This window comes from Shewanella sp. SM20, assembly GCF_025654545.1.
Classification (GTDB): Bacteria; Pseudomonadota; Gammaproteobacteria; order Enterobacterales; family Shewanellaceae; genus Shewanella; species Shewanella oncorhynchi.
On record NZ_JAKKRK010000051.1, the window covers coordinates 1 to 57671 of the forward strand.

A 57671-nucleotide genomic window follows, 5' to 3' on the forward strand; every position below is an offset into this window, starting at 1 on the left:
ATCGGTCCACCCACCCCAATCAACTGAGTTTTCGGGATGCGGCGAGTTATATCATCTTCAAGTTGACACAACTGCCATCACAAACACCGGGGAATGTCCCGAGAGACGTATTGGATATAGAACGAAATGCACGGCAATTTAAGCTGGATGGTAAACGGGAAAGGGCATATCCACGAGTTCTTAAAATGAGCAAAAACAAGTTTCCGGTTAGACCAAAGAAAAATGCCGTTCACTCTTAAGTGAACGGCATTACTCGGTAGCCCCTTTTATTGAATACCACGAAAACCAGCAAATTCAGATGTACCTACCGCACACACAGGGCAACCGTGATGGCACTGCTCGCTGGTTTTATGAAGATGGCACGATACGTACAATTTCTGAATATGAAGTTCGTGATGGCCAAGGCTACCTCAAAGAGTCCAGCTTTTATAATAACAAAGGGATCCTCGAATCCTATCAGAGTCACTCGAATACCCGCTGCGGCTATAATCTTGATAATAATCAAAGGGAATACTATCAAGAAGGTATCGCCGATACTCGCATCGAATACTATGAAGATGGCGCCATTCGCTGGTTACTCACCCGTACGCAAGGGGATTTATTTAGCTCTAAATCCTTATCCCCTCAAGGTTTAATTTTAGAAACTGGCACAATCCAAATTACTAATGGTCGTTACCTCGATATCGGCCACTGGCAACGTTTTACGCCCCAAGGAAAAGTGTACCGCGAAGCCTGGCTAGATGAACAAGGCCAACTGATAGAAAGCCGTCACTACTTTGATTTTCATGAAAATATAGCAACTCAGGAAGATGAAGAACCTGAATGGGATAGCCCAGAAAATCCTAGTTATGACTATGATGAAGACGATGCTGATGGGCAAAGTAACGGACCAAATAACCGTACGGATGACAGCGAACATCATGCTAGCAATAGTAGAAATAACGCATATTTATCTCGTCAGAAGTATCACGCCCCCAATGGCAATACCGCGACAAAACAGCGAGAAGATAAAACAATAGCAGATGTCGCCACTCACACCGAAGAACCCATATTGGCTTATCACTTAAAATTTGATGATGAAAGCAAGCTTTATGCAATGAAACGCTATCATCCCAATCGCCAGATTGCCGAAGAAGGTAATTTACAAATTCAGGGACAGGAGCAATTCTGGGTCGGCATCCACAATCAATACGATGAGCAAGGCAAACTCAAGCTTTCCGAAACCTATACTATGGCGGGCGAACCGATAGAGCACTCCACTAGCACAAGTAGGATAGTGTTAAATTAATCAAGCAGATTTGAATCACACTCGATAGCGAGGATAGGTAAGCCCAGATAAAACTTGGCTTACCTTACTCACATTAACCGTCAGCTTGCGATAACAATTCCAAGCTTGATAGCACTAAATGAATCTAAGTCGCAGCACTAAGACTAAAGTGCAAAAAAACTAAAGTGCAAAAAAACTAAAGTGCAAAAGTAGCAATAGTCTTTTGAATACCCACGACATCCGTGCCACGCTTGAGTTCTTTGACTAAAGGTTCGCTCTGGCCTGAGATCCAAATTTTAAGCTCGGCATCCATATCAAAATGCCCTGTCGTTTCCACTTCAAAATGGGTAATGGATTTATAAGGTATTGAATGGTAAGTAACCTTCTTACCTGTAAGTCCCTGCTTATCAATTAAGATCAGGCGTTTATTGGTGAAAATAAACAAATCACGGATCACTTTGTAGGCGAGTTTTAATTCTTCTTGAATGCCCATGATAGGCCTTAATTCCTCGGCTAATTCCTGTAAATCAACCTCAGCAGCATTACCGAGTAAACCGTCTAACAATCCCATTTTAATATCCCTTATTATTAATATTATTTTCAATAAGATATCTGCTCATTACCGCATGTGCAATATAGGGCTTTGATGAAAATATGGGAGTGGCGATGGTGAGAGCAACATCAATGAGAAGTAGGCTGTTATAGGCGCGCAGATGCAAGCTGAATAGGTGCTAGGAGCATTGCACTCGGGCAATGCTCCTAATGACAAATATTAAAGGTGCTTCTGGCCTCGCACTTGACGGTTTTCGCCGACCACCATCATTTCGCATTTAGGGCAGTCGAATACCAACTTGAGCACATCATTGCCGATTTCAAGCACCATAGGATCGGCCTTGATGCCTGGTACTTCCTTCGGACACAAATTAAAGTTAAAGCGCAGACAATGCTTAGTGATCATCAATGGCACGTCTTCGGTGACGCCATTTTTCTCATAGGTGTCTTGGATCTCAATTACGCCGTGGCGTTGATAAAAATCCTTAGCCTTTTCGTTGGCAACATTACCTAAGTAACTCAAATGCTTGACGGGATAGACTGCATCTTGATTATGCTTCCACGGCAATGGACGCACATAACCTTGCACACGAGCAGCCTCTAGAGCGGCCACACCATCACGGCGCAGACCATTGAGCACAGATGCAGGCAAGAACCAAGCTTGGGCCGTATCGATACTAATGCTACGGGCAACAAAGTCGGTACTGCCGAGCTTACCCAGCTGAGTGCGAGTATTTTGTAAGGTCTTATCGACATCAGTCGCAGGCGTCTTCTCTACCACTAAATTCACTGTGGCTGTAAGGCCATAGATATCCGTCAATGTCAGTGCCAGTCCTTCTTGGGTGTCGCTCAACCGTAAATCGACGCCGATAATCCGCTTAGAAGATTCTTTCGATAACAGGGCTTCGAAGGCTTGGTTATGGTTACGGTACAAAGTCATGCCGACCTTTAAATCCTTTGGCACCTGCAATATATGCAGTTTTAACCCTTCGGCGCGGTTAACCCGCAGGCCTTGCAGCTTGTCATCGGATTGTTTTGCCATAGCAAAATTCGCGGGGAAAAACGCTAAGCCATCGCCGTTATTAAACTCATGGGTCGAACTCACTTGGATAAAGTCTTTACCTATGCTGACCACTTTACCGACTTCTTCGCCTATGTATTTGGGCGAGCGAAAATCTTTAATTCCTTGGCTACGTTCGTTAACAAAGTAATCTGTACTGCCACGGTTAAAGGTCTTTTCAGGATCAGGGGTAAAACTATGTTCGCAGCGGCCGTGGGATGAAGCCTTAAACTCAGGGCGACGCGCCATAATCGCATCCAGCTTTTGGCGATAATGCGCGGTGACGTTTTTAACGTAACTTAAATCCTTTAAGCGACCTTCAATCTTAAACGAGCGAATGCCCGCATCAATGAGCGCTTCGAGGTTTTCAGTTTGGTTATTGTCTTTTAAAGACAATAAGTGTTCATTCTGCGCTAATACATCCCCTTGACGTGTTTTAAGATTCCCCGGCAGGCGGCACATTTGCGAGCATTCACCGCGGTTAGCACTGCGGTTACTAAAGGAATGACTCAAGTTACACAAACCACTGTAAGCCACACACAAAGCACCGTGGATAAAGAATTCGAGTTGCATATTGGTATGCGCGGCGACATCACGGATTTGGCTTAAGCCCAATTCACGGGCAAGCACCACCTGAGAAAAACCAACTTGCTCTAAAAACGCCACTTTTTCTGGACTGCGGTTATCCATTTGGGTACTGGCATGCAGGGCAATCGGCGGCAAATTGAGTTGTAATACGCCCATGTCCTGCACAATCAGCGCGTCAGCTCCCGCTTCGTACAATTCCCAAATGAGTTTTTCGGCGTCGGCCAGTTCGTTATCCATCAAAATGGTATTGAGGGCGACAAATACCTGAGCATGGTATTGATGAGCATAAGTGCACAGGCGCGCGATATCTTCAACACTGTTACCCGCCGTTGCCCGCGCACCAAATGCAGGACCACCTATGTATACCGCATCGGCACCATGGCGTATGGCTTCGATACCGTAGTCAGCATTTTTTGCAGGCGCCAATAACTCAAGACGGTTATGGACGTGAGAAAGATTCTCGGGAGTGTATATCTCTGGCTGGCTCATGGCTTCACAGACTCAAAATGATCATTAACGAAAAGGACGGGAGTATAACAAAAACTCAAATACAGCTCTATCAGCAAATCATCAACTAATCCGCTTTACTTTTGTCAGCAAGGATAATGGCACAGCCGATCTTTTGGCCTCACACTTGCGCCCTCAAGCCTAGCAGAGTATCTTTGCCCCGCATTGACGAATAGGCACTATTTATGACTGATTTTATTTACCAACCACCGACCACTCCTTGGCTCGATATTCTTTATCAAGATAAAGACATTATCATCATCAACAAACCTTCAGGATTGTTGTCTGTGCCCGGTCGCGACCCCGCCCATTATGACAGTGTCTATGCCCGGGTAAAAGCAGAGCATCCCCATTGTCAAATCGTCCATCGCCTCGATATGGCAACCTCAGGTGTGATAGTTGTCGCCCTTATTCGTAGCGCCGAGCGGGAATTAAAACGTCAGTTCCACGATAGAGAAACCAGCAAAACCTATTATGCAAGGGTTGCAGGCCATGTCAAAAATGACACTGGCAGCGTTGATTATCCACTGATCTGCGACTGGCCAAATCGCCCTAAACAGAAAGTCGATCATCTTGTTGGCAAACCGTCTTTGACTCACTATCAAGTAATGAGCCGCGCCAAACGCTCAACGCTGGTTAAACTGACGCCAATCACAGGCCGCTCACACCAATTACGGGTGCATATGATGGCGCTAGGACATCCGATCTTAGGCGATGGTTTTTATGCCGACTCACTGGCAAAATCCTTAGCGCCTCGACTATTACTACATGCAGCAGAGCTCACCATCAAACATCCCTACTCGGGCGTCAGTATAACTTTTAGCGCAAAAGTCCCTTTTTGTGAGCCTTTGGGCGAACAATGATCACTAAAATCAAATAATACGGGCAAAATCGGTAGCAATTCCCCATAAAAAAACGTAACTTTATGACAATTCACTACGTTATAGAGAGTTTATTTATGGATACCGCATTTCAGCGCGATCAACTCGATAATCATATCCTCGAAGCCCTAATGCAGGATGCCCGCACACCCTTTGCCGAACTCGCTAAACGCTTTAGCGTTAGCGCCGGCACTATCCATGTTCGGGTAGAAAAAATGAAGCAAGCGGGGATCATTACAGGTGCGCAAATCACGGTAAACCCTAAAGCCCTAGGCTATGACGTTTGCTGTTTTATCGGTATCAACCTTAAAAGCGCTGGCGATTACCCCGCCGCTATCGCCAAACTCAACGCTCTCGAAGAAGTCGTCGAAGCCTATTACACCACAGGCAACTACAGCATTTTCGTAAAGGTCATGTGCCAATCCATCGACGGCTTACAACACGTGCTCATCAATCGCATTCAATCTATCGATGAAATCCAATCAACAGAAACCTTGATCAGCCTACAAAACCCAATCGTCAGAGCGGTTAAGCCTTAAACAGGAAAAACAGCAAACTACCTGCAAACAACATAACAAACCGCAAAGTGTGATTAACATCTTTTTTACCGCAAAAGTGTTAACCATACGATATATTTGTGTTACAACTTCATTGCTGACACCAAAGAGTACAGCAAAAACTATAACAATTCAGCTACGGGCACGTTTAATAAAGTGCTGAAAGCATTAATTGACAAGGAAGAAGTTGTGAAGACAAAACTATCGATCGCTATCTCCGCTGCACTACTCTCAAGCGCAGCTATTGCTAACAGTGAATTTACATTTAAACCTTACTCACCCGAGATCACATCTCACGATAAATTTAGCAAACCTAAAGTGGCAACAACAAATTTAGGTGCACCACAACGTTTTATTGTTGAAATGGAATCTCCTGCACTCGCTAAATACCAAGGTGGTATTGGCTCGTTTGCTGCAACAGCTTCAGCAAAAGAAGGTCAAAAAATTAACGTACAGTCAGCTGAAGTAAAAAGCTACGCCAATCATCTTACAAAAGAGCAGAACAATTTTTCTTCTGCTCTAGCTAAAACAGTACCTAATGCAAAAATAGAACGCCATTTTCAAACATTATTTAATGGTGTCACTGTTGTTGGCCAAGGATTAACCGCTGAAAAACTGGCTCAAATGCCAGGTGTTAAATCAGTCTATCCAGAAACCATGTATGAAATAAACATGGATGCTTCTCACCAAGTTATTAATTCCCAAGCAATGTGGGAAGCCGTTTCTGGGATGGAAAATGCAGGTAAAGGAATTAAAGTCGCAATCATTGATGGTGGCATTCGTCCTGAAAACCCCATGTTTACTGACGCTGGCTTTACTGCACCAAGTGGAAATTTACCATCGGATGACTATTGCTCGACTGTTGATGCATCTTTCTGTAATAACAAACTAATCGTTGCGCGTTGGTCACAACCTACATTCCCTGTTTGCGCTGATGAATACATGAGTCCACTCGGTTTTGGTGGCCATGGTACTCACGTAGCAGGAACCGCCGTTGGCAATAAAGTATCAACAACCTTCAAAGAAATCCCTGTTGAGTTATCAGGCGTTGCTCCAGCTGCATACTTAATGGTTTATAAAGCTCTTTATAGTAAAGCTGACTGTACTGGTGGTAGTGGTTCAAACATCATGTTAATGGAAGCCTTAGAACATGCTGTTAATGATGGCGCAGATGTAATCAACAACTCATGGGGGGGGAGTGCTGGTAGTGATCCAGCTAGCAGCCCATACAAAACCATGTTTGAAGCTGCAGAAGCTGCGGGTGTTGTTGTAGTTAGTGCTGCCGGTAACGATGGTAATGGTCCTCAAACTATCGGCTGCCCTGCTTGTATTGAATCAGGAATAACTGTTGCTAACACTACAACAGGGCGTTTTTTCGCTAATAGCTTTAATATCGGTGGTGGTGATTTACTTGCTGTCCCAAGTTCTGATGCTGTGCTTTCAGAAGATATTACCGCTCCAGTTATTGCGGCCGTTAATTTAGATGCTGAAAATGCCAATGGTTGTGATGCCTTTGCTGCGGATTCGTTCAAAGATGGCATTGCATTGATTTCTCGCGGAACATGTAACTTCTCATTAAAAGCCACAAACGCAAAAGCTGCAGGCGCTAAAGCCCTTGTAGTTTATAACAATGCGGCAGGTGCACCAACGACTATGTCTATGCCTGGTGAACCATTCCCTGCTGTCATGATTACGAAAGATGCAGGTTTAGCCGTAATTGAAGCCATGGGAGATGCTGCAACAACAGGTACAATAATTGCTAAAACTAAACGTATCATGGTTTCTGAACTTGCTGATAACCTAAATAGCACCAGTTCACGCGGTCCTAATGGCAACCAAAATATTCTTAAACCGGATATAGCAGCACCTGGTACCAACATTCTATCAGCCTTTTCTCCTGATGATGGTGGTGAAGACTTCAATATGATCTCTGGCACCAGTATGGCAAGCCCTCATGTTGCAGGTGCGGCAGCTCTTATGAGCCAACTGCACCCAGAGTGGAGCGCAAATGATATAAAAACGGCTCTCACTTCTACGGCTAAATATGAAGACATTCTCGATGATGATGCAACAACCCCAGCAACTCCATTTGACATGGGTGCAGGTCGCATGGATTTAGATGCTGCAGCCAAGGCAGTATTAACCTTTGACAAACCTTCAATTGCTTCAGACTCTTGCGTTGGTCCATGCACCTTCACTCGTACTGTCTATAACAAAAGCGATGCAACGACATCTTGGAGCTTATCAACTTCATCAGATAGCACAGGCATCACAGTATCCCCCTCTACCTTAGAACTTGCCGCAGGAGCCTCTGCCACGTTTACTGTAACCGTTGACTCAACTTTCGCTGAATATGGCGAGTGGATCTTCGGAAACATATTAATCAACAGCACGGAAGGGTTACAAAATGCTCATTTACCTCTAGCTGTTTTAGCTAAAGAATCAAGTAATGCATCCTTAATTTCTACACTAACAACCAAAACAGATATTACTGCGAGTGATGTGATCCCATTGGTTGCAACTGTGAACAATAATGTATTTGCAAATACAGTCACAGTAACAGCGCAAGCGCCTAAAGGTACTAAACTAACCTCAAAAGATGATGTAAAAGTCACTTTAGCAGGTGCAACACAAAATGGATTGCAGGTAAATGAAGATTTAGGGGTTGTCACATGGGTAGGCCAACTAGATTTACCTAAAATGGCAACAACCAAAGGTGCTCAAAGATTTCCAAGTATCGTTGGCTTAGGTGTTGTCCCCGTTACTTGCCCTGAAGGCTGTGATGAACAAGCCTTTACTTTTACAGTTCCAAGCTTTAAATACAACGGTGTGAGCTACAGCAAAATAACAATCTCAGACAATGGGTTAGCGATTGTTGGCGGCGGAAGTGCAAGTGGTACTTTTGCAAATAAACAATTACCAGATGGTAGTAACCCAAATAATATCCTTGCTCCATTCTGGTCTGATTTCGACTTATCAGATAAGTCTGTCGGCGATACTGGTGGTGGTGATTTAGCCGTTGGTGTATTCACTGATGGCGCTGGGGTGAAATGGTTAGCTTTAGAGTGGAATAAGGGCAAACTCTATGGCGATACATCAGGTAACGCTTATACATTTAGTATTTGGATTAGGACAGGTGATACTGAAGAGGTTGTCTTTAACTATATCAATATTCCAAATATACCTGCAAACGTCACTATTGGTGCAGAGAACGTAGGCGGTACTATTGGGACGACTTATAACTTTAATGGTACAGGTGGCAGCATTGCAACTGGTGATGCACTAACCTTAAAAAATACAACAGCAGGAAATGTCACTATTAACTATGATGTTAAAGCAACAACTCTCAATGTTGGACAAGCCGATGTAATTGAAACCAACGAAGAAGCTTTAGTCTCAATTGATGTCTTACAAAATGATACCAAACCAGATATGAAAGTTGCTCGAGTATCAATTACAGGTGATGGCATTACGGCAAACGCCCAACGCATTATTGATATCATGCCAAAAGGTGCATTAGGCAGCTTAGCTATTGTACAAGCACCTTCACACGGCACTGCTTCAATCAATTCCGCTGGTGGAATTGATTACACTCCAGCGAAAGATTATTTCGGTTCAGATATGCTTAGCTATACATCTGCAGACGAAGATGGCAATACTGGCGAAGCTACCACCGTAACGATCGACGTAAAAAATGTGAATGATGCTCCAGTTGTTGCACCACAGCCTCAAAGCGGTGTTGCAGGAAATGCAATCACACTAAAACCCAATCCGTTAGACGTTGATGGAGATGTTTTAAGTTATGTTTGGGCTCAAACAGGAGGAAAGACCTTAGAATTTACTCCAACAAACGAAAACATAACTGTTACTCCATCTGAAGCAGGAACTTACACGTTTACCGTAATAGCGAATGACGGAAAGCTCCAAAGTAATCCAGGAGAACTAGTACTAACAGTTAAAAGTAAACCTGATAGTTCAGGTGGCGGTGCTCTAGGTTGGCTAACCGCCTTGTTGTTACCTCTAGCGGCAATGCGTCGTCGTATGAAGTAACGAGAAGTTAAACAGTAAAAAGGGAGCCTTAATGGCTCCCTTTTTTAATATGCTCTCAATAAATATGTTTACGAACGCAGGCCGATTCCGCGCGAGACTAAGTAATACGCTAAGGTCCACAGGGCGACACAGAAACCGATCATAATGGCGATGGATAATGGCACGCTGATATCGGCAAAGCCTAAAAAGCCGTAGCGGAACACGTTGATCATATAGACCACAGGGTTAAGTGCCGACACGCCTTGCCAAAATGGGGGCAAGAGTGACAGGGAGTAAAATACGCCGCCAAGGTAAGTTAATGGGGTAAGCACAAAGGTGGGGATGATACTAATGTCGTCGAAGCTTTTAGCAAAAACAGCGTTAATTAAGCCACCCAATGAAAATAACACTGAAGTTAAAAACACTGTCATCACCACTAAACCTGCATGATGTAAGCTAATGTCGACAAAGAACATGGCCACTAACGTCACTATTAGGCCGACACACAAACCGCGCGCCACGCCGCCACCTACGTAGCCAGCAATCAGCACATAATGGGGCACAGGTGCCACCATCAACTCTTCTAAATTACGTTGAAACTTGGCACTGTAAAATGAGCTAGCGACATTCGAGTAAGAGTTAGTGATCACCGACATCATGATCAAACCAGGGGCGATAAACTCCATATAAGATACGCCGCCCATTTCTCCAATCCGGCTGCCGACTAAGTTACCAAAAATCAAAAAATACAAGGTCATGGTAATCGCTGGCGGGACTAAGGTCTGGATCCAAATTCGCGTAAAACGATTAATCTCTTTACTTAAAATACTTTTAAAGGCAATAAAGTAGAGCTGATTCATGCTGAGGCTCCCTGAGTTTTCTTCACGAGTTCGACGAAGAGTTCTTCTAACCGATTAGACTTGTTACGCATCGATAGCACTTCAATATTGGCTGCGCTCAATTGGCTAAAGACATCGTTAAGATTATGCTCTTTCGCTACATCCACCTCTAAGGTATGAGAGTCGGTTAAGCGACAAGCCATGCCATCGAGCACGGGGGCCGTTCCAGTATCGCGACGAAGATCGAGAATAAAAGTCTCCATATTCAGCTTACTCAGTAGCGCCTTCATGCTAGTGCATTCCACTAAAATACCTTTATCGATAATGCCGATATTACGGCAAAGCATTTCCGCTTCTTCAAGGTAATGAGTGGTCAGGATGATCGTCACGCCCTGCTGGTTTATTTGTTTAAGAAACTCCCACATAGAGCGGCGCAGTTCAATATCCACACCTGCGGTAGGTTCATCTAAAATCAATAATTTAGGTTCGTGCATCAGAGCGCGCGCAATCATTAACCGTCGCTTCATCCCGCCGGATAATTCCCGCGAAGGGCTATTGCGCTTTTCCCACAGATCCAGTTGGCTTAAGTATTTTTTGGCACGCTCAAGGGCGATAGGTTTTGGCACACCATAGTAACCCGCTTGATTCACCACAATTTGCAGCACGGTTTCAAACTGGTTGAAGTTAAACTCTTGTGGCACTAAACCAATGCAGAGCTTGGCGTGTTCTAGCTGCTTATCGATATCATAATCAAAGACTTTGACCGTACCAGAACTCTTCTGCACTAAGGAGCTAATAATACCAATCGTGGTGGATTTACCCGCACCATTGGGGCCGAGCAAGGCAAAGAAATCCCCTTGATTGACGGTAAGGCTGATGCCTTTGACCGCTTCTACGCCGCCTTTATAGGTTTTTTTAAGCCCTTCGAGTACCAGAGCATGGGTAATATTCGCCATATTTGTACCGATCCTTACACATTAGAAAGTAATAAGATGGTGCTAAAAAACACAATTACAATGATGGGTTGCAGAACTAAAGCAAAAAATTAGCTAATTGATTGAAAAGAAAAAATTTAATGATTCAATCATTAATGCTTTTTATATTGCAGCAAAAAGCAAAACTCCCGCCTGTTGCGGGAGTTTTAAACTGTATCGGACACTTAATCGAGTGGTACGACTTTGGCGATATAAGGTAGATTGCGATACTGCTCGGCATAATCAATACCATAACCTACGATAAACTCATCAGGGATAGTAAAACCGATAAAATCGACCTTCACATCCACTTCACGACGTTCAGGTTTATCCAGCAGGGTGCACAGTGCAAGGCTCTTAGGCTCCCGCAGTAACAACATCTCGCGCACTTTGCTTAAGGTGTTACCTGAGTCAATCAAGTCTTCCACAATCAATACATCGCGACCGGCGATATCTGATTGCACATCTTTCAGCACTTTCACATCCCGTGAGCTGGTCATAGTATTGCCATAACTGGAAACCGACATAAAATCGATTTCAACATGACCTTTAATGCGGCGACATAGGTCAGCCATAAAGACCACTGAGCCTTTTAACAAGCCTACCATCAGCAGACGTTCACTGTGGGCATAATGGGCATTGATTAGCTCGGCCATTTGATCCAATTTCTGGCTTATCTCTTCAGCAGAGATCATCACTTCGGTGGTGTGTTTCATATAAGTCTCAATTGTCGAGGTCGCGGTTAGACTGTTTGTCATAACCCCAGCGACTCGTTAATGCATGGTCAACGCCCAAATGATCGAGAATTCGAGCGACCATGAAGTCTACCAGATCTTCTACCGATTTGGGATTGTGATAAAAACCGGGTGCAGCGGGCATAATGGTCGCGCCGAGGCGAGAAAGGCTTAACATATGCTCTAAGTGTATGGCACTAAAAGGAGTTTCCCTCGGTACTAGGATAAGTTGGCCGCGCTCTTTAATCACCACATCGGCGGCGCGTTCGAGTAAATTATTACTCATTCCGGTAGCAACTGCCGCTAACGTCCCCGTTGAGCAAGGACAAATCACCATTTGTTTAGGTGCTGCGCTACCCGATGCAGGCGGTGAAAACCACTCATCTTTGCCTAATACCACTAACTCGCCAGCAATAATCACGCCTTTTTCGTGCAGCAAAGCCAACAGCTGGGCATGGGCTTTGTCACTGTTGGCGCTTAACTGTATGCCGTGTTCCGTCGCCAATACCACTCGAGCTGCACTGGAGATCATCAAAAACACTTGATATCCCGATACCAACAGACACTCGAGTAACTTAAGCCCATAGGGAGCACCAGAGGCGCCCGTCCAAGCTAAGCTAATCGCCTTAGTCGACTTTGCGTAGGCCATGTTAGCTAACCTGCTCTACAGTTGAAGCCTGTTCTAATGCGGCCAGCAGCTTCTTATGTAACCCACCAAAACCACCGTTACTCATCACCACTATGGTGTCGCCTACTTTGGCGGTTGCTGCGACTTTGGAGACCACATCATCAATTTGATGTAACACAGTCACAGGGATCACCGCCGCTTCCATAGCTTCTTTCATATTCCAGTCGATGGTATCGGCTTGATATAAAAAGGCTTCGTCGGCTTGCATCATAGAAAAAGCTAAAGTGTCTTTATGGACACCACTCTTCATGGTATTTGAACGCGGCTCAAGTACCACAGTAATTTTGCTCTGCCCAACCTTAGCCCGCATACCTTTTAACGTGGTCGCAATCGCCGTTGGATGGTGTGCAAAGTCGTCGTATACGCTCACACCATTAACGGTTCCGAGTAATTCGAGTCGACGCTTAGGTGGCATAAACTTAGCTAAAGCTTCAATTGCAGCACTCGGCTTAACGCCCACGTGACGTGCGGCAGCAATGGCCATCATGGCATTTTCAATATTGTGTTGACCAATCAAATCCCATTCGAGAATACCTTGGGACTCGCCATCAAAAAATACTTCAAAGCGATGGCAATCATCACTTAACGCTTTGCCATACCAACCGCTGGTCGATTCGGCTAAATGATAGGTTTCTTGCTCACTCCAACAACCCATATCAATCGTTTGCTTAACGGCATGGGAATCGGCGGGCCAAATGATCTTGCCTTCACCAGGAACGGTGCGAACTAAGTGGTTAAACTGTTTTTGAATCGCAGCCAGATCGGTAAAAATATCGGCATGATCGAACTCAAGATTGTTGATCACTAAGGTACGCGGATGATAATGCACGAATTTCGAACGTTTATCGAAGAAGGCACTGTCGTATTCGTCGGCCTCAACGACAAAGAAAGCGGTCTTGCCTAAACGTGCCGACACACCAAAGTTTTGCGGTACGCCACCGATTAAGAACCCAGGCTCATAACCGCAATCATCTAAAATCCAGGCTAACATGCTAGATGTCGAGGTTTTACCGTGAGTGCCAGACACTGCCAGCACCCAACGCTCAGGCAAAATATGATCGGCTAAAAACTGCGGGCCAGAGGTATAAGGGATGCCAATGTTCAACACGGCTTCCACGCAAGGATTACCCCGGCTCATGGCATTACCAATGACAACTAAGTCAGGATAGTGCCCTGCTTCACCCAGCTGGCTAGGATCAAAACCTTGAATAAGCTCAATGCCTTGGTCCTCTAGTTGCGTGCTCATTGGAGGATAGACATTGGCATCCGAGCCCGTCACTCTGTGCCCTTTGGCCCTAGCCAATAACGCTAGACCACCCATGAAGGTTCCACAAATTCCTAAAATATGTACGTGCATACCGCTCGCTCTGATGTGTTGAATTCACCGCCATTCTAATCCATCGGGCGACAGATTGGCAGGTAACAATCGGTGAAAAGCACAGCAATCACAAATGACAGTTTCAAAATCAGTAGATTTCACATTTGAGCTGCAGAACTGAGATTTTTAGATAACAGGTCAACTAACACAAGGCCGAAAACTGTCGCAATGCAGGTACTAACGTAAGTCACGGTAGAGCTGAGCGTGCTGGCTACGGTGCCGACTAAATAAGAATTGACGTAAGGCTTCACGCTCTTCGGTTTCGGCCTGAAACTTAACGAAGGCCAGACCTTTCTCGCTACGAATAGGCTCGATATCGACGCGCATAGTCTCGCCATTGGGCAATTGTAATTGCAGATCTTTACTGCCTAACAATTGCTTAAATTGCTGCTGTGATTTAGCACGGATGGCCATGCCAGAACTGGATAACGAGGCAACAGACCATTGCTCACCTTGATCGTGGTCGAATATCCACACATCATCGGCTTGAGTTAACCGCCAACTGCGCTCCACTCCCGAGGCATCTAGCACTTCAGGCACACCTAAAGTGGGTTGAAACTGTCCAAAGTCATCCACTTTCATCAATAGTGGAAACCAGAGTTTATAGGGCCCGACTTCGGCCAATAGAGTGAGTTTTGCCTTACCGAGAATCGAAGCGATAACTTGCGGCACTTCAGTTGTGACTGTGAGCACGTGATTGACCAGGGGATCGTTAGTCAAGGCAGTGCCCACACGAGTCGGCGAAAAAAGTTCGCTAAAACAAGCAAGCTCCTCCGCGGATAATCGAGGTTCATCCATCATGATACGTCCTCCCAAGTTAAATTCCTTATCCCAAAAAGTACCACCAAAGTATGGGATTGTACATTTTTACACCAAAACAGTGGCAAAAAACGGAATATAGGCTAGCAAGGCTAAATTCAAGACTCTATTAGCCATTTGCGCTATTTAACTTGGAAAATGCAGTGGATTGTTATTCCTCGCTTTTTAAACTGCTGGAAGGCGGAGCAAACAAGATACGCAGTCGTTGTTTAACACTCAATCCTGTCGCGGTAACCTCTGCAAACATGTCTCGCCATTCACTAAAAGTCACTTTAAAGGGATTAAAACTATTCACTGGCTTAGTGATGCCGTAAATCACAGTCTCCACTTCGGGCTCAAAGGTACCAAACAGCTTGTCCCAAATAATCAGCACACCCGCATAGTTTTTATCTATATATTGGGGATTACGACCGTGGTGCACCCTGTGATGTGATGGAGTATTGAAGACCCATTCCAGCGGTCCGAGTGATTTAATCGCTTGGGTATGCACAAAAAATTGTAATCCCAGATTGAGTAATACCACAAACACCACCCAGTTTGGATCGAAACCTATGACCACCAGCGGTAGCCAAAATACCCACATGCCTGCAAAGGGATACATTAAACTCTGACGAAACGCAGTGCTAAAATTCATATTCTCAGAGCTATGGTGCACCACGTGAGCCGCCCACATCCAGCGGACTCTGTGGCTCGCCCTGTGGAACCAGTAATAACAAAAGTCCTGCGCGACCATCAAGGCAATAAAGCTCAATGGGCCCATTTCAATATCGAATAACTTCCAACCAAACATCGCCAGATACAGCTTAGCGATCAGCAAACCAGTGAGTAAATCAGCACCTTGATGCATGGCCGCGAGGCTGAAATTACACAGCACTTCTTGGCCGCGATAACGTGCACTTAACGGTAGTTTTTGTCTTTTATCGCCAAAGTACCATTCCAGCAAAATACACACGAAAAACAAAGGTGCGAGCACCAGCAGTAACAATTCTGGGTGCTGGATCAGCGAGGCGATATCCATATAAGATCATCCTGTTCTATTTTTATTTTATGGTTATTTTTATTGTTACTTTTATAAAAATTCTGACTGCATTCTATAAACTGCATTCAACGCAACAACGCAGGCAGCAGCGATCCCTTAGTCATCGTTAGCTACCAGCGGGCATAATGATCTTCGGCGAGTCCCAGAACATTATTTAACTGGTAACTGTGCCCTTGATTATCGGTAATAGTGCCGCTGAAATGACCGATGAATTGGCGGAAATTACTCTTAAGCAAGAGCAAATTACGCTTTTCACTGCGACAATTGCGCGCCGCAAACTGCAAATCCACTTGGCCATTTTGACTGTAGACTCGCCAAACCTCGGCGCCGAGCGTGGCATGGCGATCAAACTCAAATTGCACTGGCCCGAGTAAATGACGCTCGCCATTAATCCAAAAGACATTTTCAGTAGCCCCAGTTTCATTAACACCCGCCGCTAAATTAAGTCCCATAATGCCCTCATGGATCCGCGCGTTAATTGACGCCCAGCGCCAACTGGTATCACGGCGCATATAACCCGCCGAAAAGTCATAGCCTGCTAAAGCTTGATTCAGCGGCTGCGGCTCATGACCCACAGTCAAACTACCTTTAACGGTCAAACCATTATGCTTTTGTGTGTAAGTCCAGCCGTTGTATCCAGTAGGACTACACATAGCCATAGGCAAACTTAAGGGGGCTGAGTGTAAAGTCACATCGGCTTGAATATTTTTAGTATCAATCACTAACCGCCAACCGCCCTCTACAATCTCAAAGCTTAACTGCGCCCCTTTACGGCCAATACTACTTCGGCCCTCGGCTGGCGATGGTGTCATTTGATAGCCAAACCTCAAAGGTTTTAGCCAATCAAGCTGGGTGAGTGTGTTGGTTTTTATGTCGTATAAATAACAAAAAGCACTGCCGACGTAGGCAATATCGGCAAGCGCGATGCCTAGGACATAACGCGGCGTGACCAAAGAGACAAACTGAAATTGTTTATAATCGAAATGCTTAGCCCACGCTGAAGCAGGTTTATCCATGGTATCAAAATAGGCAAAGTCCGCTAAACCTAAGGTTTTGACTATGCCATCGAAATGACCGAAATGGGGTAAGCCCTTCGGATTGATCAAGTTATCTGGGGCGATTTGCGTTGCTATCGTTAACATGACTAAGCCTTACAAAAAAGACGCGGGAGCATCTATGCTCTCTCATTCTAAACATCGAATTTTTACTCTAACCTGTCCCCCATTGCATTAAAAGAGTGCAAGGATAAAATGTTGTCATTTTGTTGCCAGCCAGTATTCGGTTTAATGTTTTAAATTCCTTGTTTGTAAAACGATTAAAGCGCCGAAAGGCGCTTTAATCGTTGGATAAGGAAAGATTAGAATCGGTAGCTAATACCAAAGTTGATCCCCTGTAATTCAAGCTCTTTCATCGGGATATATTGGTATTCCAAATTCAAACCGAATCCTGACTTAAATCGATATTGCCAGCCTGCAGCGCCATAAAAACCGACATCATCCGAGTCCATATCTTGTTTATCTATCTCATAGCTGACTTGAGTGTAAGCAGCGCCTAATTTGGCATACAGGCTGTTACCACGAGACAAAGCATACTCACCGTAAGCGGCGGTTCTAACACCTTGGTAACGTAAATCTTTTATCTCACTGATGACGCTAACAAGCGCACTCGCCACCCCACCTGAACCCGCTAAATAACCCGCCTCAAACCCAAAATGCTCGTTGAGCATATAGCGGTAATATAAGTCGCTGGTTAAGGTGTCACCCGCATCATATTTACCGTTCTTAGTTTCAAATTCTTGGGTACCGTAACCTAAACTACCACCCAGTATATGGGCAGAATCGCCCGCGAGCGCATTGGAGCTCATCATGCCTGACGCCAGCATCAGGCCAACAAATAACGAAGTGAATGATATTTTTTCCATATTTAACCTGCCTTCCATGCCTTGTAACTATGCGAATAAATGATGTGAATGCACAGAAAACACGGATGTGAATAATGAGCACAAGATATTAGCAATAAAAGCTGTACCTCAACTGAATCACGGTGTTCTGTGGCATCAAAAGTGATTTCTGGTATGCTGTAGCCACTTTTACTTGTACGAGAGATCCCATGAAACGGCTATTACTGACCTTGACTTTCCCCCTGCTGTTCGCGGGCTGTGCCAGCCAAAATCCGACTCATATGGCTTTCAGCCCTCAAGTGCCCAATATCAGCCAACAAACGGCGCAACTTGTACCTATCGCTCTTGAAACGGTAGATACACGCACAGTCGATTATGTTGCTCGTTTTATTGAAGAAGGGACAAAAACACGTTTAGTTGGCCCGAGCGAACCGCCTAAACTGTTACTTGATGAAGTATTCCGCGCAGGTTTTGCTCAAGCGGGCTACCAAATCGACCCAAGCGCAACTAATTCAGTGCAAATTCAATTAGAAGAATTGCAAATGGATATCACTAAAAAGACCTTTGGCTATGAGGCAAAACACAGTGTGTTAATCGCAGTTCAAGCCAAAAACTCCACCCAAGAGCTGGTTAAACGCTATAAAGCCAAAGGCACTTTAAAAGGTCCTTTAACGCCCGATTTTGCAACCTTAGAACTGGATATGAACAAATTGCTCGGCCAACTTACCGGCGAGATTCTAAACGATCCTGAGCTTAATCAGTTTCTACAAAAATAACAGCGTCAGTTTATTATAAGGAAATCAATATGCTCCGTTGGATATCAGCCCTCTTACTCATCTTTATGAGTCATCATAGCCTCGCACTCGACATTCAGGCCGATACCTTGTATCCCAGAGTCGAATTTGATACTAGCTTAGGCAAAATCGTGGTCGAGCTAGATAGAACTCGTGCACCAATCACTGTCGATAACTTTTTAACTCATGTCGTTAAAGGCGAATACGACAACACAATATTTCACCGCGTGATCAGTGACTTTGTGGTGCAAGGCGGCGGACTCACCCCCAAGTATGAAGAGCTCCCCGAGGGTAAGCCGATAGTCAACGAATCAGGAAATGGCCTAACAAATAGCATGGGCACGATCGCCATGGCACGTGAAAACGAGCCGCACTCAGCCACTCGTCAGTTCTACTTTAACGTAGCCGACAACACTAAGCTCGATCCCTCTAAACGTCGTTGGGGTTATGCCGTATTTGGTGAAGTGATTGAAGGTAAAACTGTCCTCGAAGCTATGGCTGTCGTTGAGACAGGAACTAACACTAAGCTCAATTGGCCCGATGTTCCTGTTACCCCTATCATATTGAAAAAAGCCAAATTATTACCAAAACAGTAATCAAAATATAATTTCGAGCAAAAGCGCTAATTTTGCATCTATACTGTGATAGTAAACAGAAAGGAGGCAAACGATGACGGCAACTGAGTTCATCGATAATAAAGCGCCCCAACTCGCCTTCTATGGAAAAGCGTTTTTGAGTGAAGAACTCGACTTCCATGAAGTGCAACTTTACTTATGGGACACGTTAGAAGAATGGCAGCAACTGAATTCGACTGGCGAAGCGCAAACGGAAACTGAAAAAGTGTTTTGGCACTTGCTCCACAGCTTTAACAGGTGGCCTGACTGTGTGATCCGCGGTAATCAATATCTGCGTAAGCAAATAAATGATTGCTGTGACTACCTGAGTTTAGGCGGCCGAGTGCCGCAGGGATGCATCGGGATAAGACCTTAAGTTCAGCATTCCTATCGATAAAAAATGGCCCTGTAATAGGGCCTTTTTTATTTCGTAAACCAATTCCTCGTGTGTACATTATTACGCTCTCCTTACTATCAAGATCTATGCTAGCGATAAAGATAAGCGGTAAACTTTTAGCTACAAGCAGTTAACTCTCGAGCCATATTCAACCATCTTATAGTGCTAAACGGGACTCCAAAGTAAAAGGAATACCATTAGCCCTTGAACCCTATGGCACCTTACCCGTAAGCTAAGCGGATTAAACACTTAGACTCATGCCTATGTCCGCAAAAGGTTTTATTCAACGTACACTCGATGCCCTCAGTGTCTATTATCACAAGCGGGTTTTGATCCTGTTATTACTGGGTTTTTCTGCTGGTCTACCATTAATGCTGGTATTTTCAACGTTATCCTTTTGGTTGCGTGAAGCTGGTGTTGATCGCACTTCAATCGGTTATTTCAGCTGGATAGCCTTAGCCTATGCGTTTAAATGGGCTTGGTCACCCTTAGTCGATCGACTTTCACTGCCACTGCTAACTCGATTTCTAGGCCGCCGCCGTAGCTGGATGCTGTTCGCTCAGTTGTTATTGGTTGGTGCCATCTTAGGCATGTCTTTTAGTGACCCTCTCAAAGATCTCGAGCGCTTGGCACTGTTCGCATTAATGGTCGCCTTTGCCTCAGCCACTCAAGATATTGTTATTGATGCCTTTCGGATTGAATCAGCCCCAGAAAAGATGCAAGCCGCACTAGCAGCGGCCTATCAAGTGGGTTATCGCAGCGCCATGATTATCGCCACCGCAGGTGCTCTCACGATAGCGGCTTGGGTTGAACCCGGTAACACGGCATACAACTTAGTGGCATGGCAAACTTCTTACCTGATTATGGCAGGATTGATGTCTGTTGGGATTCTGACCACACTTTTTAGCCGCGAACCCGAAGTCGATACCCGCGCCGCCGATGCCACTGAATTAGCGCTAAAACAACGCTTAAGTGCCCGTTATCCAAGAATTATCGCAGCGGGCATATCTTGGGTATATACGGCCAGTATTTTACCCTTTATCGACTTTTTCAAACGCTATGGCCGCAGCGCTATCCTCATCTTATTACTGATTTCTTGCTACCGGATCTCGGATATTGTGATGGGGATTATGGCGAACGTCTTTTATGTGGACATGGGATTCACTAAGGAAGAAATTGCCTATTTGAGTAAAATCTATGGCCTGATCATGACCTTAGTCGGCGCAGCCTTCGGCGGTGTTTTGTTAGCCCGCTTCGGAACTATGAAAATCCTTTTCCTCGGTGCCTTACTGGTTGCCGTAACCAATCTGCTATTTGCGTGGCAGGCAGTGATTGGCTACAACGTGCCCTTTTTAACCTTTGCTATTTCCGTGGATAACTTCAGCGCTGGGATAGCCACGGCGGCATTTATTGCCTATCTATCGAGTCTCACCAGCAACGGCTACAGTGCAACGCAATATGCCTTACTGTCTTCGATTATGTTGCTTTTCCCTAAATTTATCGCGGGCTTCTCGGGGGCTTATGTCGACGCATTTGGCTATGTGAACTTCTTTGTCGCCGCCAGTGTGATTGGTTTTCCTGTGTTGTTTTTGGTTATCTTAGTCAACAAGTATGCGCCGCACCCCAGAACATCACTAATGGATGATTCGTCAAAAAGTGCACCAGCAAAATCGGATTAAGGTCTCATAGCACTTATGTCATCAATATAAAAAAGCCCTCACACCTTAGTGTGAGGGCTTTTACATTTAAAGACGAAATGGCAAACGCGATACTGCATCACGTTAAACCAATTCTGCTCGATTAATCTTTAAAGTTATCAAATTGGAAAGGCTGGCCTAACTCAGACTCACGTGCCAACGCCATGACAGCTTGTAAATCGTCACGTTTTTTACCTGTAACTCGTACTTTCTCGCCCTGAATAGACGCTTGCACTTTAAGTTTGCTGTCTTTAATTAGCTTGACCAGTTTTTTAGCAATTAAGGTTTCTATACCTTCTTTAAACTTCACTTTTAGGGAGAAGGTTTTACCGCTGTGGATAGCTTTCTCATCGACTTCCATCGAAGACGGATCCACATTACGTTTGCTCAGTTGCATACGTAAAATGTCCACTAATTGTTGGCATTGGAAGTCATCTTCAGCGGTTAACGTGACCACATGGTCCTTATATTCCACGTCAGCCGTTTTACCGCGAAAATCGAAACGTGTCGCCAGCTCACGCTTAGTATTATCAACCGCATTACGCAGTTCAACTTCATTCACTTCTGACACAATATCCATTGAAGGCATAGTTTTTATGTCCCATATCAAATTAATATGCAGCTAGTTTACCCACACACAGGCCTAAGTTGAAGGTAAAGCCTAGAATAAAAGCGTAATCATGGGTGACTTTAGCCACACATTTTCCTATCATTGCCCCACTCTAAGCTAATACAAACATATTTGTGATAACTAAAAATACCCTATTTAAGCTGGCTTTAGCCGTAGCCTTTGTCGTGATCAGTTATCTGGTATTTTCCAGACCAACCTATTCGCAAAGTATTCCGAATATCGACAAGGTAGGCCATCTTGGGAGCTTTTTTTGCCTCTCCTATCTCACCTATCTTGCTTTCAAACCTAAGTGGTATTGGTTATCTCTCACACTGGCAAGCTACGCCATTTTAATTGAGTTAGTGCAATCACGTTTGCCCTACCGTAGCGCTTCTGTGGGTGATGTTATTGCCGACTTTTCGGGTATTGCACTGTTTTACTTTTGCAATTGGGCCTATGGCAAATACTTCCGCGCAGCGCAATTGCGAGAAGATTAACTCAGGCGCTTCAAGCTGGTACTGATGACCGATACCTTAAGGCTACACATATGACTCATGCTGTGAACATAAATCGCGTGGTGGATATTGCGATTTTAGGTGCTGGTGCCGTTGGGCAGCTTATTTGCCACCAACTGACTACAGCGGGCATGAGTGTTGGTCTTATCGGCCGCGATTCAATTGCATCTATACAGCAGACACTTAGCGTCACTCCATTAGCGCTGGCCAATGATAATCAACAGAAAACACACGCACTCCAGTATTCTGTGCCTATCTTGACGGCCAATGCGCTCGATAATATCCGCCTCGTGATTGTCTGCGTCAAAGCCTATCAAGTGCTCGATGCACTTTTACCCTTACTTAACCAACTGCCCAGACAATGCCATATTTTGTTATTACACAATGGCATGGGACCTCATTTAGCCCTAGCGCCGCTAATTGATGCGCAAGCTGATGGCAGAGGGCTAAGCCTAGGGACAACTTCCCAAGGGGTGTTACGTCAAGCCAGTTGGCAAATTAGGCAAACGGGACAAGGGCTAACTCAATTTGGGCATTTTGCAGGTACAGAGCTCACTGAGCATTATCGCAATGCTTTACTGACGGCTATCCCCAACAGTGAATGGGTGGATGCCATTGTGCCTTGTCTATGGCAGAAACTCGCCGTTAATGCAGCGATTAATCCGCTTACAGCACTATATCAATGTCCTAATGGCACACTCGCCGAGCCAGATTTTAGTGACATGATTAAAGGCATTCTCGACGAGTTAGTCACGGTTGCCACACTCGAGGGCGTGCATCTCGATAAACAATTGTTACACGACAGGGTCTATCAGGTGATCCGCCTCACTGCGGGGAATTTCTCATCGATGCACCAAGATATTGCACACCAAAGACGAACTGAAATAGACCAAATTAATGGTTATATCTGTGAGCGTGCACAAGCGCACGGTTTAAGTGCACCAGTTAATGCTGACCTCTGGGCGCGCGTCAAACAGCTAGAAGCTTAAGCAAGAAAACTCACATAACAAAACTAATATAACATTATGTTTAATTGATATAATTTTTAATTTTTTGCTAAATCCCCACTTTTTATTTACCGCATTAAAACGCGAATTACCCTAGCGCCATACTCACTCGACTTTTGCTGCACTCATGCTAGTCAAGCAAATTTACCTTGCACCAAAATACGCACCAAATCAGGGCAGATTAACTTTGCATTGCACCGTTTTGCATCAAAATTTTAAACTATTTCGGTGCATTTTAATGTTAACGCAATGATAATAAATGCTTTGTCTATATGGCCTAATTCCTGCTTTATTCCAATAAATTGAGTCCGCAGCTTGTTGGAGAGAAAATTGAAACTGGTCACCGCAATCATTAAACCGTTCAAATTAGACGATGTACGTGAAGCCTTAACTCAGCTCAGCGTCCATGGCATGACAGTCACTGAAGTACGCGGTTTTGGCCGCCAAAAGGGCCATACGGAATTGTATCGTGGTGCTGAATATGCAGTGGACTTTTTACCTAAGATTAAACTCGAAGTTGCCATTCATTCCGATCAAGAAGATGCCGTTATTGATGCCATTATTGCTGCAGCCCATACGGGCAAAGTGGGTGATGGCAAAATCTTTGTGACTTCGTTAGAACAAGTGGTGCGCATTCGCACTTCGGAAGAAGGAGTTGATGCCCTATGATGCTAGTGAGCTTCAGACTCAGTATTAAATACCTATTGATATTATTCAGTGTATTGGCGACGAATGCCGTCGCCGATGATGGTCAATTTAGTGCTGCAAATACAGCGTGGATCTTAAGCTCATCCGCATTAGTGTTGTTGATGACCCTGCCAGGATTAGCCTTATTTTACGGCGGTTTAGTTCGCAGTAAAAACGTGCTTTCAATATTGATGCAATGCTTCTCTATTGCCGCCCTAGTGTCAGTTTTATGGTTCGGGCTAGGTTATTCACTCGCATTCGACACAGGTAACAGTTTCATCGGTGGCTTAGACAAAGCACTACTGTCAGGTATTGGTCGCGATAGTCTTAGCGGGGATATTCCCGAGCCGCTGTTTATTCTATTTCAAATGACCTTTGCCATCATAACGCCAGCTTTAATCATCGGTGGTTTTGCCGAGCGAATGAAGTTTTCAGCTGTGCTTATCTTTTCAGGTGCTTGGTTATTACTGGTTTATGCGCCGATCACCCACTGGGTTTGGGGCGGTGGCTGGTTAGCACAGCTAGGACTGTATGATTTCGCGGGCGGAACCGTGGTGCATATCACCGCAGGGGTTGCTGCGCTCGTGGCCGCTAAAGTGCTAGGTCCACGCAAAGGATTTTTAAACTCGGCGATTATGCCGCACAACCTGACGATGACAGTCACAGGTGCGGGCATGCTGTGGGTGGGTTGGTTCGGTTTTAACGGCGGCAGTGCGCTAGGCGCTAACGGCACCGCAGCCATGGCGATTCTAGCTACTCATCTCGCCGCTTCTATGGGCGCGATGACATGGGCGGCAATTGAGTGGATTAAGTTTGGTAAACCCAGCGCCCTTGGCATAGTCACAGGCATGGTAGCGGGCTTAGGCACTATCACTCCCGCCTCAGGTTATGTTGGCCCAGCAGGCGCCTTAGTTATAGGTTTACTCGGTGGAATCGTGTGTTTTTACTCAACGGTTTATATCAAACAGAAACTTAAAATCGATGACTCCTTAGACGTTTTCCCCGTGCACGGTGTCGGCGGTATTCTTGGTACCCTTTTGGCAGGAGTCTTTAGCTCGACCCAATTAGGCATATTTAGCGGCTACGGTTTTGCGACTATGAACAACACTATGATAGACCAACTTGGGGTACAGATTATCGGGGTTGCGGCGACATTTACTTATACTGCGGTGGTCACTTGGTTGCTGTTTGTGATCATCCGTAAGCTACTTGGCGGCCTTCGCGTCAGCACAGAACAAGAAGTTAACGGCTTAGATTTATCGGAACACGAAGAAACGGGTTATAGCCTTTAATCAGAACCTCGAGCCAGAACCTTTAGTTAAGACAGTTGAATAGCCATAAGGGCACCAAGACGCCCTTATGGCAGACTTACATCATGATGCTACTTTTTGAAATGTTCGACTAACCATAACTTTAAATCCGCCAGCTTCATCGGCTTAGCAAAGAGATAACCTTGTAAAAAATGGACTTGGCGACTGGTCAAATAATCTGCCTGCTCCTGCGTTTCAACCCCTTCAGCCACCACCACATAATTCATCTTATGGGAGAGCTCAATAATGGTATCGAGCACGTGGGAAGTCACGGAGTCCTGCCCTATGGTATCGATGAAGCATTTATCGATTTTCAAGTAATCCAATGGCATGGTTTGTAACAAAGATAAGGTTGTTTGCCCAGTACCAAAGTCATCGATAGCCACTAAAATCCCCAACTGGCGTAAGCTTTCAATGCGCTGGCAAATATCCGGCGTTAATAATTGCCGTTCGGTGATTTCGATTAAAGGCTTAACGCCAATACGATCCAAAGAATCCCGCAGATGAATAAATTTCGACTCGATATCATCTTGGGTGAAATGCTCTGGCGCCACGTTGAACGCGACTCTAAAGCCCAATTCAACCTTCATATTAGCAAAATCTTTTAATGCCTTTTCGAAGATATAATTGGTCAATGGAACAATCAGCTTGCTCTCTTCGGCGATAGGAATAAACAAATCAGGCCGTACTAAGCCCATTTGTGGGTGCTGCCAACGCACTAATGCCTCGACTCCTTTGGCCTTGCCGTCCTCAGCACAGATCACAGGTTGATAAACCAAAAAGAACTCTTCGTTCTCTATCCCGCTACGAATATCATCAGCAAGGGAGTGACGAGATAACCGTGAATAGAGCACAAACAAGATAGAACCCGTAATCAAAATAATGCTAAAGGGTAGTGAGATGGCAAAAAATATCCAAAAAAAATGCCTAAAAAAAGCAGGTGACATTTCTAGTAACACCGAAAAACGATGCTCATCAGAATCTAAAGTCATTACCTCATTTTTGATAAATCCGAGTGATTCAGGAATCGTTTTTCCATTGATGGATAAAGCGACATTGATAACTGCGCTGGGAAACACATCGGGCTGTACAAAGGAATCTACTAAATATTTCCCTTCAATAATCACAGCGGCGCCGTGTTTAGATTTAGGGTCCCATTTAGATGACACTATCGCGGGCACCTCAGGCATAAAAGGCGTGCCCGCAATAATAAACTGATTAGATATTTCAAGATTTTCGGTAACACTAACAATGCTCAGGGGAATATCAATATCACCGGTTTTAGATGAGCAATAAACGCGTTGTGAGTCAAATATTAAAGCCGAACGAAAGTAAGGTTGGAACAACATATAGTTGTATAACTCTTGACACTCAGAATCCTTCAATGCCAATGCATAATGGCTGATTTCATCGGCATGAGAGATCAAAGTATCTACGTGATCTACATAAATAGCCCCCACACCTTTGACTTTATCTTCAACAAAATACTGTGCAGAGAGATAACTTGCAACAGCAGCAATTCCAATTGGAAACAATATGACTGCCAGCCATTGCCATAATGGCAGATTTAATTTTGCTAACTTTTTTCGCATATATCCTTAACTCACACAGCGCTCGGTTAAAAATAGTATCAAAATCGATGGAGTAAGACGTGTGTATATTTGTATCTCAGCGAATGTTTGCTTGATATAAACACACTGAATCGAGTTCTATTTTAGTCTAAAAAACCAGCATACCTTCTATTAATTTAGTCTATTCCCACATCACCAAAATGGCGGCAATAGCGATCAAGACTAACCCTAGCATATCTTTTATCTTTACTTTTTCCTTCAGCCAAAAGGTGGCAATCAAGATCATAAAGAAAACTTCAACTTGACCTAAGGTTTTAACATAGGGCACAGCCTGCAACGACATAGCACTAAACCAACCGATAGAACCTAAACAACTGGCGATGCTTGTCAGTAAAGTCAACTTAGGTCGTTGCCATAATGCTATCAGCGTAAATTTATCCTTAAGCAACAAATAACTGACTAACAGCAAAGTTTGTAGGCCTATCACAAATAGCAACACCCAAGCTGCGCTATGGGGGAAACCAATATTCAAACATAAACTCGCTTCTCGTACCCAAAGCGATGTCAGCGCAAACGAAGTACCACAGGCTAAACCAATCAATACCGTATTGAGCGACAGACTTCGCAGGCCTTGTTTGGCACTCATGAGAAAAATTGCCACACCACCCAACAACACTCCCGACCAACCTAAAAGGGATAAATGCGTCCCAAAAAACACTGTGCCTAAGATCGCCGCGACCACAGCTTCACTCTTGGCTAGCCCAGCACCAACGGCAAAGTTCTGTTGCTTGAACAATTTCACCATCAAGCCCGTCGCGAGAATTTGCATCGCCGATGCTCCGAGAATAAAACCGATAAAACGGTCGCTAAAATCGGGGATTCCGACATCCTGCCAAAGATATAAGCTCGCCAAATACACGGCGGCAATCGGCCCAGCCCAAATAAAACGCGCTAAGGTCACGCCCGCAACACTCACTTCTTCACTCAGCTGGCTTTGAAACGCATTACGCCAAGCCTGCATAAATGCCGCCAGCAAAGTGAGTAAGATCCACATAAAGGTATTCCGTAAAGAATCTGGTCGGCTATAAAAACAAGATTGTTAGGCAAAGCCCATCATAAAACATTAATGTTTCAGATAGCTACGGGGCTATACCAATCACATTCCTCGACTGAAAAACAAAAGCCCCGAACGAGTCGAGGCTTTAGGATTAAGTCACTAATTCATTAAGTCTTAGCTTGCGATTACTTACTGGTATCGATTGGCTCGAAGGATTTAACCAAATCGTCGATCGCTTTCATTTGCTTCAGATAATTTTCTAACTGATGCAAAGGCAGCGCACATGGGCCATCACACTTAGCGTTATCAGGATCAGGGTGCGCCTCAATGAATAGACCCGCTAAACCCAGCGCCATACCACTGCGCGCTAACTCGGTCGCCTGTGCGCGACGTCCACCCGCTGAATCTGCACGACCACCAGGGCGTTGCAGCGCATGGGTCGCATCGAAAATCACCGGATAGCCAGATTGCTTCATCTCGTCCATACCCAACATATCAACGACTAAGTTGTTATATCCAAAGCTTGAACCACGTTCACACAGGATGATCTCGTCATTACCCGCTTCGTTAAACTTAGTGATGATATGGCGCATTTCATGTGGTGCTAAAAACTGTGGCTTTTTCACATTGATGATAGCGCCAGTTTTTGCCATCGCGACAACTAAATCAGTCTGGCGTGCTAGAAATGCAGGTAACTGAATAATATCAACTACTTCTGCCACTGGCGCACACTGATGCACTTCATGCACGTCGGTGATCAAAGGTAAATTAAAGGTCTTTTTAATCTCTTCAAAAATCTTTAAGCCTTCCTCCATACCTGGACCGCGGTAAGAGTTAATCGAAGAACGATTCGCCTTATCAAAAGACGCCTTAAATATATAAGGGATCCCCAGCTTTTGAGTCACTTCGGCATAGGTTTCAGCAATCGACATAGCGAGATCGCGAGACTCAAGCACGTTCATGCCACCAAACAACACGAAAGGTTTATCGTTGGCAATCTCGATTGAACCTAGGTTTATGATTTTATTACTCATCGCAACTTCTCTCTAAAATGCTGGAACCTTTCCCAGCGGTGAATAGGAGCTAAGGCGGTTATACCGCAACTAACTGTAAAATTTGACCACAAATCCATGCCATATAGGTTCCTAACGCATAACCTAATACGGCTAACAGTACGCCCACGGGTGCTAAAGCGGGGTGAAATGCCGCCGCAACTACAGGGGCTGACGCAGCGCCACCCACATTCGCTTGGCTGCCTACGGCCATATAAAATAACGGGGCTTTAATCAGCTTAGCCACCAATAACATAAAGCTTGCGTGAACTATCATCCACACAATACCAATTAAAAAGTACAATGGCGTATCGAGCACCTTACTCACATCCATATGTAGACCAATGGTCGCAACTAAGATGTAAAGGAAGGCTGAAGCCACTTTTGATGCCCCCGCCGCCTCTAAATGACGCACTGGACTGAATGACATCGCCAAACCAATCGTTGTGACTATCACCACTAGCCAGAAAAATTTAGAGGTTAAACTGTAATCTGCAGTCCAAGGATAGTTCACTTCAAAAAATGGCCCCAGAAAATCAGCGGCGATATGAGCAATACCTGTGATACCAAAGCCTACAGCGACAATCAGCATAAGATCGCGCAGATTAGGAATGCGTGCATTTTCAGCGTGATACTTTTCAACTTTATCTTTTAACGCTTCAATAGCAGAAGTATCCGCACCGGTTTTAGCATCGATCTCTTTCGCTTTTGAGGCCAGAAACAGCAGTACTGCCATCCAAATATTGGCGACTATCACATCGACTGTCACCATCACAGAGAAAATATTACCGCCCACGTCATAAATTTCTTTCATTGCAGCTTGGTTTGCGCCCCCACCAATCCAGCTCCCCGCTAAGGTCGTCATACCACGCCATACCGCATCGGGGCCATCGACCCCAATTAAAGAAGGTTCAATAACCGACACCAGCAACAAGGCGATAGGGCCGCCGATAACGATACCGACAGTGCCGGTTAAAAACATGATCAAAGCTTTCGGCCCTAAACTTAAAATAGCTTTTAAATCTACGCTTAAAATCAATAAGACTAAACAAGCTGGCAGCAAATAACGGGATGCCACAAAATACAGTTGTGAGGTATTACCATCGATTACCCCAAAGGTATTCAATAACGATGGCAAGAAATAGCACAATAAAAGGGCGGGAATAAAACGATAAAACTTCTGCCAAAAAGGATGACTACTGCTACTGGTATAAAATACAAAACCTAGAATTGTCGCGAGTATTCCTAACGCCGTGGCATCGTTCGTCACTAAAGCCGTGCTTGTCATGCTAATTTCTCCCTATTGATACAGTTATTATTTTTATTAGAGACTTAACTTTTAAGTCCCTGGGTCAAACTTCCATCTGCCCAGTGTTATTATTTTTGCGGATTGAATTCGTTAATAAAAGTTGAATAAATAAGAAGAGCCCCGAAAGGCTCTGCTTTAGTGATAAACCTCGGCGTGTTCGTTTAATTCTTTGAGCTGCATCTTCACTATCTCGATCACGGGATCGTGAGGACTATTATCAACAAAATGCTGCAGATCGGCGGCGGCCACATTAATACAACCCAACTGCTGTGCAATAAACGCCCGCTCACGATTCAAATGCACATCGTCAACATGCCATTGCAACAGCAGGCTGCAACACTCCATCGCTGCCTCAAATTGATGCGACACTATGCAACCCGCCTTAAGCTCATGCAGCATACGCGTCAGCAGTTTTTTCACCGTTGCAGGCTTTAAGTAACTTGCCTTAAGTTCAGCAGCATTACCTAACTCGCCGCGCACTAACACGTGCAACTGGTGACGGGTGAGTTCCTTGCCCGTTAAAGGATCCAAATAACTCACTTCACCGCCAATCTTACAACGCAGCACCGTATTGCCAGGTAGCAATATGGGTTCGAGTTCAAGATCTAACTGCTTTGCCAGCAACATCAATACCGTCGCCAGCGTTGTACTATTACCTTGGCGACTAATTAAGCAAGTACCTAAATCTGCCGCCTCTGTACTGAAGTAGTTCTCACGAACACAAAAACCTAAATCCTCGTAAAACCAATGCAACAGCGCATTAAAACGCTGTTGTTGATCAACCAAGTAATGACTTAATACGGCTCCCGCCATTTCAAACCAAGCCCATTTAGCGGCTTCAAGTTTAGAAAATCCAAGGTGCGCACCTACATCCAATGCCGACTCGGGCAATGAAATGCCATCTTGCAGAGTGTAGTTACCCATTAACCCAATAATACCGCTTGTTTAAAATGAGCCAATTTAGCAGCATAAACCAACCAACCTATCGCGCCTAAGTAAGCAAACACTTTGAACAATTTGTTTCTGTTTGCTTTTATGGCAATGGCGCCTAGGACAATGTAAGCAACTACAGCACCGATTTTTTCGGTCATCCAAGGATCCACAAAAGGAAATTGCTGGATCATAAAACACAAAGTTAAGCCCGACAGCAGCAGGAAAGTGTCGATAACATGGGGCGCTATCTTGAGCAGCTTCTTCTCCATCAGAGCCGATTGGCGCAGATGCAGGACAAAGCGAACGGTAAGCAGTAACACGCTCAACGCGATAAAGGTAAAATGCAGATGTTTAACCGCAGGATATAGACTGTAAAAAGTTTCCATTACGATACTTATGGCCAGTGACAAAGGCGCTAGTTTACCCTAATCCTTGACGGCATACCAATGCCTATCAGCCTAGATATTCAGAGCTAACATCATAAAAAATCAAACGAGAAGTGACGATGAATTTAAGCTTAATTAACGATGAATCAACCGAGTTCACCGACGCTGTAAAACAAAAAATTGTCGAGTTCAACCAAGTTCAATGGCAGGGGCTTAGCCGTAAAAATCTCGGACTCAAACTACAGGACTCCGAAGGTAAACTGTTAGCAGGGATCAGCGGTAAAACCTTCGGCAATTGGTTGTTAATCGATTATCTGTGGGTCGATGATTCTTTAAGACACCAAAGTATCGGCACGCACTTGCTATTAAAAGCAGAAAGCCAAGCAAAAGCGCGCGGCTGCCAATTTGCCCTACTCGATACCTTAGATTTCCAAGCTAAGCCCTTCTATGAGCGCCACGGCTATCGCGTACAATGGATACAACAAGCCTACCCTGAAACCGGCAGTAAATTCTTTATGGTAAAAGTGTTGTGATGTTTAAGGTCAGCGGTCATAAACGTACCCAATGCTTAGGCTACCATTTCTAATATCTAACTCAGACCGTTTCAATTATCTAACTCAGACCGTTTCAATGAACTTGAGCTAATTGCGAGTGGTTAATGATTTGCGCACCTTTTACTCGCAAAGCTACAAACGGAAAAATAAGAGATAGGACAGGCGTCCTCAGCCGAAGCAACCCAATTGAATTAAATCTTCAACCTAATCCGGTTTAAACACGCCGATCATTGCGCCGGTTGCTTTTTCTGTCACCTTTTCATCAGTTTGCTGTTCACGGTAATCACACTCTGTGCATTCAACAGTTTCGATGCCGTTTTCCTTGTAGAGTAAAATGCTGTCTTTGGCGCTGCATTTTGGGCACTTAGCACCGGCTACGAAACGCTTTTTGATTTTAGTGTTTGTCATAATAGATAAAGGACCAGATAGCAGGGCCAAGGGACTCGGCCGAAGAAATTGCCGCTATTTTGCCACACTGATGATTGAATACCAGTGTTACCTGAAAGTATGAGGCCTTAGGTCGATGTGATGCGATTCGCTAAAGATCATCCTGAAAAGTCGAATAATTGTCCTAGTTATCGGGTCAGGCTGTGGTTTGAAACTGGGTTGTACGCTATTATCTGTGCCCTGACGAATTCACGTTCTAACCAAGTTGTAGTTAATGATCAGCATCAACCAAGCGCAATTAATCCGTGGCAGCAAAACCCTGCTAGATGAGACCTCTCTCACGATTTATCCCGGCCATAAGGTCGGTTTAGTCGGTGCTAACGGCACAGGCAAATCCTCACTGCTCGCATTAATTTTAGGTCACTTAAGCCTAGATAAAGGTGAATTTAGTCTGCCTTCTGGCTGGCAAATTGCCACTGTGGCCCAAGAAACCCCTGCGCTCGACGTCTCGGCACTGGAATATGTGATCGATGGCGATAGCGAATATCGTCAATTAGAAGCCCTATTACACAAGGCCCAAGAAGATAACGACGGCAATGCCATCGCACTCTTACACGGCAAAATCGACGCTATCGGTGGTTATGCGATTCATTCGCGCGCGGGTTCATTGTTAGCGGGTCTGGGCTTTAGTGAAGCCGATCAAAGCAATCCAGTGAAAAGCTTTTCGGGCGGCTGGCGTATGCGCCTTAACTTAGCCCAAGCGCTACTGTGCCGCTCTGACTTATTACTCCTCGACGAACCCACCAACCACTTAGACTTAGATACCATGTACTGGCTCGAAGGTTGGATTAAGTCCTATCAAGGCACGCTGATTTTAATCAGCCATGATAGGGACTTTATCGATGAAATCGTTGATGAAATCGTCCACGTTGAAAATCAAAAACTCAATTTCTACAAAGGCAATTACAGTGCCTTTGAGCGCATTCGTGCCGAACGTATGTCGCAGCAACAGGTTGCCTTCGAACGCCAACAAAAAGAACGTGCGCACATGCAGTCCTTCGTTGACCGTTTCCGTTACAAAGCAAGTAAAGCCAAACAAGCCCAGAGCCGCTTAAAGGCGTTAGAGCGCATGACTGAGTTGTTGCCGTCTCAAGCCGACAGCCCCTTTTATATGGAGTTTCGTGCTCCAGAAGCCCTGCCCAATCCACTGATTAAGATGGAGCAAGTCGCGATCGGTTATAGCGATAAGCCAATCCTGAGCAAGGTGCATTTAAACTTAGTGCCGGGTGCGCGCATTGGTTTACTCGGCCGTAACGGCGCGGGTAAATCGACATTAATCAAGCTGTTATCAGGCCAATTATCGCCAATGACAGGTTTGTATGAACCTAATCCTGGCGTCAATATCGGTTACTTTGCCCAGCATCAAATCGAATTTTTGCGCCTCGACGATACGCCGATGCAGCATTTAGTGCGTCTGGCGCCCAATGCCAGAGAGCAAGAACTACGTAACTTCTTAGGCGGTTTTGGCTTTAATGGCGATATGGCGCTCTCACCTGTACGCCCCTTTTCTGGCGGCGAGAAAGCCCGTTTGGTGTTGGCGCTATTAGTTTGGCAACGCCCTAACCTATTGCTGCTCGATGAACCCACCAACCATTTAGACTTAGAGATGCGCCACGCCCTGACAATGGCATTGCAAACCTTTGAAGGCGCTATGGTTGTCGTCTCGCATGATAGGCATTTACTGCGATTAACCTGTAGCGATTACTATCTGGTGGATCAAGGTGAAGTACGTGCCTTCGACGGTGACTTAGACGATTATCACCAATGGTTGCTCGATGCGGCGAAAGCCAACTCGAATCAAAACAGCACCAGTGACGAGATCAAACCTGCGGCCGATAAGAAGATACAGAAACGCCTCGAGGCCGAGATCCGCCAAAAGGTATCACCACTCAAGCGCAAACAAACTAAGTTAGAAACCGAGCAACAAAAGCTGAGCGAACGCCTCGCCGAGCTAGAACACTTGCTGGCCGATAGCGAATTGTATGATCAAGATAACAAAGCCAAGCTAACCTCGGTATTAACCGAGCGAACGAGCTTGACGCAAACCTTAGAAGACAGTGAAATGCAATGGCTCGAGTTGCAAGAAGAGATAGATGCAATGGAGCAAGAGGTCATGGAGCAACAATAACTCCAGCGTTCTTTTACATAAAAGTCAGTAGCAGCGGCAATACAAGGAAATAGTATGGCGGTTTTAACCCAGTTCGACAGTCAACTCTGGCAATGGTGTGATATGAGCTATGCGCAAAACAAAGCGCTCTGTCTCGAATTGCAAAATAGCTGTCAGGTGAACGTCAATCTACTGCTATTGGCACAATATTTAGATATCACTATGGATGTGTCTGGGCCGCAGCAATACAGCCCAGACCAATGGCAAGCACTGATGAATGCTGTGGGTGAATGGGATGAAAGGTTTCTCATGCCCTATCGCAAATTACGTAAACTCGCTAAATCCAGCCTGAATGAGCAAGAGTATCAGCAGATGCTCGCTGTTGAGCTGATGATGGAACGTAAAGCGCAGCGAACCATCTTGAATAAACTCAATGAACTCAGCCCAAACGGCCAAGCGACAAATCTAGTGAGCTACTTAAGCCTGTTTGGACTCAGTGACATTGACGCCAACGAAATCGGCCTCATTGCGCCCTGATTCAATCTAAACAAATCATTTTAAATCAATCACATAAAAGCAATAATAAGCTAAATCAAATTAACGCTATGATCATCAGAGCCGCTAACGGCTGCGGCCTTGCGGATAGCGTTCACAGTCATCCTTGATCACCAACCAGTTCAACTGACTCTCAGTATAAATATGGTACTTAGGCTGAACTTGGTTAGCATCGTCCAGACTCGCTATGCTCAAGGTCGAATAATCGGGATATTGAGTATGTCGGTAAGTTAACGATGTACCGCACTTGTCACAAAATCCACGGCGAATAAACTCGGACGATGCGAACTCAGTCACCTGACCTTTAAGCCAAATCACTTGGCTGAGTTTAAAATCCATCCAAGCCCCAAATGCAGATCCCGTGCTTTTTTGGCATGAACGGCAGTGGCAATAATCCGCATCAAAGGGTTCACCTTCAACCTGATAACGAATCGCCCCGCATAAGCAACCACCTTCCCGTAATATGTTTTCAGACATTCACACCCCATCAAGCTTTATCAAGCTAAGCTGCATTTTGATAAGATAACATCAGGCTTTACCGTCAGTGAGCTTCTGTGCGAGTGCGGTGGCATTACGTGCCGTGATGCCATAAATCGACAGCTGCGGGTTAGCGCCAAGGCTGGTCGGGAAGATAGAGCCATCCATTACAGATAAATTCTCTAAATAGTGCGACTGTCCATAACTGTTGACCATAGAAAGCTTTTCATCTTCGCCGAAGGGACAACCGCCCATCACGTGCGCCGATGCGACGATAGTGCGCAGTGGCGCGAGTGACATCTGCGTAATGCTCTCTTTGGCGTCTTTCCACGAGGATAAGTAAGGCATGCCATCGCTGATCGGCAACACTTTTAAGGCGCCCGCCGAGAATTGTAACTCCGCCATGCTGGCAAAAGCGCGTCTCGCGGCCCGCCAAAAGGCATCGGTCAGCGGATAATCTAAAGCAAAACCCTTATCCGTTAAGTGTACTGCACCGCCTTGACTGTCGGGATGATAGCCATCGCGGATCAAAGCGATAGTCACTTGCAACTGATTGAATTGTGACATTAACTCAGCATGACTTGTACCATATCCTAAGGTTTTAGAGGCAATTAAAATCGGATGCACCGGCGGCACTTCGAGTTTATAACCCAGCTCACCATCGGCGCCATTGTTCCACACAAATTCATCGGAATAGATAGATTGCGGCGCACCGCTATGGCCATTGATCGAATCGGCAAATACGCCGCCGGATAACAAAGTAGGATGTAAAAAGGTGCGTTTACCCAAAAGTTGGTGGGGATCGGGTACTTGCGAACGCATCAAAATCGTCGGTGTATGGATAGCACCCGCACTCAAAATATAATGTTTAGCCTTAAATAACAGCTCAACGTCAGTGGGTCGTAAATTCACATCCAACGCCTGCGCCTTTAACGCAAACACTTGGCCATTATGGTGCTCAATCTTAGTCACTTTAGCGCGACTGATCAGCTGCGCGCCTTTCTCAAGTGCCGCGGGAATCGTAGTGACTAACATAGATTGCTTCGCATTGACCGGACAACCCATGCCGCAATAGCCGGTATTCCAGCAACCCGCCACATTGCGTTTAATTACTGTGTATTCCCAGCCAAGATTGATACAACCTTGCTTCAGGGCGGCATTATTGCGATTAGGCTCATAATTCCATTCATGAATGTTGAGCCGTTGTTCCATTTGCTCAAACCAAGGATCTAAACTCTCGCGATTAAGCCCAGCAACCGATTTATGTTGCGCCCAAAAAGCTAACGCCTCGGTCGGAGTGCGGATTGAAGTGGTCCAGTTAACTGTGGTTGAGCCACCGACTGCGCGGCCCTGAAAAATTCCAATCGCCTTATCGGCGGTTTTCATCGCCGCAGCTTGTTGATACAAGTTGGGGTAAGCGACCCGCTCTTCACTGCTGGTTTTCTTGCAATTGGCTCGCATCAGTGTGCAACCAACCAGAGTTTAAACCATTCACTATAGGATCTATGATTGCCAACTTGAGTGCTCCACTGTCGCGGGTAAGATGCTTATTATTCGGCGTTTGATTAGGTTAAAAATGGACTCGCTATTTGAACAGTTCAGGCTTGGCATAATGCAGGCGGCTCCAGTGCTCAGGACAAGCGTAGTAACTTGCCATCACTAATTCCCGCAATCCGAGATAAGCCGTTTGTAACAAAGCAAAATAACTGTGGCGCCAGTTTTCTAACATATCAGTTAACTCGGCGGGAGAGCGCATCAATAGCGGCGTCATGCTCGAGGTGAGTACTAGTAAACCAAGACGATTTTCGAGCATATCGAGCAGCTCAAACAATTCGGTCTGCTGCTCATCGGGTAACACAGCAATCGACTGTTTGATGGCATCTAAAGTGCGGTTTTGCGCCGCCAACTTATGGATGGCCACATCAGGCAAGGCGCCGTCGAGCATCACAGGTAAAAGCACGCTAAACAACAAGCGATAATCTTTGCCTTCGCTATCCTCGGGCAAACTAAACTCAGGAGAATAGAGATTAACCCCTAAGGCTAACGCCGCCGTACCGGCAAACGCGCCCATTATAAAGGTTCGTCGCTTCATCTCTATCTCCTAATTATCAACCTAAATGTCGGCCTAAATATCAGCATAAAAAACAATTGTGCTACAATGGCCGCGAGTTTATACCCAAGCGACCTCAAAATACGAATTTCAGCATTTTGAGTTGGTTTGGGTATAAATTAAACACACGTTTTAATTTTCAGCAATAGCCGATACCAAGATAAACATCTATGCCAAATTCCTTTATGCCACCTTGGTGGGCCAAGAGTCCCCATATACAAACGATTTTACCCGTATTCACTAAAGTGGCCAAACCAGCATTACAGCGGCAGCGCTTAGAGTTACCTGATGGCGATTTTATCGATTTAGATTGGCAGGATGTTCCACAGTCTGGCAAACCGATCGTGGTGATCATCCACGGCTTAGAAGGAAGTGCTCAGTCCCATTATGCACGGCGGATACTGCAAGCCTGTAAAGAACAGCAACTCGCTGCCGTCGTGCACCATCACAGAAGTTGTTCGGGTGAGGCCAATCGCCTCGCCCGCAGTTATCACAGTGGCGATACGGACGATTTACAGTTTAGTCTATCGACACTGAAAAGCGCGTATCCGCAATCGCCCTTATTAGCCGTAGGTTACAGTTTAGGCGGCAATGTGCTGACTAAGTATCAAGGCGAATATCAGGATGATAGTTTATTAGCCCGCGCAGTGGTTGTCTCTGCGCCGCTGCAATTGTCCGCCTGCGCTAAACGCTTGGAAAATGGCTTTTCGAAGGTGTATCAAAGCTATTTAATCAAACAGTTACAACAGAAAATCAGCCATAAACTGAATGATCCCGACTTAGCCATCTCTATGCCGCTAAGCCAGTTGCAGGTCGACCGTTTAAATACCTTCTATGATTTTGACGATAAAGTCACAGCGCCATTACACGGCTTTGACGGCGTCGACGATTACTATACGCGTGCCAGTGGCTTACCCTTTGTCAGCCGTATAACTAAACCGACGCTCATCATACATGCTAAGGACGATCCCTTTATGACCGATGAAGTGATCCCCCAATCGAGTCAATTGTCGGGCTATGTGGAATACGAACTGCATCCCTATGGCGGTCATGTTGGCTTTATCGAAGGCGGTACACCTTGGAAACCGCGCTTCTATCTTGAGCGACGGATTTTACACTTTTTACTCGGCGATCAAAGTGTTGACCCACTTAGCGTAGACCCCATCAACGGCGACAATATTCTCCAAGGAAGCACCGATGCTCATTCCCTATGAAACCCTGTTACAACTCCCCCAGGAAACGCTGGCCAATCTGATCCGCGAATATCTCTTCGGTCAAGTGGAGGATGGCAGCTTTGCCAGTCTCGATGAACAGGAACTGGCTCAGGCGATAGTCCAATGTCAACAAGCACTTAAACAAGGTAAGCTGAAATTAGAGTACAGTGAAGACGATGAGTCCTTCGCATTACGCTCGGCGGATCAAATAGCACAGCAGCAAGATTGACCAGTCCTACCTCTGTACCGTATAAATAGTACTCGCGTTTTTATCGCTTCCCCATAAGCGGCTCTTTTGGTTCCTAGCTAGGTAGAAAAAATGTCAGCAAAACATCCCATTATTGCAGTTACAGGCTCATCAGGCGCGGGAACCACCACCACCACGACCGCCTTTAGCCATATTTTTCGCCAACTCGGGATCAACGCCGCCTTTGTCGAAGGCGACAGTTTTCATCATTTTACCCGCGCCGAAATGGAAGTCATGATCCGCAAATCCCAAGCTGAAAACCGCAATCTTAGCTATTTTGGCCCAGAGGCTAATAACTTTGCTCGTTTAGAACAATGCTTTCGCGATTACAGCACCACAGGCCAAGGTGAAACCCGCAGCTATTTACACACCTTCGATGAGGCAGTGCCTTTTAACCAGATGCCTGGCACTTTTACCCAATGGCGACCACTACCTGAAAATACCGATATGCTCTACTACGAAGGCTTACATGGCGGCGTAGTTACTGGTGATGCCAATGTCGCCCAGCATGTGGACTTGCTGATCGGCATGGTCCCCATAGTCAACTTAGAGTGGATCCAAAAAATTATCCGCGATACTTCGGAGCGTGGCCACAGCCGTGAAAAAGTCATGGGGTCAATTGTGCGCAGTATGGACGACTATATTAAGCACATGACGCCACAGTTCTCCCGCACTCACATTAACTTTCAGCGAGTACCGACGGTCGATACCTCTAACCCATTTAGTGCCAAAGATATTCCGAGCTTAGATGAGAGCTTTGTGGTGATCCGCTTCCGCGGTATCAATAATGTCGACTTCCCCTATTACCTCAATATGATCCAAGGTTCATTTATGTCACGGGTCAACACACTCGTCGTCCCCGGCGGCAAAATGTCGCTGGCGATGGAGCTGATCCTTACGCCTTTGATTAAAGATTTGATGGAAAAACGTCAACAACTTAATACTCCAGAGGCGAACTGAAACCTTGAGGATTTGTGGGCAATTTTGACTAAAGGCTAAGGAAATAAAGTCTTTTTTTGCAATGGATTAAGTTTTATTTAAGCCACTCGCGCTAATCTTGTCGGCATCGGGATTTCAGGCGAAAGAACGATAGTTGGCATACTCTTGGGAGTTAATTCCCCCATCTTGATCTGTTGATTTCCTTGAGTATGTCAGCAACCTGTTAACGTAACTTTAAGTCTTCAGAGTTAATTCCACATCCATACTTGATCTGTCGATTTCCTTGAGTATGTCAGCAACCTTTTTAACGAAACTATATAAGTTAATTCCGCATCCATGCTTGATCTATTGATTCCCTTTAGTATGTCAGCAACCTCTGATGAATAGCTAACTCCATACCAGTGCTTGAGCCAATATGCATTTTAAACTGATTTTCTGCGCACGAGATTCTTGTACATCACCATGCACTCTAAGGCTATGCCTCTGGGCGAACAGTAAATAGATTCCTCCTCTAACCCCTCACCACCAAAACCACAGTGGCGATAGAAATCCACCGCATTTAAAGTTGATTCTAATCTGAGTTGGGCTATCCCCTGATTAAAAGCCATAGTTTCAATAAATTGTAGCAATACCTTGCCGACACCTAAGCCCATAGCATTGGGGGAAACAAACAAGGCTTCTAACTGGGCATAGGGTTCATCCAACATGGCAGTGCCGACCACAGTCTTAAGCTGCGACTCGTCAGAGGACAACTCTGCTACATAAAAATGTGCATCGACGATACGACTAAATTGCTCGGTCAGTTCGCCCTCGGTCCAAATCACCAGATCGCCCGCATCATAAAATCCAGCGCAGCCCTTATTAATAGCTGCATTACGGATATCCCAGCAGGCCTGAGCATCCGCTTTCGTTGCTTTTCGTATAGTTATCATCATGTTTTCCAATTAAAAATGCTCAGCCATAACATGCCATGAAGCCGCTAAAACGCCAAGTAAACGAGTGATCTCATCTTTCAACCAATAAAAAACCGCCCGTAGGCGGTTTTAATCAAAGCCACAGAACCTTAATGGATCTTTAGCTAACATATCTGACTTAGTCTTAGCGCTAGGCTTAAATCTAGGCTTAGCCTTTAATCAATTCACTAATAGTCAATACGCCGTGGGTCGTTGCACCCGCGCCCCACATGGCAGAAGCTGAATCTTCAAAAGCGCCTGCTAAATCAACGTGTAACCATTTAGCTTCGGGTGACACGAAACGCCATAAGAAACCAGCGGCATTAGAAGCACCACCTGCACCACCGCCTTTCATTGCGCGGCTGTTTGCGGTGTCAGCATAGGCAGATGGACACATTTCTTTGTGCCAAGGATCCAGCGGCAGCGGCCATACGCGCTCGGCAACGCTAGTGGCTTTTTGCTGGGCCAGTTGCAACACATCCGCCTGTGGCGAGAAAATCGCGTTGTAGTTAGAACCCACCGCCATCACAGCGGCGCCTGTAAGGGTCGCTGCATCGATAATAAAAGGTGCGCCTGTAGCAGAAGCGGCTTGTAGGCCATCGGCCAACACTAAGCGCCCTTCCGCATCTGTGTTCACCACTTCAACTGTTACACCATTTTTGTAGGTCAGAATATCACCTAACTTATAGGCGCGGCCGCTGATCAAGTTTTCAGCACAACATAAGAAGAGTTTAACGCGTTTGTTGAGGCCAGATTTGATCGCTAAACCAAGTGCTGCAGTCACAGTCGCCGCGCCGCCCATATCGCATTTCATGCCTAACATGCCTTCAGAAGCCTTGATGCTGTAGCCGCCAGAATCAAAGGTTATCCCTTTACCCACAAGCGCCACAGACACAGGTGCATCGGCGGCTAATGGGTTGAAGTCTAACTCTAACATTGCCGGTGGACGCTCACTGCCGCGACCGACGGCATGGATACCAATCCACTGTTCTTCAAGCAGCGCTTCACCTTCGATAATCCGATAACTCACCTTGTCGCCACCAACCTCAGCCAACCATTTTGCGGCTTGCTGGGCGAGTTTCACTGGCGACAGGTTCTCAGGCGTATCGTTGATCAGTTGACGGGCAAAAGTCGCCACATCGAGTCGACGTTGCAATTCTGCTTGCACAGACTCATCACCACACCAATGGATTTGATAGCCTGGTTTTGCCGTCGCGAAACCTTGGGCAAATACCCATTGGCTATTGAGATCCCAAAACTGCCCAGCTAATTCCACACTGCTAATGCCTTGACTGCGCAGTTTACGGGCCGCCATTTGAATTTGACGCAGCTCATCGCCACCCGCTAAATGAATTTGCGCACCGTCGGCAGTATAAGTCACATCAGCCTTGCCCCAGTGCGCGGCGGGTGCTTCTTTGGTTAATTGCACTTTCATCAATTCAGTTACTTTTAGTTCACTCATTAGGGATCCTTATTTTTCGATTCGTTTTAGAATAATCAATCAGAACAATCAATCAGCAATCAGAACAAACTTTATGGCGGCAGTTTACTGCTAGCAGGCGATGACGCAAAGCGATTGGCTGAAGTTACTCAGGTAAAATCTGTAAACATTTGCGAAATTTGCTAGGCTTTGCGACCTAGAACAGCCGAGATAGGTCTACCGATGGAATTTACTCCGCCACTACAACAGGGCATTTTATTGCGCCGCTATAAGCGTTTTCTGGCCGATGTGCAGCTAAGCGATGGCAGTGAGATCACCCTACATTGCCCCAATACCGGCTCTATGCGTAATTGCCTGTATCCCGGTGAAACCGTATGGTTTTCTACCTCTGATAACCCTAAACGTAAGTACGCCCATACATGGGAACTGATGACCACGCCAGATGCTGGCTTAATCGGGATCCACTCGGGTCAGGCGAACACCTTAGCCGAAGAAGCCATCAATAAAGGTATCATCAAGGAACTCACGGGTTATGATAGCCTCAGCCGTGAAGTCAAATACGGTGATGAAAATAGTCGCATCGATATCCTGCTACAGGGTGCTCAAAAACCCGCCTGTTATATAGAAGTCAAAAGTTGTACTTTGCTCGAGGATGGCCAAGGTTATTTTCCTGATGCTGTGAGCCTACGAGGCCAAAAACATTTACGTGAATTGATGCACATGGTCAGTCAAGGCCACAGAGCCGTATTGCTGTTTGTGGTGCAGCACAGTGACATATTCAGTGTTGCTCCCGCAGCACATATCGACCCTGAATATGCTAAGTTACTGAAAAAAGCAGTGTTAGCTGGAGTTGAAGTCCTTGCCTATCGCTGTGAAATGTCCCCGACTGAGATTCACCTAGCCCAAGCCTGTGTTGTCCGAGTATGATGTTAAGGCTGAGTTAAATTTGATTTCATTTGAATTAGCGAACATAGTCAAAAAATTCAATCAAAGCAGAATGAAAAGTTTGCCTCGATGTGAAGATTCTGCTATAGATAGCGGCCGTTCTTAAGGACGCCCTACAAACGCAAATGATTACAGGAGATGCGTTATGCCTGAAGGCACCAAAAAACTTGGCGTACTCGCTATCGCAGGTGTAAATCCTTACCAGGAAAAGCCGGGTGAGGAGTATATGAACGCTAAGCAACTGGGTCACTTCAAGACAATTCTTGAAGCTTGGCGCAATCAGTTGCGTGAAGAGGTCGACCGTACTCTTAGCCACATGCAGGACGAAGCCGCAAACTTTCCCGATCCTGTTGACCGTGCAGCACAAGAAGAAGAGTTCAGCCTCGAACTTCGTGCTCGCGATAGAGAACGTAAGCTGATCAAAAAAATCGAAAAAACACTGCAAAAAATTGAAGAAGACGATTTCGGCTTCTGTGATTCTTGCGGTATCGAAATCGGCATCCGCCGTCTCGAAGCGCGTCCAACAGCCGATCAATGCATCGACTGTAAAACGCTTGCAGAGATCAAAGAGAAACAAATGGCTGGTTAATCAAGCATACTGGGCGGGGATTTCCCCGCCTATTTGTTTCTAGCAACTCGTAATCTCGACGAGCTTAAGCCAAGCTCACTCCAATTTACCCCGATTCGCTTTTCTCTTAGCATACCTCTAAAATACATCCACTTTTACCGTCGCGACTTTAAAACGCCATCTAGTTGTTATGTCAAAGCTATTACATTCCGATTTATCCAGCCAGCCCTATGTCGGCCGCTTTGCGCCTTCGCCTTCGGGTGCCTTGCACTTTGGCTCGCTTATCGCCGCCCTTGGCAGCTATCTGCGCGCCCGCTCCCTACAGGGTAAATGGCTAATTCGCATCGAAGATATAGACCCACCGCGGGAAGTCAAAGGTGCCGCCGATGATATCTTACGCACCTTAGAAGCCTATGGATTTGAGTGGGATGATATGCCTCTGTATCAAAGCCAGCGCACAGCAGCTTATCAAGCGCAAATTGACTCGCTGCTCGCCCAAGATAAAGCCTATTTCTGCCAATGTAGTCGCAAGCAAATTCAAGCCATGGGCGGCGTCTACGATGGCCGCTGCCACCGATTACCACAAACCCAGTCTGCAAATCTTGTTAGGTCGGGTGCGGTGCGAATCGTCAACACGGCGCAAGTGCAAGAATTTGATGACAATCTAATGGGCCATATTTGCGTTGATCGCCATTTTGCCGCAGAGGATTTCATCATCAAACGCAGTGATGGTCTGTACGCCTATCAACTGGCCGTGGTACTCGACGATGCTTATCAAGGGGTCACCGAAGTGGTTCGAGGCTGCGACTTAATCGAGGCCAGTTGTCGCCAACTGAGTTTGTATCAAAGCTTTGGTTTAGCCGCACCGCAATGGCTGCACTTGCCACTCGCCTGCTTAAGTAAAGGCTTTAAGCTCTCAAAACAGAATCATGCACAGGCAATTGATACACTTAATCCACAGGCGAGCCTCAATGCGGCACTGACATTTTTAGGCCAAACACCCGTCGAAACCCGCGGCTCTGTGGCACGAATGCTCGCTCAAGCCGTGGATCAGTTTCAATTATCCACTATACCGCAACAATCTGAGATACTGATCGAGCCCTGATATACTCATTAGGCCGCATTTGGTATATGATAGCCGCCAGATTTTTAATCAAATAACAGATCATATTTCGAGGTGTCCCATTTTTCGCCGTATCAGCCAATTCTGCAAACAGCTATTTGAAGACGCGCCTAAAACGACCGCTCCGACTCCAGCTCAGATTGAACCAACAACGCCAGAACAAAATTCCGGTGCTTTGAGTTTAGAGTTAGTACCAAGAGATGCCCATACCATCTCGCGCAAACAAATCAGCGAGAATGCCCTTAAGGTATTATACAGACTGAATAAATCTGGCTTTAAAGCCTATTTAGTCGGCGGCGGTGTACGCGATTTACTCTTAGGGATTGAACCGAAAGATTTCGACATAGTGACCAATGCAACACCGGAAGAAATCAAAAAATTATTCCGTAATTGCCGTGTTGTCGGTCGCCGTTTCCGCTTAGCGCACATTGTTTTCGGCCGCGATGTGATTGAAGTCGCCACCTTCCGCGGTCACCACGGCGAGAGTAATGAGAAAGCCTCTAAAGCCAATGCCGAAGGGCGTTTGCTGCGCGATAACGTCTATGGCGAAATCGATGAAGATGCCGAGCGCCGCGACTTTACTGTCAATGCCCTCTATTACGATATCAGCGATTACTCGATTCGCAGCTATGGCGGCGGTATGGCCGATCTAAAAGCGGGCACCCTAAGATTAATCGGCGATCCTGAAACCCGTTACCGTGAAGATCCTGTGCGTATGTTAAGGGCGGTGCGTTTCGCCACTAAGCTCAACATGGGTATCGAAACCGTCACAGCCGCACCGATTAAACAATTAGCGCCGCTGCTCAAAGATATTCCGGCAGCGCGTATGTACGAAGAAGTTTTGAAACTCTTCTTTGCAGGCAAAGCCTTAGCCAACTTCGAACTGATGCAAGAATACAAGCTATTCGCGCCGCTGTTTCCGCAAGTGGCCGCTCTGCTAAAAGATGATCCTAAAGGTACGACCATGAAAATGGTGCAAGCCATCATGAAGAGTACAGATCAAAGAGTTAACGAAGATAAGCCGGTCACACCTTCATTCTTCTATGCTGCGCTTCTCTGGTATCCACTGCGTCAACGCGCCGAGGATATCGCGGTTGAAAGTGGCCTAACCTTATATGATGCCTTCTTTGCCGCCATGGGCGATGTGATGGAGCAGCAATGCCAAACCATTAGTATTCCACGCCGTTTTAGTACGCCAGCAAAAGACATTTGGCAGTTACAGTTACGCTTTGATCGTAGCCAAGGCACCCGCGCCTTTAAACTAATGGAACACCCTAAGTTTAGAGCTGCATACGATTTACTCTTACTCAGGGGCGAAGTCGAAGCGGGTAATGTCGCTAAAAGTGCCGCTTGGTGGCAACAATTTGTCGAAGCCGATGAAACAGAACGTTTAGCTATAGCGCGTAGCGGCAGTAAATCGCCAAACCGCAACCGTAATGCCACCCAACGTCGTCGCCGTCCTCGTGCACCGAATGCCGATAGTTCAGCGCCGACGAACGCACCTAAAGCGAGTGGCACACCTAAAGTTAAAACGGCTGAATAATGCCCCGCGTCTACGTCGCATTAGGCGCAAATCTTAAAGATCCCAAGGCTCAATTGGACAATGCCGTGACGGCATTGTCCGCCTTAGGCAACAGTCTCATCGTTTCTCCCTATTACCATTCGACGCCTATGGGCGATGTCGTGCAACCCGATTATGTAAATGCGGTGGCGAGTTTCGATACTGATCTTGCGCCATTAGCTTTACTCGATGCACTGCAGCATATTGAAAACACCCAAGGTCGAGTCCGCCTAGAGCGTTGGGGGCCTAGAACCTTAGATCTCGATTTACTCTTGTATGGTAATGAGAACATTGACATTCCTAGACTCAAAGTGCCCCACTACGGCATGAAAACGCGCAGCTTTGTGCTCGTGCCTTTAGCCGCAATTGCACCGGATCTGATTCTGCCGTGCAACACTGCCATCGACAGTCTTATCGATACAAAAATGTTGGCCGAGTTACAACAACTGGGCATTGATCATTGAAGTCCGTCCTCAGTTAGCTTATAACACCACTTCTATTTGGTTTGAAGATCATCCATATGTCTAAAATTACTAGCTCAACCCTGTTGAAATACAAACAGGAAGGTAGAAAATTCACGGCACTGACAGCCTATGATGCCAGTTTTGCCAGCGCGTTCGATAGCGAAGGTGTCGATGTGCTGCTGGTCGGCGATTCTTTGGGAATGGTTCTCCAAGGCCATGACGATACCCTGCCCGTCACTACAGCAGAAATCGCTTACCATACTCGCTGTGTTCGTCGCGGTATCGAACGTGCGCTGCTGATCGCCGATATGCCCTTTATGAGTTACGCCACGCCAGAACAAGCCATGGTCAACGCCACTGAGTTAATGCAAGCTGGCGCAAACATGGTCAAAGTCGAAGGTGGCCACTGGTTACTCGAAACCGTCACTAAGCTCACCGAACGCGGTATTCCTGTATGTGCCCACTTAGGCTTAACGCCTCAGTCGGTTCATGTGTTTGGTGGTTTTAAAGTGCAAGGCCGCGATGCCGAAAATGCCCAGCGCATCCTCGACGAAGCTAAAGCTTTAGAAGCTGCAGGGGCTCAACTACTCGTAGTGGAATGTATCCCTGCACCTCTCGCTGCGGCGATCACTCAAGCCTTAACGATTCCAGTCATTGGAATTGGCGCAGGCGCATCGACTGATGGACAAATCTTGGTGATGCATGATGTGTTAGGTATTTCAAGTGGTTACATTCCACGTTTCTCGAAAAACTACCTAAAACAAACCGGTGAAATTCGTTCTGCGGTACGTGCTTATATCGACGAAGTTGCCCAAGGAACCTTTCCTAGCGAAGAACACACTTTTAACAAATAACAGATTTATGCAAGGTAAGGCTCAATGATCACTAGCGCCCATATTGATGATATTCGCACTCAAGTGCGTGCATGGCGTGCCAAGGGCGAAACTGTCGCCTTTGTGCCGACCATGGGCAATCTCCATCGGGGACACATCACCTTAGTGAAAGAAGCGGCTAAACGTTGTGATCATGTGGTGGTATCGATTTTCGTCAATCCAATGCAGTTTGGCCAGAATGAAGATCTCGATGCCTACCCACGCACACTCGCAGCCGACAGTGAAGCCCTCACGGCTGCTGGCGCTGAGTTGCTGTTTACCCCAACGCCAGCCGTGATGTATCCCAAGGGCTTAGCGCAACAAACCTATGTTGAAGTGCCTGGTATTTCAGATCTGCTCTGCGGCGCTAGCCGTCCGGGGCATTTTCGTGGCGTTGCGACAATCGTCTGTAAACTATTCAACATAGTACAGCCCGATGTGGCACTCTTTGGCAATAAAGACTATCAACAGCTATTAGTCATTGAAACTATGGTTGAAGACTTGTCATTACCGATTGAGATTATCGGTGTTGATACCATACGTGAGGACTCAGGTTTAGCCATGAGTTCGCGCAATGGTTATCTCACCGCCGCAGAAAAAGCCGCGGCACCAGCGTTAAAACAGGCAATAGATGCTATGGCTGCAGGAATCAAACAAGGTCAGAGTGTTGATACTGTCACCGAGCAAGCGAAAATCAGTTTAGTGGCGGCGGGCTTTACGCCGGATTATCTGGAAATTCGTCATGCCCACACGCTTGAGAAAGCGCAGAGCCAAGACCAAACCTTAGTCATTTTGGCCGCCGCCTATATAGGTAAAGCGCGACTTATCGACAACTTAAGGTTCGATCGCTAATCTCTTAAGCGTTATCAATAAATAAAAAGGAGCAGTCGCTCCTTTTTATTTACCCAATGACCGACCAGAAGCTATTTTCTTCTTTAGAATCAATCCAAGCGCCAAAAATTTGAAGCGTCAAAAAACTGGTTTTATCCCTAAATTTACGCCATAGTATGATGCAGATGTTAATTTAAGGTAAATGATTAGCGGCAGACATTGACGAGTGAATTTGACCTTATAATGATGCATGGCTAATCCTTTAATTTATTAGGCTTAACAGCCAGTTAAACCTAATTAAAGCGGTTATAAAGGCATAATAATGTAAACGTCATAATCATTATTTATCATGCTTAATCAAACAATTAAATCATAATAGCTATGCAAGTGTACAAAGGATTTGTGGCCTCATGGCAAGACTGATACTCACCCTAATTTGTGTTATTTTGCCCACTGCAATACAGGCAAATACCATTTATAAATGCCGTAAAGATGACAAAATTGTCTTTAGCCAAACCGCTTGTCCGCAGGAATTTAGCCAACATAAAATCGAATACCAGTTAGGGATAACGACTGAAGTAGACTCTGATAAAAGAGACATTCCTGTCGATCCCTTACACACTCTACTGAATAGTCGAACCATTTCTAAAGAAAAATTATTGCAGTTACTCGACGGCGAGATATATCGTCTTAAGCAGGAAAATAGCTATTTTGAAATCCTGCGCGCCAGTGAATTGCAGAAATTAGAACGTAAGCGTTATTGGCAAAATAAAGAGAAAACCGATCCTGAATACATTAACGAAATGGACGATATCAATACTCGCTTCAATGCGTTAACTGTGAGTAATAACAGTGCGATGCAACAACTGCAAGACCGTAAAAGCCAAATCAGTACCGAAGCATTCCATGAAGAGTTAAAAGAACCAGAAAAGCACTGATCTCGCATAAAACAGTAGTATTAATCTCTTCTCTACCCCATTAAGGAATTCAATCATAATAATGGTTAATTTTCCGCTCACAGTAATGTCCCTTTGTTTAACCTAGGATTCATTACCCCAAGGACAAGAAGCCTGTTGTTGCACACAGAGTAAATGACATAGGTTTCTACAGTTAATTAAACCCCACAGCAGTTTCTCGCTGGCACAAACGCGTGCTTTTTTATCAAGAAAATGCAAACGCGATAGTCGATGTATTTCCCTTCACTTGTTATTGCATTGTTTAAAAAAATACTCTCTTCACAACAAATACGACTTAACTACTAGGACAACTAGGCTAGACCCCTTAAATAAAAACACGTCAATAAACATATAAAATCTATTTAATCAATACGATATAAATACAGCCATCATTTGCCTTCCGTTAATCCTTTCTAGAATAAATACCCGTTTGGCCAATTGCGACATATTAACGGGACTCGTATCTTCAGGTCTGAATTTGGGATGCAAGTTGCTTTAAGCAGCCCAAGATATTTGATGCAAGGAGTCACCCGTGCCAAATACCTCTATACGCTTTTTGGTGCCGCTGATCTTGCTCTGTAGTTGTATGACTTCAGCACAAGAGCTGAATGTCAACGAGTTACCCGTAACCCTTCAGGCATTACTGGAACGTTCCGGTCGCGATAACCTTATCGAGCTGGTTCAACAAGGCACTGCCAACCAAGGATTACTGTTCCAGTCAGGCAGCGATAACAAGGCCGATGTAACACAAGTGGGCAATGATAACGATGCGCTAATCACACAGATTGGTTCAAACAATGAAGTCCAACTACTGCAAGTCGGCAGTCAAAATACGGCTTCAGTGACACAAATTGGCAATGACAATCTCGTGCAACTGAACCAACTAGGAAGCGGCAACTTTTCGATTCAACAGATTGCGGACGGTGCTGCAATCTCAATAACTCAATATTAAACAGGGAGCGTCACATGAAATCACAAGCTAAAAAATCACTTATTGCTTTGGCCATTGCAACAGGTTTAAGCGGTCAAGCTTTTGCTGCCAGTACAGTGAGCGAAATTAGCGTAGTACAGTCAGGCCAAGCCCAAGACACTTTAGTCTCACAAACGGGTGGCCTTAACGCTGCTGCGGTTGTGCAAACAGGTACAGATCAAACCGCAACCGTCATCCAAGACGGTGTGTGGCATGAAGCGGCTATTAATTCAACGGGTGATGATAACAAGGTCCAAATAACGCAACAAGTTGACTGGCATGTGGCAAGTGCAAATGTTGTAGGTGACAACAACAATGTAAATGTGTCGCAAGATGGTTTCTTTAACCAAAGCAGTAGCGATGTTACTGGCAACGATAACACTGTATTCGTTAACCAATTAGGCGAAGTCAACGAAAGCCAAGTTGAAATCACTGGCGCTGAAAACAGCGTGTTTGTTGAGCAAGAAGGCGATGCTAACTTTGCAGTTTTTCGCGTTGAAGGCAGCAACAACGACGGTAAAATCACACAAATCGGTGACAACAACCAAGCGGGTTTAATCGCTCTCGACTTAACCGCTAACGTGGGTAACAACAACGACGTTTCTGTTAATCAAGCGGGTAACAACAACTTTGGCGCGGCTAAGGGTATTGCAGGCGACAACAACAAAGTAGACATGGTCCAAAAGGGTGATAACCATGTAGGCTTCGTTTACGCACTGGCGGGCAGCAAAAACGATATTTCAATGGATCAAAAAGGTACCGGCAACACGGCTTATCTTGCTATGACTACGGGTGATGACAACAGTGTCGATATTACCCAAAATGGCAGCGGCAACACTATCGGTGATACTTTAGTGGCCGATATCCAAGGTGATGATAACGATATTACTATCACTCAAAAAGGCGATGTCAACGGTGCAGAGTTCCAAGTATGGGGCGATAGCAACGACGTTGACTTGAAACAAAAAGGCGATGCGAACTTCGCAACCTTTGGTGCATACGGTACAGATAATGACTTCGATTTATCCTCTAAAGGCGATAACAACGAAATCATTGCCTTCGCTGATGGTGAAGATAACAGTATTGAAGTTAGCCAAGAAGGCGATGAGAACTTTGCTTATGTAGATGCCGTGGGTAGCGATAACGAAGTTGATGTTGAGCAAGATGGCGCTGAGAACGAAACATTGATTTCTGTTGCTGGCAACAACAATGCCGATGTCAGCGCACTTCAAAGTGGCGATCTTAACGTTATTGACCTGATTATTGAAGGTGATGAAAACACCGCGCAAATTACTCAATCAGGTAACGGTAACTGGGTAGGCGGCGATAACGACACTTCATTTGCTTCAAATTCATTTGGCGTTAGCGGTGACAATAACAGCCTGTCAATCACTCAAACGGGTAATGACAACTTAGTGTTAGGTTCTCAAGCGGGCACTAACAACAGCATCAACGTGAACCAATCAGGCAATATGAACGTTGCCACTGTAGTGCAATACTAGTCAATACTGTTAAACCACCACAGCTAAACTCTTTGGTGGTGGTTTATAAAAAGGGTGTTAAACAAAAAGCGGGAATGTTTAAATAAACATTCCCGCTTTTCTATGTTGATATGCTAGTAATCATTAACATTAACCACTCACAGCGAAAAGCTAACGACCAATATCTTTAACTGACTAACTGCACAGCTCAAAGTGAGTTTGATAGGTTTGCGCCCAACGTAAAAGCTCAACCCGATTACGAGACTGGGTCTTGCGGAAAATAGAAGAAATATGTGCCTTCACTGTATGTTCGCTGATACATAACCTATGAGCGATTTCTTTATTTCTCGCACCACTCGATACGAATTGAATGATAGTGCGTTCACGGGATGTCAGCATCTGCAGCATAGCTACAGTATCAGAGGGCATTTCATTATTACCTTCTAACTTTTGTACAACACGGCGGAACATTTTGCTTAGTAAAGTTCTATCGTACCAAAGTTCCTCTGCCACCATTTTACGTAAACCCGTTAACATCAGATCCATACGTTGATCGGCAAATAAAATACCTCGAATGCCGAGTAACATTGCAGATTCTTGGTCTAAGGAGTCACGCTCAACTTGATACAGCGCCACAGGAAAATGTGACACTAATCGCGAAGCTAACAGAGGTATCCCTTTGTTATCTAATGCTGAACCTTTTTGGGTGATCAGATAAAAACTACGGCGACTCTTGTCTAAATCCAGTTCAGCCGCATGCTTTACTATACGCGTTTTCAAACCTATGGATTCAGCGAGTAACGCTAAATGACATGGCGCGGCCATTTGGTGTAAAAAAACCAATTCATTAATTGTGCTCAATGACTCTCCTCCCTGAAAAGTATTCTCTATTGCAAAATGGTATGTTTGACTCGTCTTTTTAGTTAGATTTTTCAACATTCCATTAACCTAGTTAATTCTGACTAGTTAACGATTGAAAAACATCACCCAAATGTACTATTCCCTGTTTAATGCTAGTAGGTTCGACTAACTCACCACAATAAAATGGAATAACAGTCAAAAATACCGTTTTACTTGGCCAACGCCCAGCACCTAATACTTTCCAACTATGACGTTATCAATCCAAAGTTGCAACACAAAGAAAACACAATAACAACACTAAAGTATGACAACTCAATGTCATCACACTCACACCATATATTTCAGGGAAGAAAGTCTTACAACTCGAACAGAGAGCATCACCCACTTTTAGCCGCTAAATCCTCTGCTTGAGTCTCGCGATTTGTTTATCTTGAAAACGAGACAGTAAAGCTAACGCGACAATTGCACCAATGAGGGCAAGAAACATGTCAGATTGGGTATCCCATACATAGCCTTGAGTCCCTAAAAAGGCTTCCGCCCCTTCGCCGGTTGCCACGGCAACCCACCATTCGATCAGTTCATAAAACGCCGAAAAAGCGAGCACAAAACAAGTGGCAAGAAACGCGCACCAAGCCCCAGGTTTGACAGCTTGATTACGCAACATAATTTCACGGGCGAGCATGGCTGGGATAAAACCTTGCGCAAAATGACCTACTTTATCGTAATTATTACGTTCTGAACCCATCCAATCGGCAATCGTGTCGAATAACGGCACTTCAGCGTAAGTATAATGAGCGCCTACAAACAACACACAGCAGTGTATTAAGACGAGAAAATACACTAAAGGTGTCAGTGGAAAACGTTTGCGAGTAAAGAATAAAATCGGTACAGCAATCAATGCAGGCAAGGCTTCGAGCCACCACGTGAAAGGATCTGCGGGTTTTATCGCCGACCACACCAAAACTGAGAGGTAAATACCGCACCATGCGATTTTGTTATTCAATGTTTCTTCCTCTTATGCGATATTGTTCTAAATTTAGAATATTAACTTTAGCCATCTAGCCCTCCACACTGAGCAAAAAAAGTGCTACTTTGGTGGGTGAAGGTTGTGAGCATATCATAAGAAACATTTCTATTAATTAGAGGGTACCCATATCATGGCGAAACATTCGCTGGACAAGGATAAGATCAAGATCCTGCTGTTGGAAGGCGTCCACCAATCTGCGGTCGATGTATTTGAACGTGCGGGATACACCAATATCGAATACCACAAAGCTTCCTTAAGCGATGAAGCCTTACTTGAGTCCATTAAAGATGCGCATTTTGTGGGACTTCGTTCGCGTACCCAATTAACTGCAGAGGTGCTGAAACGTGCCGAGAAGTTAATCGCGATAGGATGTTTCTGTATTGGAACCAACCAAGTTGACCTTGCCACCGCCGAATCCCTTGGTATCCCAGTATTTAACGCTCCCTTCTCAAACACTCGCAGTGTTGCAGAACTCGTGATTGGCGAGATCATTATGTTAATGCGGGGTATCCCTGAACGCAACGCTATCGCTCACCGTGGCGGCTGGATGAAAACCGCAGCGGGCAGCTATGAAGTGCGTGGTAAAACCTTAGGTGTGATTGGTTACGGCCATATTGGTACTCAACTTGGCATTCTGGCGGAAACCTTAGGTATGCGTGTCGTGTTCTTCGATATCGAAGACAAACTGCCACTAGGTAACGCACAACAAGTCCATTCGTTAGAACTCCTATTAGCACAAGCTGATGTAGTTAGCTTACATGTCCCTGAAACTCCACAAACAAAAGACATGATAGGCGCTGCCGAGTTTGCAGCAATGAAAAAGGGCAGCATCTTTATCAACGCATCACGCGGTACTGTAGTCGATATTGAAGCTTTAACCGTTGCGTTAAAAGAACGTCACCTCGCAGGTGCCGCAATCGATGTGTTCCCCGTTGAACCACAATCGAATGACGATGAATTTATCAGTCCTCTACGCGGTTTAGACAATGTTCTACTCACGCCGCATGTCGGCGGTAGCACGGCCGAAGCCCAAGAAAACATTGGTATAGAAGTCGCAGGTAAGCTCGCTAAATACTCAGACAACGGCTCAACCGTTTCTGCGGTTAACTTCCCTGAAGTGTCATTACCAACACATAAAGGCACCTCGCGCTTGCTGCATATTCACCAAAACCGTCCGGGCGTGTTGATCAAGATCAACCAAGCCTTCTCGGAAAAAGGCATCAACATCGCCGCCCAATATTTGCAGACCACCGCAGAAATTGGTTATGTCGTGATGGAAGTAGACACAACTCAAGCGGAAGAAGCCTTAGTTGAACTCAAAGCCATTGAAGGTACATTGCGTACTCGCGTGCTGTTTTAAACTTTAAACTCCACTCGCTTTAAGCCTATCGACTAAAGCACACATATTAAGGCGCACAGATCATTCACAGATATGTGCGCCTTATGCTTTTGAGCCAACTGGAATTCCGTTACAATCTAGCCTCTCACATCGTCTTCATTTTCAGGATCTCGCTATGACTATTTCAGTTTCTACGCCCCATTGGGATCTGGACGCTACCTTGCCTCCACTTATGCTTGCCAACTTATCTCATTTGGGCCTCATCAAAGTCGTTGGAGAACAAGGCCGCAGTTTTATCCATGGCCAAGTGACCACAGATATCAGCTCATTGGCCACGGATCAATGGCGCTGGGGCGCCCATTGCGATCCTAAAGGTAAAATGCTGGCCAGTTTCAGAACCTTTGCCATTCAAGATGCACTCTTTATGTTGATGCCAAAGGATGCCATCGAAGTCGATTTACCCCAGTTACAAAAATATGCCGTGTTTAGTAAAGCCACCTTAAGCAATGCATCCGCTGAGTGGACTCTGCTCGGCGTTGCTGGTGAACAGGCAAGCCAATTCGTGAACAAACATTTTGGTGACATTCAGCAAGAGCTCACACTCATTGAAAATGGTGCGATTTTAAAAGACGCTGAACGTTTTATTTTAGTATTAACACCAGATGCCGCAGCAGCTTTAGTTGCGCAATCGGAACTGAGTGTATTTGACGCCAGTGCATGGCAAGCGTTAGAGATTGCAGCAGGTTACCCCAACCTTGCCGCCAGCCATGCCAGCCAGTACGTACCGCAGATGTGTAATCTACAAGCGGTTAACGGTATCAGCTTCAATAAGGGCTGTTACATGGGGCAAGAAACCATAGCGCGCATGAAATATCGCGGTGGTAATAAACGCGCCCTGTATATTTTGCGCGGTCACACTAGTCTTCAAATCACCCTAGCATCAGGCCTCGAAATCGCGATGGAAGACAGTTTTCGCCGTGGCGGTCAAATCATTGAGTTTGTACAGCGTGGCAATCAAGTCTTGTTAACCGCCGTACTTCCTAATGACACGCCTAATGATACTCAGCTGCGTTTTGCCGACGATGAACAATCACATTTAACGCTCCAAGCCCTGCCCTACTCATTAGATGAAGCGTAATACTTTGATTTAATATGATTAGTATAAAATATTGAAGCAGAATAAAGGCGCCAATGGCGCCTTTATCTTAGTCAATGCACTTCGAGCATCAATTTTCTAAATAAGTATCTCGAATAGCAATTGCTTCTGGCAGGATTTGCTTGAACTCCTCCACCAGCTTAGGATCGAAATGTTTTCCCGCTTGATTTTCAAATAGCTCCATAGTTGCTTCAATCGTCCAAGCCTGCTTGTAAGGCCGTTGCGAAGTCAGCGCATCGAACACATCCGCAATCGCGGTGATACGCCCTTCAAGGGGGATTTCTTCGCCAACCAAGCCATTGGGGTAACCTGAACCATCCCACTTCTCATGGTGAGTTAAGGCGATACGACGGGCCATTTGCAATAACGGATCGCTATGTTCACCAATAATTTCTGCACCTATGGCGGCGTGCTGCTGCATAATTTCCCATTCCTGCGCATCAAGTTTCCCTGGCTTTTTCAGCACTGCATCGGGCGTACCGATTTTACCAATATCGTGCATAGGCGCCGCATTAAAAATCAAGTCACAAAAGGTCGTCGGTAAGCCGAGCTTTATCGCTAATATGCGGGCGTAATGGCTCATACGCACAACATGTAGACCCGTCTCGTTGTCCTTGTATTCAGCGGCACGGCCAAGACGACGGATAATCTCGAAACGGGTTTCTTCTAATTCGTGGGTACGAACTTTAACTTGTTGTTCGAGTAGACGTTTTTGATCATAA

General features: G+C 45.5%; 55 protein-coding genes and 3 pseudogenes (1 of these 58 running past the window's edge). 31 read left to right on the forward strand and 27 right to left on the reverse strand.

From position 1 onward, the window contains the following. A pseudogene (locus L5M18_RS18175) lies at positions 1–239 on the forward strand (IS4 family transposase); the annotation flags it as partial. Between the two features lie 2 nt (positions 240–241). Further along, positions 242–1288 (forward strand): annotated as a pseudogene (locus L5M18_RS18180) (hypothetical protein); the annotation flags it as partial. 175 nt (positions 1289–1463) lie between these two features. Here the strand turns inward: L5M18_RS18180 and L5M18_RS18185 are convergent. Together L5M18_RS18185 and L5M18_RS18190 are read right to left on the reverse strand one after the other, a co-directional pair. Beyond that, entirely contained in the window at positions 1464–1838 is a 375-nt protein-coding gene (locus L5M18_RS18185; protein ID WP_105250128.1) for a PH domain-containing protein, read from the reverse strand. 201 nt (positions 1839–2039) lie between these two features. Then, positions 2040–3956, reverse strand: a complete 1917-nt coding sequence (locus L5M18_RS18190; protein WP_263198095.1) for a peptidase U32 family protein — start codon at positions 3954–3956, stop codon at positions 2040–2042. 203 nt (positions 3957–4159) lie between these two features. On the opposite strand from L5M18_RS18190, the gene rluA reads away from it, so the two are divergent. The 3 genes from rluA (at position 4160) to L5M18_RS18205 (ending at position 9462) form a co-directional block, all read left to right on the forward strand. After that, a complete protein-coding gene (rluA, locus tag L5M18_RS18195; protein WP_263198096.1) occupies positions 4160–4837 on the forward strand; it encodes a bifunctional tRNA pseudouridine(32) synthase/23S rRNA pseudouridine(746) synthase RluA in 678 nt (225 codons plus the stop codon). A gap of 95 nt (positions 4838–4932) precedes the next feature. Further along, positions 4933–5394: a transcriptional regulator AsnC gene (gene asnC / locus L5M18_RS18200; RefSeq protein WP_006080290.1), complete on the forward strand. Its 462-nt coding sequence runs from the start codon at positions 4933–4935 to the stop codon at positions 5392–5394. A 207-nt stretch (positions 5395–5601) separates the two neighbouring features. After that, positions 5602–9462 (forward strand): S8 family serine peptidase, encoded by a 3861-nt coding sequence (locus L5M18_RS18205; RefSeq protein WP_198572892.1) that lies wholly within the window; start codon positions 5602–5604, stop codon positions 9460–9462. A gap of 68 nt (positions 9463–9530) precedes the next feature. Here the strand turns inward: L5M18_RS18205 and L5M18_RS18210 are convergent, their stop codons facing one another. The 9 genes from L5M18_RS18210 to L5M18_RS18250 form a co-directional block, all read right to left on the reverse strand. Continuing rightward, the gene (locus L5M18_RS18210; RefSeq protein ID WP_006080287.1) at positions 9531–10301 is read right to left on the reverse strand and encodes an ABC transporter permease; all 771 of its coding nucleotides are present in this window, start codon (positions 10299–10301) and stop codon (positions 9531–9533) included. Continuing rightward, positions 10298–11236: an ABC transporter ATP-binding protein gene (locus L5M18_RS18215; protein ID WP_263181964.1), complete on the reverse strand. Its 939-nt coding sequence runs from the start codon at positions 11234–11236 to the stop codon at positions 10298–10300. Before L5M18_RS18215 ends, L5M18_RS18210 begins: the two co-directional genes overlap by 4 nt. Before the next feature lie 203 nt (positions 11237–11439). Next, a complete protein-coding gene (gene hpt, locus L5M18_RS18220) occupies positions 11440–11970 on the reverse strand; it encodes a hypoxanthine phosphoribosyltransferase (RefSeq protein ID WP_028761726.1) in 531 nt (176 codons plus the stop codon). Positions 11971–11977: 7 nt separating this feature from the next. Then, positions 11978–12637 carry a flavin prenyltransferase UbiX gene (locus L5M18_RS18225; protein WP_113939774.1) on the reverse strand — a complete coding sequence of 220 codons (660 nt, stop codon included), beginning with the start codon at positions 12635–12637 and terminating at the stop codon, positions 11978–11980. Position 12638: 1 nt separating this feature from the next. Then, the gene (gene mpl, locus L5M18_RS18230; RefSeq protein ID WP_113939772.1) at positions 12639–14033 is read right to left on the reverse strand and encodes a UDP-N-acetylmuramate:L-alanyl-gamma-D-glutamyl-meso-diaminopimelate ligase; all 1395 of its coding nucleotides are present in this window, start codon (positions 14031–14033) and stop codon (positions 12639–12641) included. Between the two features lie 198 nt (positions 14034–14231). Next, positions 14232–14855, reverse strand: coding sequence for a hypothetical protein (locus L5M18_RS18235; RefSeq protein ID WP_006080282.1), 624 nt, complete (start codon positions 14853–14855; stop codon positions 14232–14234). A 169-nt stretch (positions 14856–15024) separates the two neighbouring features. Beyond that, the gene (locus L5M18_RS18240; protein WP_113939771.1) at positions 15025–15891 is read right to left on the reverse strand and encodes a sterol desaturase family protein; all 867 of its coding nucleotides are present in this window, start codon (positions 15889–15891) and stop codon (positions 15025–15027) included. 131 nt (positions 15892–16022) lie between these two features. Next, positions 16023–17054, reverse strand: a complete 1032-nt coding sequence (locus tag L5M18_RS18245; RefSeq protein ID WP_105250134.1) for a DUF2804 domain-containing protein — start codon at positions 17052–17054, stop codon at positions 16023–16025. A gap of 215 nt (positions 17055–17269) precedes the next feature. After that, a complete protein-coding gene (locus tag L5M18_RS18250) occupies positions 17270–17794 on the reverse strand; it encodes a porin family protein (protein WP_372833719.1) in 525 nt (174 codons plus the stop codon). A 227-nt stretch (positions 17795–18021) separates the two neighbouring features. On the opposite strand from L5M18_RS18250, the gene L5M18_RS18255 reads away from it, so the two are divergent. The 4 genes from L5M18_RS18255 (at position 18022) to L5M18_RS18270 (ending at position 21296) form a co-directional block, all read left to right on the forward strand. After that, positions 18022–18588, forward strand: a complete 567-nt coding sequence (locus L5M18_RS18255) for a YajG family lipoprotein (RefSeq protein WP_105250136.1) — start codon at positions 18022–18024, stop codon at positions 18586–18588. A 29-nt stretch (positions 18589–18617) separates the two neighbouring features. Beyond that, positions 18618–19202 (forward strand): peptidylprolyl isomerase, encoded by a 585-nt coding sequence (locus L5M18_RS18260; protein ID WP_028761870.1) that lies wholly within the window; start codon positions 18618–18620, stop codon positions 19200–19202. A 73-nt stretch (positions 19203–19275) separates the two neighbouring features. Continuing rightward, positions 19276–19596, forward strand: coding sequence for a hypothetical protein (locus tag L5M18_RS18265; protein ID WP_263198099.1), 321 nt, complete (start codon positions 19276–19278; stop codon positions 19594–19596). A gap of 284 nt (positions 19597–19880) precedes the next feature. Beyond that, complete coding sequence (locus L5M18_RS18270) at positions 19881–21296, forward strand: AmpG family muropeptide MFS transporter (RefSeq protein WP_263198100.1); 1416 nt, start codon at positions 19881–19883, stop codon at positions 21294–21296. A 121-nt stretch (positions 21297–21417) separates the two neighbouring features. Here L5M18_RS18270 and L5M18_RS18275 read toward each other — a convergent pair whose 3' ends face one another. Next, entirely contained in the window at positions 21418–21903 is a 486-nt protein-coding gene (locus L5M18_RS18275) for a YajQ family cyclic di-GMP-binding protein (RefSeq protein WP_006080274.1), read from the reverse strand. Between the two features lie 155 nt (positions 21904–22058). Between L5M18_RS18275 and L5M18_RS18280 the strand changes: the two genes are divergently transcribed. From L5M18_RS18280 to L5M18_RS18295, 4 genes are all read left to right on the forward strand, one after another. Further along, on the forward strand, positions 22059–22421 hold the full coding sequence (locus L5M18_RS18280; RefSeq protein ID WP_105250138.1) for a VanZ family protein: 363 nt from the start codon (positions 22059–22061) through the stop codon (positions 22419–22421). Positions 22422–22471: 50 nt separating this feature from the next. Further along, a complete protein-coding gene (locus L5M18_RS18285) occupies positions 22472–23428 on the forward strand; it encodes a ketopantoate reductase family protein (protein ID WP_263198102.1) in 957 nt (318 codons plus the stop codon). Positions 23429–23776: 348 nt separating this feature from the next. Further along, complete coding sequence (locus L5M18_RS18290) at positions 23777–24115, forward strand: P-II family nitrogen regulator (RefSeq protein ID WP_105250140.1); 339 nt, start codon at positions 23777–23779, stop codon at positions 24113–24115. Beyond that, the gene (locus tag L5M18_RS18295) at positions 24112–25425 is read left to right on the forward strand and encodes an ammonium transporter (protein ID WP_263198104.1); all 1314 of its coding nucleotides are present in this window, start codon (positions 24112–24114) and stop codon (positions 25423–25425) included. Before L5M18_RS18290 ends, L5M18_RS18295 begins: the two co-directional genes overlap by 4 nt. An 89-nt stretch (positions 25426–25514) precedes the next feature. Here L5M18_RS18295 and L5M18_RS18300 read toward each other — a convergent pair whose 3' ends face one another. The 6 genes from L5M18_RS18300 to L5M18_RS18325 all read right to left on the reverse strand — a co-directional run bounded on the left by L5M18_RS18300 (position 25515) and on the right by L5M18_RS18325 (position 31751). Beyond that, a complete protein-coding gene (locus tag L5M18_RS18300) occupies positions 25515–27035 on the reverse strand; it encodes an EAL domain-containing protein (protein ID WP_263198105.1) in 1521 nt (506 codons plus the stop codon). A 160-nt stretch (positions 27036–27195) separates the two neighbouring features. Next, positions 27196–28068 (reverse strand): DMT family transporter, encoded by an 873-nt coding sequence (locus tag L5M18_RS18305; RefSeq protein WP_263198107.1) that lies wholly within the window; start codon positions 28066–28068, stop codon positions 27196–27198. Between the two features lie 188 nt (positions 28069–28256). Further along, positions 28257–29105: a 3-deoxy-8-phosphooctulonate synthase gene (gene kdsA / locus L5M18_RS18310; RefSeq protein WP_105250144.1), complete on the reverse strand. Its 849-nt coding sequence runs from the start codon at positions 29103–29105 to the stop codon at positions 28257–28259. Between the two features lie 58 nt (positions 29106–29163). Next, complete coding sequence (locus L5M18_RS18315) at positions 29164–30411, reverse strand: DUF819 domain-containing protein (RefSeq protein ID WP_105250145.1); 1248 nt, start codon at positions 30409–30411, stop codon at positions 29164–29166. Between the two features lie 156 nt (positions 30412–30567). Further along, entirely contained in the window at positions 30568–31356 is a 789-nt protein-coding gene (locus L5M18_RS18320; protein ID WP_105250146.1) for a SirB1 family protein, read from the reverse strand. Continuing rightward, the gene (locus tag L5M18_RS18325) at positions 31356–31751 is read right to left on the reverse strand and encodes a SirB2 family protein (RefSeq protein WP_006080263.1); all 396 of its coding nucleotides are present in this window, start codon (positions 31749–31751) and stop codon (positions 31356–31358) included. Before L5M18_RS18325 ends, L5M18_RS18320 begins: the two co-directional genes overlap by 1 nt. Positions 31752–31870: 119 nt before the next feature. Between L5M18_RS18325 and L5M18_RS18330 the strand changes: the two genes are divergently transcribed. After that, positions 31871–32284: a GNAT family N-acetyltransferase gene (locus L5M18_RS18330; RefSeq protein WP_263198109.1), complete on the forward strand. Its 414-nt coding sequence runs from the start codon at positions 31871–31873 to the stop codon at positions 32282–32284. Positions 32285–32509: 225 nt separating this feature from the next. Here the strand turns inward: L5M18_RS18330 and L5M18_RS18335 are convergent, their stop codons facing one another. Then, positions 32510–32713 (reverse strand): YheV family putative zinc ribbon protein, encoded by a 204-nt coding sequence (locus L5M18_RS18335; RefSeq protein ID WP_263198110.1) that lies wholly within the window; start codon positions 32711–32713, stop codon positions 32510–32512. Positions 32714–32966: 253 nt separating this feature from the next. On the opposite strand from L5M18_RS18335, the gene L5M18_RS18340 reads away from it, so the two are divergent. Together L5M18_RS18340 and L5M18_RS18345 are read left to right on the forward strand one after the other, a co-directional pair. Continuing rightward, positions 32967–34880, forward strand: coding sequence for an ABC transporter ATP-binding protein (locus L5M18_RS18340; protein ID WP_263198111.1), 1914 nt, complete (start codon positions 32967–32969; stop codon positions 34878–34880). Between the two features lie 54 nt (positions 34881–34934). Beyond that, positions 34935–35396, forward strand: coding sequence for a TIGR02444 family protein (locus tag L5M18_RS18345; RefSeq protein WP_263198113.1), 462 nt, complete (start codon positions 34935–34937; stop codon positions 35394–35396). An 84-nt stretch (positions 35397–35480) separates the two neighbouring features. Here the strand turns inward: L5M18_RS18345 and L5M18_RS18350 are convergent, their stop codons facing one another. From L5M18_RS18350 to L5M18_RS18360, 3 genes and pseudogenes are all read right to left on the reverse strand, one after another. Then, on the reverse strand, positions 35481–35891 hold the full coding sequence (locus L5M18_RS18350; protein WP_263198116.1) for a GFA family protein: 411 nt from the start codon (positions 35889–35891) through the stop codon (positions 35481–35483). 51 nt (positions 35892–35942) lie between these two features. Continuing rightward, positions 35943–37407: pseudogene (locus tag L5M18_RS18355) on the reverse strand (GMC family oxidoreductase N-terminal domain-containing protein). 69 nt (positions 37408–37476) lie between these two features. Continuing rightward, positions 37477–37983 carry a TAT leader-containing periplasmic protein gene (locus L5M18_RS18360; protein ID WP_263198120.1) on the reverse strand — a complete coding sequence of 169 codons (507 nt, stop codon included), beginning with the start codon at positions 37981–37983 and terminating at the stop codon, positions 37477–37479. 188 nt (positions 37984–38171) lie between these two features. Here L5M18_RS18360 and L5M18_RS18365 point away from each other — a divergent pair, with 188 nt between their 5' ends. The 3 genes from L5M18_RS18365 to L5M18_RS18375 all read left to right on the forward strand — a co-directional run bounded on the left by L5M18_RS18365 (position 38172) and on the right by L5M18_RS18375 (position 40422). Beyond that, positions 38172–39215 carry a hydrolase gene (locus L5M18_RS18365; RefSeq protein WP_263198122.1) on the forward strand — a complete coding sequence of 348 codons (1044 nt, stop codon included), beginning with the start codon at positions 38172–38174 and terminating at the stop codon, positions 39213–39215. Next, positions 39199–39444, forward strand: a complete 246-nt coding sequence (locus tag L5M18_RS18370) for a YheU family protein (RefSeq protein WP_263198125.1) — start codon at positions 39199–39201, stop codon at positions 39442–39444. The genes L5M18_RS18365 and L5M18_RS18370 overlap by 17 nt, the downstream gene beginning before the upstream one ends. Positions 39445–39534: 90 nt before the next feature. After that, positions 39535–40422, forward strand: a complete 888-nt coding sequence (locus tag L5M18_RS18375) for a phosphoribulokinase (protein ID WP_011847692.1) — start codon at positions 39535–39537, stop codon at positions 40420–40422. A gap of 401 nt (positions 40423–40823) precedes the next feature. On the opposite strand, the gene L5M18_RS18380 is transcribed toward L5M18_RS18375, so the two are convergent. Both L5M18_RS18380 and pepB read right to left on the reverse strand, forming a co-directional pair. Then, positions 40824–41333 carry a GNAT family N-acetyltransferase gene (locus L5M18_RS18380; RefSeq protein ID WP_263198138.1) on the reverse strand — a complete coding sequence of 170 codons (510 nt, stop codon included), beginning with the start codon at positions 41331–41333 and terminating at the stop codon, positions 40824–40826. A 190-nt stretch (positions 41334–41523) separates the two neighbouring features. Beyond that, the gene (gene pepB, locus L5M18_RS18385; protein WP_113939740.1) at positions 41524–42816 is read right to left on the reverse strand and encodes an aminopeptidase PepB; all 1293 of its coding nucleotides are present in this window, start codon (positions 42814–42816) and stop codon (positions 41524–41526) included. A 201-nt stretch (positions 42817–43017) separates the two neighbouring features. On the opposite strand from pepB, the gene sfsA reads away from it, so the two are divergent. The 10 genes from sfsA to L5M18_RS18435 all read left to right on the forward strand — a co-directional run bounded on the left by sfsA (position 43018) and on the right by L5M18_RS18435 (position 52587). Next, on the forward strand, positions 43018–43722 hold the full coding sequence (gene sfsA, locus L5M18_RS18390; protein ID WP_006085987.1) for a DNA/RNA nuclease SfsA: 705 nt from the start codon (positions 43018–43020) through the stop codon (positions 43720–43722). 163 nt (positions 43723–43885) lie between these two features. Next, a complete protein-coding gene (gene dksA / locus L5M18_RS18395) occupies positions 43886–44329 on the forward strand; it encodes an RNA polymerase-binding protein DksA (RefSeq protein ID WP_006082967.1) in 444 nt (147 codons plus the stop codon). A 169-nt stretch (positions 44330–44498) separates the two neighbouring features. Beyond that, positions 44499–45413, forward strand: a complete 915-nt coding sequence (gluQRS, locus tag L5M18_RS18400; RefSeq protein ID WP_263198129.1) for a tRNA glutamyl-Q(34) synthetase GluQRS — start codon at positions 44499–44501, stop codon at positions 45411–45413. Positions 45414–45432: 19 nt separating this feature from the next. Then, on the forward strand, positions 45433–46974 hold the full coding sequence (locus tag L5M18_RS18405; protein ID WP_263198132.1) for a polynucleotide adenylyltransferase PcnB: 1542 nt from the start codon (positions 45433–45435) through the stop codon (positions 46972–46974). Further along, the gene (gene folK / locus L5M18_RS18410) at positions 46974–47456 is read left to right on the forward strand and encodes a 2-amino-4-hydroxy-6-hydroxymethyldihydropteridine diphosphokinase (RefSeq protein ID WP_263176450.1); all 483 of its coding nucleotides are present in this window, start codon (positions 46974–46976) and stop codon (positions 47454–47456) included. The genes L5M18_RS18405 and folK overlap by 1 nt, the downstream gene beginning before the upstream one ends. A 56-nt stretch (positions 47457–47512) precedes the next feature. Further along, a complete protein-coding gene (gene panB, locus L5M18_RS18415; RefSeq protein WP_198572880.1) occupies positions 47513–48310 on the forward strand; it encodes a 3-methyl-2-oxobutanoate hydroxymethyltransferase in 798 nt (265 codons plus the stop codon). Between the two features lie 24 nt (positions 48311–48334). After that, entirely contained in the window at positions 48335–49180 is an 846-nt protein-coding gene (panC, locus tag L5M18_RS18420) for a pantoate--beta-alanine ligase (protein ID WP_263183061.1), read from the forward strand. 389 nt (positions 49181–49569) lie between these two features. After that, complete coding sequence (locus L5M18_RS18425) at positions 49570–50097, forward strand: DUF4124 domain-containing protein (RefSeq protein ID WP_263198134.1); 528 nt, start codon at positions 49570–49572, stop codon at positions 50095–50097. Positions 50098–50647: 550 nt separating this feature from the next. After that, positions 50648–51067 carry a curlin gene (locus tag L5M18_RS18430; protein ID WP_105251518.1) on the forward strand — a complete coding sequence of 140 codons (420 nt, stop codon included), beginning with the start codon at positions 50648–50650 and terminating at the stop codon, positions 51065–51067. A gap of 14 nt (positions 51068–51081) precedes the next feature. Then, positions 51082–52587, forward strand: a complete 1506-nt coding sequence (locus L5M18_RS18435) for a curlin (protein WP_168822495.1) — start codon at positions 51082–51084, stop codon at positions 52585–52587. A 174-nt stretch (positions 52588–52761) separates the two neighbouring features. On the opposite strand, the gene L5M18_RS18440 is transcribed toward L5M18_RS18435, so the two are convergent. Then, a complete protein-coding gene (locus L5M18_RS18440; protein ID WP_014611267.1) occupies positions 52762–53427 on the reverse strand; it encodes a helix-turn-helix transcriptional regulator in 666 nt (221 codons plus the stop codon). A gap of 394 nt (positions 53428–53821) precedes the next feature. After that, entirely contained in the window at positions 53822–54430 is a 609-nt protein-coding gene (locus tag L5M18_RS18445; RefSeq protein WP_105251516.1) for a DUF2238 domain-containing protein, read from the reverse strand. A gap of 154 nt (positions 54431–54584) precedes the next feature. Here L5M18_RS18445 and serA point away from each other — a divergent pair, with 154 nt between their 5' ends. Further along, positions 54585–55814 (forward strand): phosphoglycerate dehydrogenase, encoded by a 1230-nt coding sequence (gene serA / locus L5M18_RS18450; RefSeq protein ID WP_105251515.1) that lies wholly within the window; start codon positions 54585–54587, stop codon positions 55812–55814. A 154-nt stretch (positions 55815–55968) separates the two neighbouring features. Then, a complete protein-coding gene (gene ygfZ / locus L5M18_RS18455; RefSeq protein ID WP_263198137.1) occupies positions 55969–56931 on the forward strand; it encodes a tRNA-modifying protein YgfZ in 963 nt (320 codons plus the stop codon). 88 nt (positions 56932–57019) lie between these two features. Here the strand turns inward: ygfZ and L5M18_RS18460 are convergent, their stop codons facing one another. Then, positions 57020–57671, reverse strand: the 3' portion of a protein-coding gene (locus tag L5M18_RS18460; protein ID WP_028759378.1) for a two-component system response regulator. Its footprint extends 365 nt past the window's final position; the window shows 652 of its 1017 coding nt (coding positions 366–1017); its start codon lies off the right edge, out of view — the gene reads right to left on this strand; its stop codon occupies positions 57020–57022.

Bases quoted from the DNA above. Each gene is read 5' to 3' on its own strand.
- L5M18_RS18185 (WP_105250128.1), bottom strand. From the start codon at position 1,838: ATGGGATTGTTAGACGGTTTACTCGGTAATGCTGCTGAGGTTGATTTA.
- L5M18_RS18190 (WP_263198095.1), bottom strand. From the start codon at position 3,956: ATGAGCCAGCCAGAGATATACACTCCCGAGAATCTTTCTCACGTCCAT.
- rluA (WP_263198096.1), top strand. From the start codon at position 4,160: ATGACTGATTTTATTTACCAACCACCGACCACTCCTTGGCTCGATATT.
- asnC (WP_006080290.1), top strand. From the start codon at position 4,933: ATGGATACCGCATTTCAGCGCGATCAACTCGATAATCATATCCTCGAA.
- L5M18_RS18210 (WP_006080287.1), bottom strand. From the start codon at position 10,301: ATGAATCAGCTCTACTTTATTGCCTTTAAAAGTATTTTAAGTAAAGAG.
- L5M18_RS18215 (WP_263181964.1), bottom strand. From the start codon at position 11,236: ATGGCGAATATTACCCATGCTCTGGTACTCGAAGGGCTTAAAAAAACC.
- hpt (WP_028761726.1), bottom strand. From the start codon at position 11,970: ATGAAACACACCACCGAAGTGATGATCTCTGCTGAAGAGATAAGCCAG.
- L5M18_RS18225 (WP_113939774.1), bottom strand. From the start codon at position 12,637: ATGGCCTACGCAAAGTCGACTAAGGCGATTAGCTTAGCTTGGACGGGC.
- mpl (WP_113939772.1), bottom strand. From the start codon at position 14,033: ATGCACGTACATATTTTAGGAATTTGTGGAACCTTCATGGGTGGTCTA.
- L5M18_RS18235 (WP_006080282.1), bottom strand. From the start codon at position 14,855: ATGATGGATGAACCTCGATTATCCGCGGAGGAGCTTGCTTGTTTTAGC.
- L5M18_RS18240 (WP_113939771.1), bottom strand. From the start codon at position 15,891: ATGGATATCGCCTCGCTGATCCAGCACCCAGAATTGTTACTGCTGGTG.
- L5M18_RS18245 (WP_105250134.1), bottom strand. From the start codon at position 17,054: ATGTTAACGATAGCAACGCAAATCGCCCCAGATAACTTGATCAATCCG.
- L5M18_RS18250 (WP_372833719.1), bottom strand. From the start codon at position 17,794: ATGCTGGCGTCAGGCATGATGAGCTCCAATGCGCTCGCGGGCGATTCT.
- L5M18_RS18255 (WP_105250136.1), top strand. From the start codon at position 18,022: ATGAAACGGCTATTACTGACCTTGACTTTCCCCCTGCTGTTCGCGGGC.
- L5M18_RS18260 (WP_028761870.1), top strand. From the start codon at position 18,618: ATGCTCCGTTGGATATCAGCCCTCTTACTCATCTTTATGAGTCATCAT.
- L5M18_RS18265 (WP_263198099.1), top strand. From the start codon at position 19,276: ATGACGGCAACTGAGTTCATCGATAATAAAGCGCCCCAACTCGCCTTC.
- L5M18_RS18270 (WP_263198100.1), top strand. From the start codon at position 19,881: ATGTCCGCAAAAGGTTTTATTCAACGTACACTCGATGCCCTCAGTGTC.
- L5M18_RS18275 (WP_006080274.1), bottom strand. From the start codon at position 21,903: ATGCCTTCAATGGATATTGTGTCAGAAGTGAATGAAGTTGAACTGCGT.
- L5M18_RS18285 (WP_263198102.1), top strand. From the start codon at position 22,472: ATGACTCATGCTGTGAACATAAATCGCGTGGTGGATATTGCGATTTTA.
- L5M18_RS18295 (WP_263198104.1), top strand. From the start codon at position 24,112: ATGATGCTAGTGAGCTTCAGACTCAGTATTAAATACCTATTGATATTA.
- L5M18_RS18300 (WP_263198105.1), bottom strand. From the start codon at position 27,035: ATGCGAAAAAAGTTAGCAAAATTAAATCTGCCATTATGGCAATGGCTG.
- L5M18_RS18305 (WP_263198107.1), bottom strand. From the start codon at position 28,068: ATGTGGATCTTACTCACTTTGCTGGCGGCATTTATGCAGGCTTGGCGT.
- kdsA (WP_105250144.1), bottom strand. From the start codon at position 29,105: ATGAGTAATAAAATCATAAACCTAGGTTCAATCGAGATTGCCAACGAT.
- L5M18_RS18315 (WP_105250145.1), bottom strand. From the start codon at position 30,411: ATGACAAGCACGGCTTTAGTGACGAACGATGCCACGGCGTTAGGAATA.
- L5M18_RS18320 (WP_105250146.1), bottom strand. From the start codon at position 31,356: ATGGGTAACTACACTCTGCAAGATGGCATTTCATTGCCCGAGTCGGCA.
- L5M18_RS18325 (WP_006080263.1), bottom strand. From the start codon at position 31,751: ATGGAAACTTTTTACAGTCTATATCCTGCGGTTAAACATCTGCATTTT.
- L5M18_RS18330 (WP_263198109.1), top strand. From the start codon at position 31,871: ATGAATTTAAGCTTAATTAACGATGAATCAACCGAGTTCACCGACGCT.
- L5M18_RS18335 (WP_263198110.1), bottom strand. From the start codon at position 32,713: ATGACAAACACTAAAATCAAAAAGCGTTTCGTAGCCGGTGCTAAGTGC.
- L5M18_RS18340 (WP_263198111.1), top strand. From the start codon at position 32,967: ATGATCAGCATCAACCAAGCGCAATTAATCCGTGGCAGCAAAACCCTG.
- L5M18_RS18345 (WP_263198113.1), top strand. From the start codon at position 34,935: ATGGCGGTTTTAACCCAGTTCGACAGTCAACTCTGGCAATGGTGTGAT.
- L5M18_RS18350 (WP_263198116.1), bottom strand. From the start codon at position 35,891: ATGTCTGAAAACATATTACGGGAAGGTGGTTGCTTATGCGGGGCGATT.
- L5M18_RS18360 (WP_263198120.1), bottom strand. From the start codon at position 37,983: ATGAAGCGACGAACCTTTATAATGGGCGCGTTTGCCGGTACGGCGGCG.
- L5M18_RS18365 (WP_263198122.1), top strand. From the start codon at position 38,172: ATGCCAAATTCCTTTATGCCACCTTGGTGGGCCAAGAGTCCCCATATA.
- L5M18_RS18370 (WP_263198125.1), top strand. From the start codon at position 39,199: ATGCTCATTCCCTATGAAACCCTGTTACAACTCCCCCAGGAAACGCTG.
- L5M18_RS18375 (WP_011847692.1), top strand. From the start codon at position 39,535: ATGTCAGCAAAACATCCCATTATTGCAGTTACAGGCTCATCAGGCGCG.
- L5M18_RS18380 (WP_263198138.1), bottom strand. From the start codon at position 41,333: ATGATAACTATACGAAAAGCAACGAAAGCGGATGCTCAGGCCTGCTGG.
- pepB (WP_113939740.1), bottom strand. From the start codon at position 42,816: ATGAGTGAACTAAAAGTAACTGAATTGATGAAAGTGCAATTAACCAAA.
- sfsA (WP_006085987.1), top strand. From the start codon at position 43,018: ATGGAATTTACTCCGCCACTACAACAGGGCATTTTATTGCGCCGCTAT.
- dksA (WP_006082967.1), top strand. From the start codon at position 43,886: ATGCCTGAAGGCACCAAAAAACTTGGCGTACTCGCTATCGCAGGTGTA.
- gluQRS (WP_263198129.1), top strand. From the start codon at position 44,499: ATGTCAAAGCTATTACATTCCGATTTATCCAGCCAGCCCTATGTCGGC.
- folK (WP_263176450.1), top strand. From the start codon at position 46,974: ATGCCCCGCGTCTACGTCGCATTAGGCGCAAATCTTAAAGATCCCAAG.
- panB (WP_198572880.1), top strand. From the start codon at position 47,513: ATGTCTAAAATTACTAGCTCAACCCTGTTGAAATACAAACAGGAAGGT.
- panC (WP_263183061.1), top strand. From the start codon at position 48,335: ATGATCACTAGCGCCCATATTGATGATATTCGCACTCAAGTGCGTGCA.
- L5M18_RS18425 (WP_263198134.1), top strand. From the start codon at position 49,570: ATGGCAAGACTGATACTCACCCTAATTTGTGTTATTTTGCCCACTGCA.
- L5M18_RS18435 (WP_168822495.1), top strand. From the start codon at position 51,082: ATGAAATCACAAGCTAAAAAATCACTTATTGCTTTGGCCATTGCAACA.
- serA (WP_105251515.1), top strand. From the start codon at position 54,585: ATGGCGAAACATTCGCTGGACAAGGATAAGATCAAGATCCTGCTGTTG.
- ygfZ (WP_263198137.1), top strand. From the start codon at position 55,969: ATGACTATTTCAGTTTCTACGCCCCATTGGGATCTGGACGCTACCTTG.